The following is a 57281-nucleotide window of genomic DNA, read 5'->3' on the forward strand; positions in this document are numbered from 1 at the left end:
TCGACGGCCTTGTTCCACTCCGCGTACAGCCGTGACCTTTCGGACTCGTCCATCGCCGGTTCCCACGTCTTGCCGACGGCCCAGTTGTTGCGGATGTCTTCGGTATCGGCCCAATAACCGATGGCGAGGCCCGCTGCGTATGCAGCACCGAGAGCTGTCGTTTCGTTGACCACCGGACGGATGACGGGAACTCCGAGGATGTCCGACTGGAACTGCATCAGGGTTTCGTTGACCACCATGCCGCCGTCGACCTTCAGTGCGGACAGTTCGACTCCCGAATCCGCTCGCATGGCGTCGATGACCTCGCGGGTCTGGTATGCCGTCGCCTCGAGCGCTGCGCGGGCCAGGTGTCCCTTGTTGACGAAGCGCGTCAGACCGACGATGACACCCCGGGCATCCGGTCGCCACCGAGGTGCGAACAGCCCGGAGAACGCGGGCACGAAGTAGGCGCCGCCGTTGTCGTCGACACTTGCGGCGAGCGGCTCGATGTCCTTGGCGTTCTGAATGATTCCGAGATTGTCTCGAAGCCACTGGACCAAGGAACCCGTCACGGCGACGGAACCTTCGAGTGCGTACACGGCAGGGGCTTCGCCGAGTTTGTAGCAGACGGTCGTCAGTAGTCCGTGCTTGCTGTGCACCGGCTTCGTGCCAGTATTGAGAAGCATGAAATTGCCGGTGCCGTAGGTGTTCTTGGCTTCACCCTCGGAGAGGCAGGCCTGGCCGAATGTGGCTGCCTGCTGGTCACCGAGGATTCCGGCGACCGGCACACCGGCGAGATTGCCGCGTGGACGTCCTGTGCCGTAGACCTCTGAGGAACTACGGATTTCCGGGAGCATCGACATCGGGATTCCGAAGTCCGCACAGATCGATTCGTCCCACTGGAGGGTCTCGAGATCCATCAGCATCGTGCGTGACGCATTGGTGACATCTGTCACGTGGACGCCCTCGGTCAGGTTCCACACGATCCACGTGTCGACAGTGCCGAAGCACAATTCGCCGGCCTCCGCTTTTGCTTTCGCACCGTCGACGTTGTCGAGAATCCAGCGGATCTTCGGCCCGGCGAAGTAGGTCGAGAGTGGTAGTCCGGTCTTGTCTCGATACTTGTCCGGACCCTCGTCGCCGCCCAGTTCGACACACAGTTGATCCGTGCGCGTGTCCTGCCACACGATCGCGTTGTAGATCGGCTTACCCGTCGAACGTTCCCAAACGACGGTTGTCTCACGCTGATTCGTGATTCCGACGGCAGCGATGTCGGCCCGCGTGAGATCGACCTTCGCGAGAGCGCCGGCCACCACCTCCCGAGTGTTGATCCACAGCGCCACCGGATCGTGCTCGACCCAACCTGCTCGCGGGAAAATCTGCTCGTGTTCTTTCTGCGCAACGCTCACCACGGCGCCGTCGTGATCGAAGATCATGCAGCGGCTCGACGTCGTGCCTTGGTCGATGGCGGCGATGTATTGATTCACTGTGCTCCTAGGTTCGGGCGTGTTCGCAGTAATCCGTGCGCTGTCGCAGTATGTGGATCAAGCTACTAGCCTGTAAACGGATTCGTCGTCGACTTACAGGAGACCGGGTTGAGTAAGCAGCAAGGTGCGCAGTTTCTCGGCCCGCAGCAGCGCGAAGCTGCTTGGGAACAACTTCAGACCGAGCAATTCGACGTCGTCGTGGTGGGCGGTGGTGTCGTCGGTGTCGGAGCGGCCCTCGATGCGGCCACCCGCGGGCTGAAGGTTGCGTTGGTCGAGGCCCGTGACTACGCATCCGGTACGTCCAGTCGCTCGTCGAAGATGTTCCACGGCGGTCTCCGCTATCTCGAGCAACTAGAATTCGGCCTCGTTCGTGAGGCGTTGCGTGAGCGCGAACTCTCGCTGACCACGCTCGCTCCGCACCTGGTCAAGCCGCTGAAGTTTCTGTTCCCCTTGGCTCACCGAGTGTGGGAACGCCCGTACATGGCCGCGGGAATCTTCCTCTACGACCGGATGGGCGGCGCCAAATCGGTCCCCTCCCAGAAGCACTTGACCCGGGCGGGCGCACTGCGCATGTCGCCGAGCCTCAAGCGCAGTTCACTGACCGGTGGCATCCAGTACTACGACACCGTCGTCGACGACGCTCGGCACACCATGACCGTTGCACGGACCGCCGCCCACTACGGCGCGGTTGTCCGAACGTCGACGCAGGTCGTGGGATTTCTGCGTGAAGCGGACCGGGTCTCGGGAGTTCGTGTTCGCGACTGCGAAGACGGCCGTACCTCGGAGGTCAAGGGTCACGTCGTCATCAATGCAACCGGTGTCTGGACGGACGAAATCCAGGCCCTCTCACGTCAGCGCGGACGGTTCCGGGTGCGAGCGTCGAAGGGCGTACACATCGTCGTCCCGCGCGATCGCATCGTCAGTGAAGCCGCCATCATCCTGCGTACCGAGAAATCGGTGCTGTTCGTCATTCCGTGGGGCAGTCACTGGATCATCGGCACCACGGACACCGACTGGAACTTGGATCTCGCTCACCCAGCGGCAACCAAAGCAGATATCGACTACATCCTCGGCCACGTGAACTCCGTTCTGGTCACGCCGCTGACGCACGCCGACATCGACGGTGTCTACGCAGGCCTGCGTCCGCTGCTTGCCGGTGAGAGCGACGAGACGTCGAAGCTCTCGCGCGAGCACGCCGTTGCCCGTGTGGCTCCAGGCCTGGTCGCCATCGCCGGTGGAAAGTACACGACGTATCGGGTCATGGCGGAAGACGCCGTCGACGTCGCAGCAGAAGACATTCCGGCGCGAGTGGCATCGTCGATCACGGAGAAGGTGCCGCTCGTCGGCGCCGACGGATACTTCGCGTTGATCAATCAGACTGTGCAACTGGGCGAGCAGTACGGCTTGCATCCGTATCGCGTCAAGCACTTGCTCGACCGCTACGGTTCACTCATCACGGAGGTCCTCGAACTCGGCCGACAGACGCCGGAGTTGTTGCAGCCCATCACAGATGCCCCCGATTACCTTCAGGTCGAGGCTGTGTACGCCGCCGCGGCCGAGGGTGCATTGCACCTCGACGACATCCTGGCTCGCCGCATGCGCATCGCAATCGAGTACCCGCATCGTGGTGTCAACTGTGCGCAACAGGTTGCCGGATTGGTTGCCCCGATTCTCGGTTGGGATGCCGCCACCGTCGAGCGCGAGGTCGACACGTACCGAGCGCGCGTCGAAGCGGAGATCGAGTCGCAGACCCAGCCGGACGACGAGTCGGCCGACGCCTTGCGCGCCGCAGCGCCGGAGTCTCGGGCCGAGATCCTCGAACCCGTCGTCGTGGTGCCGGATCGGGTCTGAGTCGCCCGTCGTTTGTTCTCGGTCTGTCGCGGGTAGGCGGATGTCGAATCACCACCCGTGTCAGCACAGACCGGTCGAGCGTCGCCCAGGAGGATCCCAATGTTCGGTAGTCGGTCGAGATCTGCTGAGGAACACATAGCCACTGCTTATCTGGTCACTCACCTGTGCGGAGCGATGGTAGGGCTGCAACTCTCGCGGTCACTCTCGGACTCGTACGGCGCGTGGGCCGACGGTGAGCTGGACTCGTTGCCGGGTGAGCTCGAGTACGAGATCGAGCAGCTGCTGCAACTGATCGAGGACACCCAGGGCATATCTCTGCCGCGGTACTCCAAGATCGACGCGACGGTCAATCGGATCAGGCGCCTCGTCCATGTCGACGCCATCTGGCGCAACCGTCTCGTGAAGCTGGCAACTCTCGAGATCATGCGGACCGCTCTGTGCGGCAAGAGTGCGATGTGGGAGGTCCTGAGAGACATTCCGGCCGGGGAGACGGAGGAGCAGTACCGCGAGCTCAACGACCTGGTGTCCAAGCAGATCACCACCGTGACGGCTCTGCATCACCGCGCGGCCACGGAAGCTTTTCAGGGGACGGACGGGCGGGAATCGGCGAGCGGCGGCGACCCCATCCGCTCGAGTAAGTAAGGTTTGTACCGTTCGGTGAAGAATTCGATGAACGGTAGACCCCGAGGTGTATGGAGATGGCTGAGCGCGACCAAGCACTGACAGAACCCACGGCAGTGTTCGCGGCGTTGGCGGAGATCCTCTACTCCGCAGCAGACAGCGCCGAGGTGTACTCCGCGATCTGTTCGGCGGCTGTCGAGTTGATTCCCGGTTGCGATCACGCAAGCCTGATGCTGCGACGGGGAAACACCAACGTCACGGTAGCGGCAAGCGACGAGATCGCCGAGTATGCAGACGATCTCGAACGTGCGACTGGCGAGGGGCCGTGCATCGACGCCCTCGACACGGAGGCGCCGCAGCTCGAGTCAGATCTTCGCACTCCGAATCAGTGGCCCGAGTTCGCTCGGAAAGTCGTGGCAGAGACACCCATTCGTGGCTCGATGGGGTTCCGACTGATGGTCGATCGTCAGAAGTTCGGTGCCCTCAACCTCTTCTCCGACACTCCGGGAGCATTCACGGAAACTGTTGCCGACCACGCGATCATGTTGGCATCGTTTGCATCCGTGGCCGTCACCGCGCTGAACCGAGGAGAGGATGCCGACTCGCTGCGGCGCGGCCTGGCGAGCAGTCGCGAAATCGGTCAGGCCGTCGGTCTGCTGATGGCTTTGCATCGGGTGTCCGACGACGAGGCCTTCGACATTCTGGTGCGAACCTCGCAGAACATGAACGTCAAGATCGCCGAGTTGGCGCGCAAGGTCATCGTCCAGCATCGTTCGACTCTGGACTGAGCGCTTCGTTCGCCCCGGGCGAGCCGAGGAGTTGAGATCGCTTGAGATCCACCGTCTCTCGAAGTGCCGTCACCACCGCTGCGACTTCCGGTCGGCGCAAGGATTCAGAACGAGCCACCAACCAGTACGAAAGTCTGACTTCGATGTGAGCCGGCAGCACGCGAATCAGATCGTCGTGCTGCTCGGCCATGAAGCAGGGGAGCAAGCCGATGCCGGCACCCGCGCGCGTTGCCTCGATGTGGACGAACACGTTGGTGGACGTGACGGCCTCGCGCATGGAAACCGTGAGCTTGCGAGCCAGATCGAGTTCGTCGACCTGCAGCATCGAGTCGATGAAATACACGAGCGAGTGTTCGGCCAGCTCTTCGGCACTTTCGGGAACAGCATTCTGACGTAGATACTCTCGGGAGGCGTACAAACCCAGCGCGTAGTCGGCCAGATGGACGGCCTCGGCGCGGTGAACTTGAGGTTTGCCGACAACAACCTCGATGTCGAGCCCCGAGCGTATCTGCGACGCCTTTCTGGTCGCGACGACTATCTCCACGCTCACGCGAGGATGGCGTCTGCGAACCGCTGCGCCGGCGGGGGCCGCGATGTATGCGCTGAAGCCGTCGGTGGCCGAGACCCGCACGACGCCGTCGAGTTGCTGCTGACCGGTGGAGTCGAGTGCCAGTTCGTTCACCGCGGCCTCGATGCGCTCGGCCGCGCTGAGGGCTTGTCTGCCCAGGTCGGTCAACTCCCAGCCGCCGGACGAGCGGACCAGTACACGGCCGCCGAGGCTCTTCTCGAGCGAGGCGATGCGGCGCGAAATGGTGGTGTGGTTGAGGCCCAGGTCGTCGGCGGCGGTGTTGAAGCGGCCGGTGCGACCGACCGCGAGAAGCACCAGTAGGTCGTCCGGGCTCAGTCCGAGTGTCATATCTGCATTTTTGCACCTGTATGGTGCGAGATTTGTCATTGTCGTGCCAAGAATCTGCACCGATACTCATCGAGTCACAAAAAATGTGCGAGCGGTCACATTCCTGATCGTGAAGAGCAGGCGAATCGCGAACTGAAGACGAGGGAGTCCACGATGAGCGTCGACAACATGCCGAAACCCGAGAGCCAAGCCCCACCATCGGGGCTGAAGAAGGTGGTCGGCGCCTCGATGGCGGGCACCGTGGTCGAGTGGTACGAGTTCTTTCTGTACGGCACGGCGGCCACGCTGGTCTTCAGCAAAGTCTTCTTTCCTGGCGGCGGCAACGAGCTGGATGCGATCATCGCGGCTTTCATCACCTACGCCGTCGGATTCGCCGCCCGGCCACTCGGCGGAATCGTCTTCGGATATTTCGGAGACAAGTTCGGCCGGAAGCAGTTGTTGCAGTTCAGTTTGCTGCTGGTCGGTGCCGCGACCTTCCTGATGGGCTGCCTACCGACCTACGGTCAGATCGGCTACTGGGCGCCGGCACTGCTGGTCACGCTGCGCTTCATCCAAGGATTTGCTGTCGGCGGCGAATGGGGTGGGGCGGTACTCCTTGTCGCCGAGCACAGCCCGAATCGATCTCGCGGGTTCTGGTCGTCCTGGCCTCAGGCCGGCGTGCCGATGGGCAACCTGGTGGCCACTGTCGTGCTGTTGATCCTGACGTCGACGCTCTCGGACGAATCCTTCATGAGTTGGGGCTGGCGCGTTGCCTTCTGGCTCTCCGCGGTGATCGTTCTGGTCGGGTACTACGTTCGGACCAAGGTCACCGACGCTCCCATTTTCATTGCGGCGCAGAAGGAAGCAGAACTGGTCAAGGCAACCTCGTACAGCGTTTTCGAGGTGGTCAAGCGTTACCCGCGCGGAGTGTTGACCGCGATGGGCCTGCGTTTCGCCGAAAACGTCATGTACTACCTCGTGGTGACCTTCTCGATCACCTACCTCAAGGTCGTCGTTCATGCGGACACGGCGCACATCCTCTGGTGGATGCTGATGGCACATGCCGTGCACTTCGCAGTGATTCCGTTGGTGGGCAAACTGTCCGACACGATCGGTCGACGCCCGGTGTACATGATCGGCGCCGTCACCGCCGGAACATGGGGATTCTTCGCCTTTCCGATGATGAACAGCGGACACAATGCCGTCATCTTGTCGGCAATCATCATCGGGCTTGTGTTCCACGCGTTCATGTACGCCGGCCAACCCGCGATCATGGCCGAGATGTTTCCGACCCGGATGCGCTATTCCGGTGTCTCCCTGGGATATCAGGTCACGTCGATCGTGGCAGGTTCACTGGCTCCGATCATCGCGACCGGACTGCTGAGCAAGTTCGACTCCTCGGTCCCCATCGCGATCTATCTCCTGTTGGCATCCCTGGTCACCATCGTCGCAGTCGTTTTCGCGCGGGAGACCAAGGGAATCTCGCTCGAGTCCGTCGATGCCGCCGACGCACGAGTGCTCGCCGACGAGCGGGCCGGTGTTTCCGCATGACGCTCTCCGGCAAAACGGCACTGGTCACCGGTGGTGCCAGCGGTATCGGCGAGGCGTGTGCTCGACTCCTTGCCGCCCGCGGCGCCCACGTCACCGTCGCTGATCTCGACGACGTCGCTGCGAAGGCGCTGGCCGACGAGATCGACGGCACTGCATGGGCCGTCGATCTCCTCGACACCGACCAACTCGTGGATCTGGCACTCGAGACGGACGTACTTGTCAACAACGCCGGCATTCAACGGGTCAGTCCCATCGAGGATTTCGACGTCGAGGACTTCCGGAAGATTCAATGCCTCATGGTCGAAGCGCCGTTCCTCCTGGTCAGAGCGGCCCTGCCGTACATGTACCGCAAAGGATTCGGGCGCATCGTCAACATTTCCTCGGTCCACGGGCTCCGCGCTTCGGCATTCAAGAGTGCGTACGTCACGGCAAAGCACGGACTCGAAGGCCTGTCGAAAGTTGTTGCGCTCGAGGGTGCCCCACACGGTGTCACCAGTAACTGTGTCAATCCGGGCTACGTCCTGACACCACTCGTGCGATCCCAGATCTCCGACCAGGCAAAGGTTCACGGAATCAGTGAATCCGAGGTTGTCGAGAAGGTGATGCTCACTGAGAGCGCGATCAAACGGATGGTCGAGCCCACAGAAGTGGCATCGCTGGTGGGGTGGCTGGCATCGACCGAGGCGTCGATGGTGACGGGGGCTTCGTACACCATCGACGGCGGGTGGAGCGCCAGCTAGATCACTGGGGCTGCTGTGTTGTTCAAGCAGCCGGGTTCAGGCTTCGGGAATCTCGATTCCGAACCTCTCGCGGGTGATGACCTCGGGTTCGGGACCGCCGCGAACTCCGGTGTCGAGTGCGTCGATTGCGGAGAGTTCTTCGGCGGTGAGTTCGAAGTCGAACACGTCGAAGTTCTCCGCGATCCGCGAGGGAGTCACCGACTTGGGGATCACCTGGCGGCCCTGCTGGAGGTGCCAGCGCAGCATCACCTGTGCAGGCGACTTGACGTGAGCGGTCGCGATGGCGCCGATGGTGGCGTCCTCGAGGGTCGAGCCGTGGGAGCCGTCGCGGTAGAACGTGATTCCGCCGATCGGTGACCATGCCTGAGACAGAATCCCGTGATCGGTGTCGGCCTCGAGCAAAGTCGACTGCCTGAAGTACGGATGAACCTCGATCTGGTTGACCGCCGGCACCACGGACGTTGCATCCAGGAGTCGGGTGAGGTGATCCGGCATGAAGTTACTGACTCCGATGGCGCGGACCTTGCCGTCGGCCAGAAGCGTTTCCAACGCCCTGTACGCGTCGATCGTGCGCTCGAACTCGCTCGGCAACGCCTGATGGAGGATCAGAAGGTCGAGTTGTTCGACACCGAGTTTGCCTGCGCTCTTGTCGAAGGCATGCAGAGTCTCGTCGTATCCGTAGTCGGTGATCCAGACCTTCGACTCGACGAAGATGTCCGCGCGATCGAGTCCGGATCGCCGGATCGCCTCACCGACGCCCTTCTCGTTGCCGTAGGCCGCGGCAGTGTCGATATGGCGATAACCCGTCGACAGCGCGGACTCGACGGCGGCGAGTGTTTCGTCCGGCGGCGTCTGGTACACGCCGAAGCCAAGCGCTGGGATGTCGACGCCGTTGTTCAGTTTCAGACTCGGGATGCTCATGTCGTCCACGGTAGCGGCGGCCGGGGGTTCGGCGGGAGTGACTGCTCAGCCGGGTAACGGCAGTACCCCTTCAGACCTGGGAATTCGCGATCGGGGGACTCGTCAATGAGTGAGCACTATCTTCAACCCGACTATGAGGGTGGCGACGGCGGCGAGGCCGAACGCTGCCAGATGGGTGTTCGTACTGACTTTCTCGCCGTGCAGTCGGCTGATCACGTAACTGGTGGAACCGATCCGCAGGATCAAGACGATTTCCGCGATCAACTGCGCCGTCCGTGGTTCCAGGAAGTTGAACCACGCCGTCGCGAGAATGACGACAGGAACAACCGCAGAGGTGAGGATCGGGACGGAATCGCGAAGAGAGTCGATTCTCTCCGCGGTCGTCAGTCGGCGATCGTTGCGAATGCTCTCGCCGACTCCCTCGGCAAATGTGTGGGCGATGTATGTCGACAATGCCGTGCCGACCACAATCGCGGCGCCGAGCGATTCCTGAGATTTCGTCACCGGTATGAGTGCGGCGAGGACAAGAATGTTGCCGTAGATGTACGCGGTGGTCCTCGCCGCCACACGTTCTTGTCCCAGCGGCGCACCGTGAGACGTGATCGGACGGTTCAGCAGGGTTCGCAGGTCCCACTCCATGTTCAGAGCATGGCAGATCAGACCCTGGGGCTGTAGTGCATCGGGTTATCTCGCTGCTCGAGCGGGGGCAGGTTGCGCGCCGGTGTGTGGACCAGTGGTGCATCGGCGGGGATTCGGCCGTCAGCTCGATCCCATCCCGCGCGAGCACGTGGCTGATACCGGTATCGCCACGGCACCAGACGGAAGACGGCGTTGACGGTGCGGCCGACAGCGTTGTGAATTTTCTGATCGCGACTGGTCCACGAGTAGCCGAGTAGGTCTCGAACCGGTTGGTCGTACATTCCGACCGTCAGCCACACGAATCCGCGGGCGAGGGGGATTCGGGCGAGCCGCCACAACGGATCGGGTAGCCACGTCATGTACGGGGGCTTGCCGAGTCCCGACAGGTCGAGGACGTCGCGGGTCGCCTTGTTGTCTTCGAGTACGTTGCGGCACATGTGGTCCCAGTACTCCTGAAATGCTTCCCAGGTCTCGGGAACAGGGCGCATGCTCATCCCGTACAGGCGGTACCACTGAATGTGCTCGGTGAAGAGCTGACGTTTCTGGGCCTCGGTCAAGCCACCGGAGAAGTTCTCGGCAGTGACGATGGTGCCCATGAAGAATGTTGCGTGCGCCCAGTAGAAAGTGTCGGGATCAAGTGCGTGATACCGACGCCCCAACTTGTCGACGCCCTTGATTCGTGTGTGATAGCCGCGGACTTCTTCGGCTGTCTGCTGCGCGCGATCGCCGTCGAAGACCACGCCTGCAATGGGATACAGCGAGCGGTACAGCCGTTCCCACCGCTCGTCGAAGAATTGTGAATGCTCCTCGACTCCGGCGCCGAGGCCGGGGTGCATGTTCTGCATCGAACCGGCCCAGACGCCTTGCAGCATCCCGCGCCAGTCGCCGAAATACTTCCACGTCAGGGAATCCGGACCGAGGGGAACCGGGGTGCTGCTGTCGTCAAGTTGACTACGCATGTTGTCAGATTAGGATCGACAACAGCGGTAGTCAAGGATCGAATACCGGGTGCATTGAAGATCAAGTGTCGGCGAAGTGGGGAAGTTGTGAGCATCGAAGAACGCAGGGCCACTCGAAAGGCGACGTTGTTCGACGTCGGAGTGACACTGCTCGGTGCGGTCGACGGTCCGGCCGTCAACGTGCGTGCGGTCTGCAAGGCCGCCGGTCTGACCGAGCGGTACTTCTACGAAAGCTTCACCGATCGCGATCAGTACGTTGTCGCGGTCCACACGTTTGTCGCCGAGCGCGCGCAGTCGGCGCTTGCGTCGGCAGTGGAGTCGGAGACGACATCCGAGGCCGTCGCCACCGCTGCGGTCGACGCTTTCGTCAAGCTCATGGTCGACGATCCGGCGATGGGGAGAGTGCTCCTGATCGCCCCGCTCTCGGAACCCGTCCTGAGCGGCCGCGGTATCGAATCGATGCCGGCGTTCGTCGACCTGGTGTACGACCAGTTGTCCGAGATCGCTGATCCCGTGGACAAGCAACTGGTGGCAGTCGGACTGGTCGGGGCGTTGTTCACACTGTTCATCGGTTATCTGGACGGCACGATCGTCGTGGACCGTGATCGATTTGTCCGCCACTGCGTCAGGCTGCTGATCAACGCTAACCAGGCGTGAAGGGCTGGCAGGCCGGGCAGAAGAAGATATTTCGCTCGGTGAGCTGATCCGTTCCGAGGGTGTCTTCTCTGATGCGAGTCCCGCAACGGCGGCATGGTTTTCCGCGTCTGCCGTACACCCATGTCTGCCTACCGGGGCGGGTGTCGCCGGTGGTGACCCGGATGCGACGCGACTTGTTGACGTTGATGGTGCGAAAAGACAGATCCACTATCGCGTCGAGATTCCCCGCGAGATGTGTCGGCGTTTTCGGGTGAATACCTCGTAGGAAGCAGATCTCGTTTCGGTACACGTTGCCCAGTCCGGCCATCACCCGCTGATCCAGGAGCGCGATTCCGATCGGTACGGAGTCGGCGGCCCGAAGATTTCGGGCGGCCACGGAACTGTCCCAATCGGTCCCGAGCAGATCCGGTCCGAGATGTCCGACGGCCTCCTGTTCCTGCCCGAGTTCGAGGATCTCGGTGATTCCCAGTGAAAAGCCAACTGCTACAGAGTCTTCGGTGGCCAAGATGATGCGCGCTTGATGGGCGGGTCGGCGCCAGCGCTCGCCGGGACGATAAATCTGCCACTGACCTTCCATCTTCAGATGCGTGTGAATGGACGCTTCGCCCACTCGGATCAGGAGATGTTTTCCGCGGCTGGCGACGGAATCCACGCGGTGGCCCGAGAGATCAACCGTGGCGTAACGAGGAACGCGGACGTCGCAGGTGGTGAGTACCTTCTCGGCCAGGGCAGCGCGCAGTTCATTGGCGGCCCGCCACACGGTATCGCCCTCAGGCATGGTCGCCGCACCCACACTTCAGGATCTCAACTTCCACGATCTCAATCATCATGACCCCAATCATCATGACCCCAATCCTCATGACCCCAATCCTCATGACCGCAACCGGAATCCGCGAGGGGTGGCCGCGAAGCCGGCTTCGACCAGGACCGGAGCAAAATCGTTGCCGTGGATGGTCTCTCCGTCGACCTTCTCCACTACCAACTTGTCGATGGCGCGAGAAGTCACCTTCTGAGCAAGTGACAGTGCTGCCAGGCGCAACGTTCCGCCGTCGTCGGTGAATGTCAGGATCGTGCGACCGCCGCGCTCGACGAACAGAACCAACTCACCCTCCACCAGAACTACCAGTGCGCCGGCTTTTCTTCCGGGTCGGTGTCCTGGTGACTCTTCGCCCCCCGACGCCGGCCACGGCAGCGCCGCGCCGTACGGGTTTGCCGGGTCGCACGCCGCGAGAGTGACTGCAGCCGAGGAGGTGTGGCGCCCCTCGATGGAATCACCGAACGTCCGCAAGCGGTCCACCACGGGAGGCGTGGAGAATTGAGCGCCGCCCAGGGTGTCCACGAAGTATCCGCGTCGAGCGCGCCCGTTGTCCTCGAACGTGCTCAGTACCTTGTAGATCAACGCGAAACCGCCCGGCACGTTCTCGCTCATCACCGAACCGCGGGTGACGACGCCGTATCGTTCGAGCAGCAGATCAGCCGTGGCGTGCGCCCGGATAGTGGGGTCAGGTTCGATACCTGGCAGCTGGAACCACCGACCGGAGGCAGTTGCCGGTCCCGTGCGCGCGGGCGTGGAAGCGCGGGCCATTCCGCGGTACGGACGGGCCCGCGGAACACGGCGAGGTGATCGGTGACTGGTTGTTGTTCTGGTGGTGTCGGAGAGAAGTGCGCGCAGCGGTGCAACGGTGTCGTTACCGATGTGTCCGAGCCACACCAACTCCCACAGTGCCGTCGTCACCGCACTGTCGACCGTGTCCGCAGCCGACTCCGTAGTTCGCAACGCGTCGACCAACTGGCGGAAGAAGTAGGCACCGCCGCCGGACAGCAGGTCGAGGATGCGCTTCTGCAATTCCGAGACGTCGGTGTCGGCGGGCGAATTGAGCGTGATCGGTGCCAGGTCGGCGGGGTGCAGCACTACCCACCCGTCCTTGCCCGAGATAGCTCCCGATCCGGACCACAGGACTTCACCCGTCGACGTGAGTTCGTCCAACATCGCGGGAGAGTAGTCGGCAACTCGGCTCGGCAGGATCAACGATTCGAGAGCGGACGCCGGAATCGGAACGCCGGCAAGTTGATCGACCACCGTTGCAACACCGTCGATTCCTCGCAGCGTGCCGCCCACGTGCTGCCAACTGGGAAGGAATCGCCCGAGCGTCGCGGTGCTGACCGGCTCGACCTCCTGCCGTGCCGCGGCGAGCGAGCGTCGCCGCAAGCGACGCAGGACCTCGGCGTCGCACCATTCGCTCCCGGTTGCAGACGGGCGGAATTCACCTTCCAGGACCCGCTTTTCGAGCGCGAGCCGACCGAGAACGTCACGCGCGACTGATACTCCGAGACCGAAGCGTGCAGCCGCGTCGGCGAGAGTGAAGGGACCGTGGGTGCGGGCGTACCGGCTCAGGAGGTCGTCGAGTGGTTGATCGACCGGCTCGATGAACGCGGCCGGAACGCCGATGGGTAGGGGAACGCCGAGTCCATCGCGAAGCCGCGCTGCATCTTCGACGACGGTCCACCAGCTCTCGCCCGCATACGAGACGTGGAGGGCGCGTTTGTCCGTAACCAACTTCTCGAGCCATGAGACCGGGTCCTTGAGACAGCGTTCGGTGACTTCTTCGGTGGTCAGCGGGCCGAGCATGCGGAGGAGATCGGCAACACCCTCGAGGTCCTTGGCCTTTCGGTCAGGGGCGAGCCGTTGCAGTTCACGTTCGGCCTGCTCGATCACTCCGGCGTCGAGGAGCTCGCGCAGTTCGACGCGGCCGAGGAGTTCGGCCAACAGCGTGGAGTCCAAGGACAAAGCGGCGGCGCGTCGCTCGGCGAGGGGGCTGTCGCCCTCGTACATGAACGCACCCACGTAGTTGAACAGGAGCGCACTGGCGAACGGAGACGGAGAGGCCGTCTCCACCTCGACGATTCGAATCTGCCTTTTCTCGATCTTGCCGAACAATTCCTTCAGTGCAGGCAGGTCGTAAACGTCCTGCAAGCACTCGCGTACGGTCTCGAGCAGGATCGGGAAGGTCGGGAACTTGCGGGCGACGTCCAGCAGTTGCGCCGACCGCTGACGCTGCTGCCACAGTGGTGCACGTTTTCCGGGATTGCGGCGGGGGAGAAGCAGTGCGCGGGCGGCACATTCGCGGAATCGGGAAGCGAAGAGCGCGGAGCCGCCCACCTCTTGGGTGACCAGATCTTCGATGTCCTCGACGTCGAAGGTGAACAGTTCGGCGCCGGGAGGTTCGTTCTCGGTGTCGGGGAGTCGGATGATGATGCCGTCGTCGGAGGCCGTCGGGCTGGAATCGACGCCGTATCGTTCCTGCAGGCGCGCCCCGATGGCGAGGGCCCACGGTGCGTGAACCCGTTGGCCGTACGGGGAATGCAGCACCAGACGCCAGTCACCGAGTTCGTCGCGGAAGCGTTCGACCACCAGGGTTCGATCCGACGGCACCTGCCCGGTGGCATTTTTCTGCTCACCGACGAGTTGGATCAGATTGGTTGTGGCGTTGTGATCGAGCCCGCCCACGCGACAACGCTCGACGACGTCGGCTTCGTTACCCAGCGCGGTCTCTCGAACGAATTGTCCCAACGCCTGTCCGAGTTCGGCGGGGCGACCGAGTCCGTCGCCATGCCAGAAGGGCAAACGACCCGGCATGCCGTAGGCGGGGCTGACCAGAACCCGATCGAAGGTGATCTCCTCGATCCGCCAACTGGTGGCGCCGAGCGCAAAGACGTCGCCGACCCGGGATTCGTAGACCATTTCCTCGTCGAGTTCGCCGACGCGGGAAGCTTTCTCGCCAACCATGTAGACGGTGAAGAGGCCGCGGTCGGGGATTGCGCCGCCGGAAGTGACGGCCAAACGCTGCGAACCCGGGCGGCCCGTGAGCGTGTTGGACTCACGATCCCAGACAAGGCGAGGACGTAATTCGGCGAACTCGTCCGAGGGGTACCGCCCCGCCAGCAAGTCCAGAGTCGATTCGTACGCCGAACGGGGAAGCGTTGCAAAGGAACCGCTTCGTCGCACGGTCTCGAACCAGTCGTCGACGTCGATCGGTTCGAGAGCGGTGGCCGCAACAGTTTGCTGAGCGAGGATGTCGAGGGGATTGGCCGGAACGGCCATCGCTTCGATCTTGCCTTCGACCATGCGCTCGACCGTCACCGCGCAATGTATCAGGTCGGTGCGATGCTTGGGGAAGACGACGCCTCGCGATATCTCACCGACCTGGTGGCCGGCGCGGCCGACACGTTGCAGGCCGCTGGCAACCGAAGGCGGTGCCTCCACCTGGATGACCAAGTCGACGGCGCCCATGTCGATTCCGAGTTCGAGGCTGCTGGTGGCGACGACGCATCGCAATCGACCCGATTTGAGGTCGTCTTCGATGAGGGCTCGCTGGTCTTTGCTGACCGATCCGTGGTGGGCGCGAGCCAGGAGGGGTTCTGCGCCGTAGTTGACCTCGGTGGGAGCCCCGATCTGCGCGGGCGGGCGAGATGTTTTCTCGACGGCCAGACCGATGCGTTCTGCATGAATCTCGTTGAGCCTGGCTGTCAATCGTTCGGCGAGGCGACGAGAGTTGGCGAACACGATGGACGATCGGTGGTCGAGAACGAGGTCGACGATCTGTTCCTCGACGTGGGGCCAGATCGAACCGGCTTGCGGGGTGGGAGATTCGGAACCGTCGTCCGGCGTCGCGATCCCCAGTTCGGTCATGTCCTCGACGGGAACACGGACCGTGAGGTCGAAGGTCTTGGCGGCAGGCGGTGCCACGATCCGGATGGGTGCCGAACCGGCGAGGAACCGCCCGATCTCCTCGTGCGGACGGACAGTGGCCGACAATCCGATGCGTTGCGCCGGACGCTCGAGCAAGCCGTCCAGGCGTTCCAGTGAGAGCGCGAGGTGAGAGCCGCGCTTGGTGCCCGCCACCGCGTGAACCTCGTCGACGATCACGGTGTCGACACCGACCAGTGTTTCCCGGGCAGCGGAGGTGAGCATCAGGAACAACGACTCAGGCGTGGTGATCAGGATGTCCGGGGGTCGTTTGATCAACGAGCGCCGATCGGCCTGGGACGTATCACCGGAACGGACACCGACGGTGATCTCGGGCGGAGTGAGGCCTAGACGCTTCGCCGTCTGCGTGATGCCGACCAGCGGCGCGCGAAGGTTCCGCTCGACGTCCACACCCAGCGCTTTGAGCGGCGAAATGTAGAGGACTTTGGTGGCGCGTTCGCCTTCGTCCTTGGCGGCGAGTTGATCGAGGGCCCACAGGAACGCCGACAATGTCTTGCCGGAGCCGGTGGGTGCGACGACAAGTGTGTGAGAGCCACTCGCGATGGATTCCCAGGCGCCGAGCTGCGCAGCAGTCGGAGCGCTGAAAGCGCCGCCGAACCACTCGCGTGTGGCGGGCGAGAACCTACCGAGGACGTTGGTCACGACCACCATATTGCCCCTTCCCACCGACAGCGTGTTCGTGCCTGCAGCCGAAGCGCAGAGCATACTATTTGCCCTGTTATAGCGATTCTCTTGTTATCGAGAAGGCGAGTGCCTGATGGAAGCAGTCAAGATTGTCCTCGAGCTGGCGGTAGTGCTCGGGGCGATTGTCATGGGTACCAGATCGAGCGGTGTCGCTCTCGGTCTGTGGGGCGGCGCAGGTGTTGCCGTCCTCGTGTTCGTCTTCGGAGAGGACGTCGGCAGTCCGCCGGTCGACGCTCTCCTCATCGTCCTGTCCGTCGTCCTCGCGTCGTCGATGATGCAGGCGGCCGGTGGTATCGACTGGATGGTCACCATCGCGGCCAAGTTGATCGAATCTCGCCCGAAACAGATCACGCTGATCGCGCCGTTGGTGTCATTCCTGTTCTCGGTCGGTGCCGGCACGTCCAACATCCTCTACCCGCTGCTCCCCGTCATCTACGACGTCTCGTACAAGAACGGTGTGCGGCCGTCACGACCGCTGTCGCTGTCAGTTGTCTCGACCGGTGTAGCGCTGGCGTGTAGTCCGGTGTCCGCGGCAATGGCGGCAATGGTCACGCTGACCGACGTGCCGCCCTACGATTTCGAACTCATCGACATCATCAAGATCACCTTCCCGGCTGCTGTTGTCGGCATCGTCCTTTCCTCAATCGCGGTCAACCGACTCGGCAAAGATCTCGACGACGACCCGGAGATACAGGCGAAGATGAAGTCGGGCGAATTGGCCGGACCTGGTGCAGCCTCCAAGACCGAACTCGTCTCGACGAAGACCGGACGAAACGCGGCACTGATCTTCCTCGCCGGCGTCCTGGCTATCGTGATCTTCGGCCTGTTCAAGGGGATTCGTCCCGAAGCTGCCGACGGTACTCCGATGGGGATGACACCGATCATCGAAATGCTGATGTTCGTCGTGGGTACGTTGATCCTGCTGGTGTGCCGCCCGAATGTCGCCGACGTGCCGTCGTCGACGGTGTTCCGTGCCGGTATGGTCTCGGCCATCGCGCTGTTCGGTCTGGCATGGCTGACGGACACGTTCATCAGCGCCCATTCCGAGCTGATCACGAGCACCGTCGGCGACTGGGTCAACGCCGCGCCGTGGATCTTCGCGCTCGGTGTCTTCCTGGTCTGTGTACTGACGACCAGTCAGTCGACCGCTACGAGGACCATCGTGCCGATCGGTCTCGCTGCCGGGATTGCACCCGGTCTGGTGAGCGGAATGTGGGCCGGAGCGTTTGCCGGCGTCTATCTGTTGCCGACAAACGGTTCGCAGATCGCGGCTGCGAACTTCGACCTCTCGGGCAGCACGAAGCTCGGTTCCAAGCTCGTCGACCACTCGTTCTTCCTGCCGACCATCATCTTGGCCGTCACGACGATTGCGGCCGGCGCGTTGTTCGGAGTGGTGCTCGGTTGAGTATTGCGGCTGAGTCAGCCTGAGTGACAGCGCTGAGTCAGCTGTTGCGGTAGTGGTCCCAGCTCGCCTTGCACGCGTGGGCGAGCTGGTCCACCCGTTCGGCGTCGGGTGTAGGCCAGTCGACGCCGGGTTCCATGATGTAGGCGGCCAGTTCGTCTCCCAGTAGGAATTCTCGTTTGAATTCGGCCTGAACCGCGCTCAACGTGATCCCGGCTTCGGCGGCGCGGGCGCTCAATTCGGCGAATCTGGCTCCGGCTCGAATGATTTCGAAACTGCCGAGGTACGGCTGATTGAGAGCGACGGCATCCGGATCGTCGACCTGAAATCCCTTGCGATGTGAGATCGCAAGTGTGCGAATGAGCTCCGGATCCATCGTCACGGGATTGTCGCCGCGTCGATTGCCGTCGTGGTCGCCACGATTGGAGAGCGCGACGACGTCGGGGAGCCGATCTGCTTCCGGCCGTTCGACATTGACGGCGCCGTCCTGCCGGGTGGTGTGGTTCATCGTGTCGTGGAACGACAAGGTCGTGAACGATCGACCGAGTTCGAAGCTCTTCGCCACCATGGCTTCGATCAGTGCGTCGCGAGTTCTCTCGTAGACGCCCAAACCGTGTTCAGCTGTCTCGGTGAAGGTCTCGGCGAGGTCCTTCCAACCCGCGTCGTCGGTCGGCTCGAGCAGCAGAGGGTAGAACGAGAAGGTGACAGGGCGAACTGCGTCGACACAGGCGAGGTCCGCTTTGTTGCCGGCACCGGCCTCGTGGACGCGGGCGAAGGCCTCGCGCAGTGACGCTTCCAGGTTTTCGGGCTTCGCACGGTTGGGATCGCGAATCATGCGAGGGTGCGGATTCTCGACGTACACGATGCGCGAATCGATTTCGGCCCAACGGCGCACGATGGGACTGGTGGACATGTCGGTGAAGTCGAATTGCAGCCGCTGTGTGAACTCGGGTGCGAGAAAACGTGAGAGTTCTGCTGGAATCGCGGAACCCGAGTGTGGGCAACTGACAAGAAGGTCGGCTTCGGCGATGGCGTCGTCGAGACTGCGGGAGTCGCGATCGGCATAGAACGTCAGGTCCTCCGGCGTGAACACGGTTCCGGCCGGGATGAGTACTGGTTCTCCACTGGTCATGAGCCCCAGCGTAATCGAGTATAACCGTGCGTACTCAGTATCCGCTGAGTCGTTCCACGAGAGCTGTTTTGATCTCCGGGCGACCAGCCGCGACAAGAGTGAAGGTGGCTTCACGCATGAGCCGCTCGGGGGTGTTGCTGCCGACCAGAGCGCGGCTTCCGGTCGCAGTCACGAGTGCGGCCGACGCGCGTATCGCAAGTTCCGACGCTCGGGCGCGGGCGGCCGACATGTCGCCGCCGCCGCGCAGTGCTGCATCGAGATCGGCGCGCGCCCGGGTGGCTTGTTCCTTGAACGCGTCGGTGTCGACTCCCAGATCCGCGAGTTCGGTGACAGCGCGGCGGGTGATGCCCATGGCCATCGCGCCGTTGAGCCACAAGCCGGGGAGCTGGGTGCTCTGGAATTGTTCGTCGCTGACGACAGCACAGACGTCGGTATCGGGAATTTCGAAAGCGTCGAACACGATTCGGACGGTGTTGCTCCCGCGCGCCGCGATCAGTGGAAGCTCCTCGATCGTCAGACCCGGGGCCTCGCCTACCGGTACGACGGAATGAACGATGGAATTGTCGAACTCGTCGCGCGCCGACACCAAGAGAACATCGACGATGCCCCAACCGGTGACGAAGGGTGCGATCCCGTCGAGGACGTAGCCGTCGTTCACCCGCTTCGCCCACAGGAGCGGTGGGCGGGGGATGGCGCCGGCATAGGCAACCCCACCGCGAATCGTGCCGGAAACCAGACCGTCCCAGTATTGTTCGCGCAGAGGTGCATTGGGACTCGCCGCCAGGGCTCCGACGACGCCGTGATGCTGCATCCAGGTGAACGTCGTCGCGAGGCAACCGCCGCACAAGGTTTCGAGGACCTCGACCAGTTCTTCGCTGCTGGGGCCACCCTCACCGAGGGCGGCGATGCCGTAGAAGCCGTCGGCGGCGAGCGCGTCGAAATGGCTGCTGGGGATTTCTCCGTCGGCGTCGACGCTGTCGGCGACGGGAAACAGAACGGTATCGGCGATTTCGCGCGCAAGTTCCGGCCACATGGTCACGCTGTCAGGGTAAGCCGTGAGCCGGGGGTTGTGGTGTGGAACTACAGCCGCGCATCTAGAACGAGGGCGGCGAACTCACGATGAGGAACCTCGCGACCGCATCGGTGCGATTGAACCACCGGTGCGGGATGGTCGAGGTGTAGAGGAGGGTGTCGCCAACGTGAAGAACGTGATGCTCGTCCAGTCCCACCTCGACCTCGACAGATCCTTCGAGAACATGAATGAACTCTTCGCCGGCGTGCTCGGTGTGCTCACCTGCCTCGGAATGAGGTGCTGCCGTGATCTCGTTGGGTTCCATGGTCCGTGAGCCGGTGGAGCAGAATCGAATCACCGAATCGTGTGCCAGTTCGAAGGTTCGCCCCTCGCCGGCGCGGACGAGGCTGGACGGAGTTCGCTCACCCTGTGCCAAGAGTGCGTACGCCGTGGTGCCGAGCGATTGCGCGAGGCGATGAAGGTTCATGACACTGGGTACTGCGTGGCCGTTTTCGGTCTGGCTCAGGAAGGGCTGCGACAAGCCCGACTTCACGGCAACCTCGCGCAACGTCAGTCCGGCTTCTTTTCGCGCCGTCCGCACGGCAGCCCCGATTGCGGTCGCTATCGCCTTCTGGTCGTCGTCCATGTGCCGAAGATAGCAGTGCTCTGGTGAAAGTTTTGATTACACAGACGAAACAAATTCGACCACGGTAAGAAATTATCGACGTGCTGAATAGTCCCGTACACGAAACACTTCCAGCTTCGGACGGAGATCGGCGCATGGCCATCCATCCTGTCGACCAGCGGCTCCCATTTGCCCGCCAGTCTGCTTTTGCTCTTCAGCACGTCCTCATCATGTACACCGGCTGCATCACGGTCCCGCTGGTTTTCGGTGCCGCCGTAGGGCTGGACCGCAGCACCGTCGCGATGCTGATCAGCGCGGACTTGCTCGTTGCAGGCATCATCACGATCATTCAGAGCCTGGGCGTCGGGAAGGTCGCCGGTGTCCGGCTGCCGATCGTCTGCGGGGCGACCTTCGCCGGGCTGACGCCGATGATTCTGATCGCCAAGGAGTACGGCCTGCAGGCGGTGTACGGGTCCATGCTGGTCGGTGGCGTAGTCGGCATTGCCTTGGCCGTGCCGTTCGCCAAGATCGTCCGATACTTCCCACCCCTGGTTACCGGCGTCGTCCTCACAGTCATCGGCATCTCGTTGATCGGTGTCGCAGGAGGACTGATCGTCGGAAACGACCCCACCTCCCCGTCGTTCGCCGACCCGAAGAATCTGGCGCTGGCTGCCGCAGTCGTTGTGGTCGCGGTGGCCTTCATCTGCCTCGGCCGCGGGATGTGGACGCAGCTCGGTGTACTGATGGCGCTTGTGATCGGCACCGTGATCGCCATCCCGATGGGCCTGATCGATCTGAGTGGCGTCGGCGGCTCGGCCTGGGTGGGCTTCCCGATGCCGTTCCACTTCGGCGCTCCGGAGTTTCCCGTCACCGCCGTGGTGGCGATGAGTATCGTCATGGCAGTCGTCTTCGCAGAATCGACGGCGAGCATGCTGGCGGTCAGCGAGATCACCGGAAAGCCTTTGAAGAAAGCAGATCTCGCACGAGGGCTGGTGGCCGACGGGATGTCGGGAGTTCTGGGCGGAATCTTCAATGCCTTTGTCGACACCGTTTTCTCGCAGAATGTCGGCGCCGTTGCCACGACCCGGGTGTACAGCCGGTACGTGACCGCTACCAGCGGTGCCATTCTGATCGTCCTCGGCCTCATCCCGCGAATGGGTGAAGTGGTTGCAGCCCTGCCTGATCCGGTGGTCGGCGGTGTCGGAATCATCTTGTTCTCCACTGTCGCCGTGGTCGGAATCAACACGCTGCGCAAGGTCGATCTCAGTGACCCGATCAACACCACGATCGCCGCTGTATCGGTGGGGATCGGTATTCTTCCGGAATTTGCGGAGGGGATGTTCGAGCGATTCCCCTCCTCGGCTCAGATCCTCCTCGGTAGCGGCATCACCTTGGCTGCGGCCTCGGCCTTTTCGCTCAATCTGCTGTTCAATCACACCCGACTCGGTGAACTCGCGAGGCGATCGCGAGAGAGCCTCCATGCCACTGCAAAATCTGAACCCGCCACCAGCTCTGCAGGAGACGCCAGTGTCACAGTCCCAGTCTGATCCCTTCGAAGTGCCCGTCGTCGACATCTCGCCTTACGTGCTCGGTGGTGCCGACCAGGACAAGGCGCGAGTGGCGGCCGAAGTCGACCATGCTTGTCGGACTGTAGGTTTCATGCAGATTCGGGGCCACGGTGTTCCGGCCGCTGTTTCTTCCGGCCTCGCCGAAGCGATGGACGACTTCTTCGGGCTGCCGATGGAGACGAAGTCGGGCTACCGAATCGAGGGCGCGAATCGTGGGTACAGCCCACCCAAGAGCGAGTCGCTGAGCCTGAGCCTCGGCGTCGAATCCGCGACCAGAATGAACGACTTTTTCGAGGCCTTCAACGTCGGAACCGAAGCCCGATCATTCACCGAACTCGAACTGTCGGAGGACGATTACGGAATCAACCTGTGGCCCGCAGTGTCCGGTTTCACGGAGCGGGTGGAGAATTACTACGCCCATGGCGAGCGGGTGGCACGCACACTGACCGCCATTTTCGAAGATGCGCTCGGGCTGACCCCAGGATTCTTCGAGTCGATCACCGACCACTCCATCGACGTACTGCGGATGAACAACTACGCGTTACCCGAAGGGACGGTGACGTTGGACGGTGAGTTGAAGGGGATGGGTGAACATACCGATTTCGGGCTGGTCACCGTGCTGTGGGCGGATCAGGTCGAAGGTTTGCAAGTGCTCGGGACCGACCGACGCTGGCACGATGTCTGGCCGCACGACGGCGCGCTACTGGTCAACCTCGGGGATCTCACCGCGCGACTGACCAACGACAGGTGGATGTCCACGCTGCACCGAGTTGCGCCTCCGGTGGTGAACGGCACCATCAAGCGCCGGCGATCGGCGGCCTTCTTCCATGATGGAAACGTCGACGCGGTGATTGCGACCTTGCCGAGTTTTCAGGACGACTCCGGCTTGGAGTACGAACCCATTACCGTTCGCGATCACATCAAGGCCAAATTGGCCGGGTCGAGGCAGGGGAAGTCCAACGCCGCCGCAGGTCGTGAGGCGGCTCGGGTACTTTTGGCTGCGGAGCTCGAGGTCAAGCAGTGAGTGCACGGAACATCGTCCTGATCCACGGAGCGTGGGCCGGCGGTTGGGTCTGGGATCGTGTGTGTGGCCCACTGAAATCGGCCGGCTTCAATCCTGTTGTGGTGGAGCTTCCCGGCTCGGGAAGTTGGAACCCAGACGACGTGATCGATCTCGATGTCGTTGCCGAACATGTTGTGGCAGTTGTCGAGTCCTTGGACGGGCAGTGCGCCCTCGTCGGTCACTCCGGCGGTGGCATCGTGGCCTCACAGGTGGCTGAGTTGCTGCCTTCGCGGGTAACGGGTCTTGTGTACGTCGCAGGGATGATGCTTCCATCGCAGACGGACTTCGGGATGCTCTGCGTCGAACTCGGTCTGGAAAGTCCGGTCGGGATCTCACGTTGGTTGGTCCCCGCCGACGACGGGGATGCGACGGCTGTTCCGCCCGAAGCCGGTGCCGCTGTGTTCTTCCACGAAGCGCCGGTGGCTGATGCGATCTTCGCCGCGCGCATGCTCGTTCCACAACTGGAGTCAGCCCGCCTGATGGCACCGGTCTGGACGGAAGAGCGATTCGGAACCGTGCCGAGGTTGTATGTCGAATGCACGCTGGATCGAACCGTGCCGATCGAGGCTCAACGCGCCATGCAGAGACTTGTCCCCGGTGCCCAGGTGGTCAGCCTGGGCACCGACCATGCACCGCAGTTGTCGGCGCTCCCGGAGTTGATCGACGCGATCACCGATTTCGCCCGGCAGGTGTTCAGCCGAACTCGACCCCTTGAGCCAGCGGAAGCTGGTCCGAGTAATTGACGGTATTGGTGGCTCGGCGCATGTATGCCTTCCACGAATCCGAACCCGACTCGCGTCCGCCGCCAGTCTCCTTCTCCCCGCCGAATGCGCCGCCGATCTCCGCACCGGACGTTCCGATGTTCACGTTCGCGATGCCGCAATCGGAGCCGTCGGCGGCGAGGAAGCGCTCTGCTTCTCGCTGGTCGAGTGTGAAGATCGAGGACGAAAGTCCTTGAGGTACGCGGTTGTGCAGCGCAATGGCGTCGTCGAAGTCGGTGTAGGTCAAGACGTAGAGGATGGGTGCAAAAGTCTCCGCCCGCACCACCTCGGTCTGTGCGGGCATACGAACGAGGGCAGGTGTCACGTAGAACCCGGAATCGCCGACGCGGTCCCCGCCACACACCACAGTTCCGCCGTCCGCGCGTGCGGCCGAGAGCGATTTCTGCATCGTCTCGAACGCGGCTTCGTTGATCAGCGGCCCGACCAGAACACCGGAATCGAAGGGACTACCGACCTGGAGTTGCGCGTACGCGGACGCAACGCGGTCGACGACGTTGTCGGCGATCGACTCGTGAACGATGAGCCGGCGCAGTGAGGTGCAGCGCTGCCCGGCAGTTCCAGCGGCGGAGAAGACAATTCCGCGCACGGCAAGCTCGAGATCCGCCGACGGCGTGACGACTGCGGCGTTGTTTCCACCCAGCTCCAGGAGACTTCGTCCGAAGCGCTCGGCGACCCGCGGAGCCACGGCGCGGCCCATCCTCACGGAACCGGTGGCGCTGACCAAGGCCACGAGTGGGTTGTCCACGAGAGCCTCACCGACGTCACGTCCGCCGACGACCAACTGGTGAACGTCGATCGGTGCTTGACAATCCGCGAGCGCACGTCGCAGGAGCGCGTCACATGCCAGCGCGGTCAACGGAGTGGTTTCCGAAGGCTTCCAGACGACGGCGTCGCCGCACACGAGAGCAATGGCGGTATTCCACGACCACACCGCGACGGGAAAGTTGAACGCGGAGATGACTCCGACAACGCCGAGAGGGTGCCACGTTTCCGTCAACCGGTGTCCGGGACGCTCGGACGGCATGGTGCGTCCGTAGAGCTGCCGGGAGAGACCGACGGCGAACTCGCAGATGTCGATCATCTCCTGTACCTCGCCGAGAGCCTCCGAGGTGACCTTCCCGGTCTCCAACGTCACGATTTCCGCGAGGTCATCCTTGTGCTCGGTCAGTAGGCTGCCCAGCCGGCGCACGACCGCGCCGCGCGCCGGAGCGGGGACGGTGCGCCAGGTGAGGAACGCGCGATGCGCCGCGTCGACGGCGTCGTCGACCTCTCGGCCGGAGTGCTGCCGAACGGTACGCAGTTGCGTACCGGTGATGGGGGTTCGTGCGCTCAGGTCGCCGGCGGGCCACTCGACACCGCACGCGGCAAGGGCGCTTTCGGCGCGATCGGCGAGGCTCGAAGAATCAGGCAGGTTCACTGGGGAGTCCTCTGTTGTTGTGGGCGGGAGGCAGCACCGCACGTGACGCCTCTTGTTGTGCGCGGTACAGCTCGAACGGATCTTCGATGGTGCGGTCGACGGCGCCCTCCAATCGATCCTGCCCGTATTCGGCGCCGGGCGCATCGGAAACGAATCCGGTCACGGAATCGAGATTGGATGCGAAGATCCCGGCCGCGGAGGCAGGTAGGAAGTCCTCGTAGACGATCGGATCGCGGACGACAACAGTTCCTTCGGTTCGGAACGTGAAGTACGCCAACCCCGCGGCATCGAGTTCGCTTTCGGAGTGCGGAAATTCGCTGTCCCAATCGGCGTCCTCGGGCGTGGCGATCAGTCGGTCGTAGATCGCTCGCCCGCTGCGGGTCAACGCGATTCCGCGTGCCTCCACCTCGCCGAATCTGACGCGGACGGGCTCAGTGGTGACCGATCCGTCGTGCTGACGGAAGAGTCTGTCTTCGGCCAATGCACGAAACGACGTCTGCCGCAGAAGTAGTGGTGGTCCGCTCCATCTCGGCGGGCCTTGGATGCGGTCGATCATGGTGATACCGCGCTCGGTCATGCGGCGGTACAACTCGTCGATGTCGAGCACTCGCGGGGTGAGGTGATTGACGTGGGTCGAGCCCTGCCCCGCAATGTCTGCAGCGACAGGCGAGATTGCGGCGAGTTCGCGGTACCAGCCCGCGTCGATGGGATCGGTGCCGAGCCGAAACGCCGAGGTCGCTGCATCGACGAACTGTGTCGCCTCGGGCTCCGTCAGGCCGCCCTCGCGACTCGATTGACGTGCCCACTGCAGAAGTTCGGGAGAGAACAGGGTCCGGCGACGCAGAAACCCGGTGATCCGACGCTCGAGGTCGGTGTCGAAGAACCTGGAATCGGAACTGGTCAGCACCGAGGTGAAAACGCGGAACGGGTTCCGGGCGAGTTCGGCGGGATCGGTGGGGCGAAATGCCGTCGAGACAACGGGAATGGGGGAGTCGGTGAGCCGGAGGTCGTAATAGCCGACCGGAAACATACCGAATCCGCCGAAGACGGTGGCTACGTCACGTAGTTCGTCGAGAGTCCCCAGTCTGATGGCGCCGTGACGCTCGGCGCTGACTCTCGCCAGGCTGCCCAGGCGCTCCGCAGAATCCGGATGTTCGGCGGCAAAATCACGGTTCACCTGCATCGTTACATCTACCAAGGTGTTGTAAGCGGGGACCTCGTCGCCATACATCTTGGCGAGGGCCGCTGCGAACCGTGCACGTAGCTCCCAGGTTTCAACCATACGAATGTCCGATTGCGTTAGCCTGCGCAGGTGCGAGAAACAGAAACCAGTGACGTTGCCGGTGTTCCGGTCGACGAAACCGATCGACTTTTGATGCGTGAATTGGTCTTGGACGGCCGTGCCACTCTCGCGAGTCTTGCTGAGAAGGCTGGACTCTCGATCTCCGCAGTCCAGTCGCGAGTGCGTCGTTTGGAATCTCGCAAGGTGATCCGTGGGTACTCCGCGAAGATCGATCCGGAGGCACTCGGCCACAATCTGTCCGCATTTGTCGCCATCACTCCTCTCGATCCCTCGCAGCCCGACGATGCGCCTGCCCGCTTGCGTCATCTGCCGGCGGTCGTCTCGTGTCACTCGGTAGCCGGGAGCGAAAGCTACGTCCTCCTGGTCCGGGTGGCGTCACCTCGGGCGTTGGAGCGATTGCTGCAGGAGATTCGTACGGCAGCCAATGTCAACACACGAAGCACCATCATCCTACAAACTTTTTACGACGAATGACGCTTGTTCAATAACTTTTACGGTCCTCTATCGACACTCCCGGAAAATTGACATAGCCTTCGCGTATGAGTACTGCGATGCGAGACTTCGGTGACAGTGCGCTCTTTCCGGTCTACGACGTGTTGAAGGCCAGCATCCTCGTCGACGGATTCGATCTGATTCTCGACGTCGAAGGGTCGCGGGGTTCCTATCTCCGTGACCTGCGAGACGGAACCGAGTATCTGGACATGTTCGGTTTCTTCGGCTCTTCGGCCCTGGGTATGAATCACCCTGCGATCACAGGCGACGAGGAGTTTCAACAGGAGTTGGCTGTCGTGGCCTCCAACAAGCCGAGTAACTCCGACATCTACACCGAACCCATGGCGCGCTTCGTTGCGGCTTTCGCTCGGGTACTGGGGGATTCGGCACTCCCACACTTGTTCTTCGTCGACGGCGGAGCCCTGGCGGTGGAAAATGCACTCAAGGTTGCCTTCGACTGGAAGAGTCGGCGGAACGAAAGCCGTGGGTTGTCAGCAGATCTGGGGACAAAGGTCCTGCACCTGACCGAGGCTTTTCACGGCCGCAGTGGCTACACGATGTCGCTCACCAACACCGAACCGGGCAAGGTCGCGCGATTCCCCAAGTTCGACTGGCCACGTATCGACTCGCCGTACCTGGCAGACGGCCGCGATGTCGAAGCTGCGGAGAGGCAAGCTCTCGATCAAGCGCGCCGAGCTTTTGCCGACAACCCCGACGACATTGCCTGTTTCATCGCCGAGCCGATCCAGGGCGAGGGCGGCGACCATCACCTCAGGCCGGAATTTCTGCAGGCGATGCAGGAGTTGTGCCACGAAAACGACGCCCTCTTCATTCTCGACGAAGTACAGACCGGTTGCGGAATCACCGGAACTGCCTGGGCCTACCAACAATTGGGTCTGAGTCCGGATGTGGTGGCGTTCGGCAAGAAAACGCAGGTGTGCGGAATCATGGCCGGCGGGCGCGTGGATGAAGTGCATCACAACGTGTTTCACGTCAGTTCTCGGATCAATTCGACGTGGGGTGGCAACCTCACCGACATGGTTCGTGCCCGGCGGATACTCGAAGTCGTCGAGCAGGACCGACTGATCGACCGCGTGCGATTCACGGGTGCGCATCTCCTTGCCCGGTTGACCGAAGTCTGCGGGCGGTACGCGGCGGCAACCGAGCCGCGCGGTCGTGGCCTCATGTGCGCGATCACTCTGGAAGACAGTGACCTTCGCGATCGCGTCGTACAGCGACTGCGTGAAGACGAGCACGTGATGATACTGCCCACCGGGAAGAGGGGAATCAGATTCCGGCCCGCGCTGACGGTGACCACCAGTGAGCTGGACGACGCGGTCGACGCGGTCGAGCGCGTGCTCGCACGCGAGACCTAGGGCCTCTGTAGCTGTTCCCACACTCGATCCGGTGTCATCGGTGTGGAGTACATACGCACTCCACACGCGTTGGCAATCGCGTTTGCCAACGCCGGTGCTACAGGATTGAAGGGGGCCTCACTCATCGATTTCGCGCCGAAAGGCCCGAGCTTGTCGTACGTGTCGGCAAACAGTACTTCGGTGATCGGCAGATCCCCGATCTGGGGAACGTGATAATTGCGCAACTGCGGATTGATCACCCGACCTTCTTCGATGACGATCTCCTCCGACAGCGCAGCGCCGAGCGCTTGTCCCACACCGCCTTCCACCTGCCCTCGCAGTTGTGCCGGGTTCATGACGGTGCCGGCATCGGCGGCCTGAACCGACTGCAGGATCTTCACCCGGCCGGTGTTCGTGTCGACGGCAACGCGAAAACCGTGAACATTGAACGAGACCGAGCGCGGTGTACCGCCGTGGCGACCGTCAGCGGCGAGCGGGCCACCTTCGAGTAGCGTCGCGAAATCGAGGCAACCGTGGGACGTTTCGACACCGTCCGGCGAAAGGTCGTCGATCTGCGCGCCGCGACCGCTCGATCGCACCGCACGGGTCAGTATCCGCTCGCGAAGGCGCTCGCAGGCGATCAGGAGCGCCTTTCCGGCGACCACCGTTCCCGTCGACCCGAATGCTCCGGTGTCGTATCCGCCGGCATCGGTGTCGGATTGAACAATCGTGATGCGATCGACTGTCGTCCGCAATTCGGTGGCCGCGATCTGTTGGTGAATCGTAGTGGTTCCGTTGCCGAACTCAGCAGTGCCGATGTTCACGACGTACCGACCGTCGGCCTCGAGCGCGACGGTGGTGTCGGAGAAGTGACCACGCGGCGGGATCGTCGCGATCATGGCAATTGCCATGCCCCGACCGATCTGCCAACGCGACCCTGCCGGTGCAGCCTCTCCGCGTCCGCTCGACAGTGCACTGTCGACGAGGTCGATGCACTGGTCCAGTCCGTAGCTGCCGAATTCGAGATCACCGTCCTCGACGTGCCAGTCGACAAAATCGTCTCCGGGAACGACGACGTTTCGCCGCCGAAACTCGAAGGGGTCCATGCCGAGACGATCAGCGAGCTGATCCATGGCCGACTCGACGGCGAAGATGATCTGGCCGAGCCCGTAACCACGGAAGGCGCCGGACGGAACGTTGTTCGTGTAGACCGCTTCGGCGTCGACGCGTTTGGTCGCAGCGCGATAGACCGCCATGGATTCGGCGCAACCATGGAACATGACTCCGATCGAATGGTTCCCGTACGCCCCCGCGTCGGAAAGGACGTCGATAGCGAGCGCAGTGAGAGTTCCGTCGGCGTCGGCGCCCGCACGCACCGATACTCGCATCGGATGCCGTGACGGTGCGATGGTGAACTGATCGCTTCGGCTGAACTCGTAGGCTACGGGCTTGCCGGTCTTCAAGACGGCCAGTGCGACCAGATCCTCGGTGAGTAATTCCTGCTTCCCGCCGAAACCCCCGCCTACCCGTTTTGCGAACACCCGGATTCGGCTGCGATCGAGATCGAAGATGTGGGCCAATTCGTCCCGAACCAGAAACGGCACCTGTGTGCTGCTTCTGATGACGAGACGGCCCTCCTCGTCGAGCCACCCCACTGCGCCGTGAGTTTCCAAGGCCACGTGCTGGACTCGCGCAGTTTTCCACGTACCTTCGACGACTGCAGTCGCATCCGCGAGCGCACGGTCCAGATCGCCGACGCCATCGTGAAGCGCGGCAACCACGTTGCGGGGGGCCTCGGCGATCCGCGAGCTCTCGTCCTTGTCGCCGTGCAGGAGTGGAGCGCCGGGGGAACGCGCCAGATCTGGTTCGAATACCGCGTCGCGTACCTCGTAGTCGACTTCGATCAGCGAGAGTGCACGTTCCGCCTGCGTCGGGGTTTCGGCGATGACCGCGGCTACGCGCTGGCCGCGGAAACGGAGGGTGCTGTCGAACACGCGCGTGTCGTCCGGATCGTCGTTGCGGTCCTCGTGCCGGGCGGTCGAGAACAGCACGTCCGGACTGTCATGAAAAGTGAGGACCGCGGCGACGCCCGGCGCCGCTTCGGCTGCTGCCGTGTCTATCCGCGTTATGTGTGCGTGTGCGTGCGGACTGCCGAGTACTGCGACGTGAAGCAGGTCGACCGGCTTCTCACCCGGGGAGAAGTCCATGGTGTACTGCTCGGTTCCCGTGACGATGCGTGCGGACGCCGGGGCTGCGATCGAACGCCCCTGAGCCCCGCCTATTTTGGCGGTCTCCGTATTGGATGTACCGGCGAGAGCGTCACGAATGGACCGATAACCGGTGCAGCGGCACAGGTTACCTTTCATCGAGCACGCGAGATCGGATTTTTGCTCGACCGACAACGCTGATGCGGTGACTACCATTCCCGCTGTACAGAAACCGCATTGGAATCCGCCCGCGTCCACGAATGCCTGTTGAATGGGGTGAAGTTTCTCCGGTGTTCCGAGACCGGAGGCGGTGACGACGTCGCGGCCGTCGATGCGATGGGCGGGAAATATGCACGAATGGGTGGGGTGTCCGTCGACCAGCACCGAGCAGGCGCCGCAGTCCCCGGCATCGCACCCCTTCTTGACGGAGTTCGCTCCGTGCTCGCGGAGGAAAGTTCGCAGGCACTGTCCTGGGCGGGGCTGGTCGTCGCGCGGAACTCCGTCCACCGAGTACTTCATTCCAGTTCACCTCGGATTTCTTCGGCAAGAAGCTCGGTCATCGCCTTCCGCCACGGCGCAGTTCCATGGACATCGGTGAAGTAGGCGTCTTCCGGAATCCTGCTGCGCAACGCATCCGCAAGTGCTGTGGCGTCGGGGAGTTCGTCGAATTTGAGAGCGTACGGACGGCGGGTCGCGGCGGTGATCGCCAGCGTGAAACCGTCGGCGCCGCAGCGTCCGGCCACGGCTACGGCCGATCGCCCGAGTGACGTCTGAGCCAGCTTTCGCATCGCGGTACGTGCAGTCAATGCATGCACGGGAATCCGGATACTGCGGATGATCTCGCCGGACCTGAGTACGTTTCGAGAATCGTCGATAACGAAATCGACTACGGGGAACGAGTATTCGGTACCGTCCGGACGCCAGATCGTCAGTTCGGCATCGAGAGCGGTACACAGAGTCGTCATCGCTCCGGCCGGGAAGGAGAGCGCGATGTTGCCGCCGACTGTCGCGTATCGCAACACCTTCCACGATGCGAGTAGTGCGTCAGCGCAGTGTTGGAACAGCGCTGCGGCGCGCCAGGATGCGGGAAGTTCGGCGCGGCACAGTTCCTCGATGGTGCAGGTGGCCGCGATCTCGAGACCGAGATCGCCGACCGCCACAGCTTCCCAGTCGAAGCCCGCAAGGTCGACAAGGGTGGTCAGGTGCGGCTGCGGTTCCGAGTACAGCCAGGTGCCGCCACCGATGAACCCGATGCCGGGTGAGGCACAGGGGAGTTCGGCGCGGGTCCGCGGCACCAGAACTTCGTCGACGCTGTGCAGGTCCATCGCGACCTCAAGCCTTTCCGAGTAGATCGCGGTGTGCGCGTGCGACATCCGAGGCCACGACGTCCTCGTCGACGGTGGTGACTCGTCCGTCGGCAACTACGATTCGTCCGTTGACGAGCAGTAACTTCAGCGGGGGAGTCGAGCCGAGTACGAGCGCCGCCACCGGATCGGTGATGCCGGCATGCGCGACGGTGTCGAGTTTCCACACCGCCAGGTCGGCAAGTTTTCCGACCTCGATCGATCCGATTTCGCCCTCGCGGCCCAGAACTCGTGCGCCGCCGATCGTTCCCAATTCCAAGGCTTTTCGCACCGTCATCGTCTGCGGTCCGCCCTTCGCGCGAGCAAACAGAAGTGCATGACGAGACTCCTCGATCAGGCTGCAAGCTTCATTGCTCGCCGCGCCGTCCACGCCGAGCCCCACGGTGACCCCGCCGTTCACCAAATCGGCGGCACGGGCGATACCGGCTCCCAGGCGCGCGTTGGAGGTCGGGCAGTGCGCCGCCGCAGTTCCGGTTCGCGCCATCGTCTCGATACCGGCGTCGTCGAGATGGACTGCGTGGGCGTACCAGACGTCCGGGCCCACCCAGCCGACTCGTTCCATGTATTCGACCGGCGTGCAACCGAAATGCTCGCGGCAGAATCTCTCCTCGTCCAGTGTCTCGGCCAGATGCGTGTGCATACGCACGCCGTTTTCGCGGGCCAGCGTCGCGGACTCGCGGAGCAATGCCTCCGTCACCGAGAAGGGTGAGCAGGGAGCTACCGCGATCTGCAGCATCGATCCGGGATTCGGGTCGTGCCAACGGTCGATCACCGACTGCGTGCCGGTCAGGATGTCATCGAGTTTTTCCACGACGTGATCCGGTGGCAGGCCGCCGGAACTCTGGCCGAGATCCATCGACCCACGACACGGGTGGAATCGAAGGCCGACCTGCGCAGCAGCGGTGATCTCGGCCTCGAAAACGTCGCCGGCGTCGCGGGGAACGACGTAGTGGTGGTCGGTGGTGGTCGTACATCCGGTTTTCGCCAACCACGTGAGGCCGCCGGTGGCCGCCACGTGGACGGCGTCGGCGTCGATACCTGCCCAGACGGGGTACAGGGTGGTCAGCCACTCGAAAAGCGTCGAGTCCGCGGCCAGGCCTCGGGTGATCCATTGGTAGAGATGATGATGTGTGTTGACCAGACCCGGCGTGATCAGGCAACCACTCCCGTCGATCACTTGCGCACCCGGGTATTCGGGTGGCGTTCCGGCGCCGACGTCGACGATCTTGTTGCCCGAGATCACCACATAGCCGTCGGAGTACTCGGAGCGGTCGCCGTCCATCGTGACCACATGAGCGCCCGCCACGACGAGTGTTGCCCCGAGAGCTGATTCGGTCACGACAACCAACCGGCGTAGGTGGTCCACGACGGTCCCGCGTCTGGTGCGTCGGATCGGCTGACCGCAGCTTGGATCAGGCCGTACGGACGATCCGCAGCGTGGAACACCTCGTTGTCGTTCTCCACTCCGAAGCGGCCGAGTGCATATTCGAAATGATGCTTGTTGGGTGCCGACAGTCGAACCTCCGCGATGATCGGGAATTCCTCGAGGATTGCCTTGCCGATGTGGAAGAGCGTCTGCTGCAGGGCAAGTGAATGTACCTGTGCGAACTGCTTGACGATCTGTGCCTTGATTCCCGCGTAGACCGATTCCCAGTCGACGTCGGTGGTGACGAATCGCCACTGGGCGACCAACGTCGTCGCCATGACGCGGTCGTCGGTCGGCTCGAGAACGGTGTACGGATCTTCGAGAAAACCCGAGAACTCACTACCTGTCGATTTGAGGATCACCAGGTCCTTCAAGCCGCCGATCACCCATGTCCCGGTATCGGAGATGGTGATCGACGCCGTCCGAACTTCCTGACCCTTCCGAATCCAGGTGTAGTCGTGTTCGCTGCCGTCGACAATCGCACGCTCCCAGGCGTATTCCTCGATCTCGATCCGCGCGCCACTGACCGGTTCGATGTCGTCGACGAAATGACGGGCGAGTTCGAGTCCGTACGTCTCGATCGAGATCAGACCCTTTTCCTTGGCGTAGGAGTAGGCCGTTTGTTTCTGCGTGTCGGTCGGCAGAACCTTCGATTGATCACCGGTGAGGTACGCGTCGGCGAAATCTCCACGCAGGCAGGTGGAGACGTTGATGTCGTGAATTTCGTGACGGGGGGTGTCTCGATAGATTCGGACTACTCGATTTTCCGCTTTGCCGTACTGGTGACCCGATAGTTCGATCGATCCGCTCAACCGTTCGGTGTTCGTACTGCCGGTTGTGATGTTGCCGGTCGTGATGTTTTCGGTAGTCACGTGTTCAGCTCCCGCGATAGGTGGAATAAGCAAAGGGAGACAGCAACAGTGGGACGTGATAGCCCCGTGCCGTGTCGTCCACCCGGAAGGTCACTGTCACTTCCGGGTAGAAGTTTTCTTGTCCGTTGGTCTCGAAATACGTTCCGGTGTCGAAAGTCAGGGTGTAGTGACCGGCGGTCAGGCCACCGGGAGCAAGTTCGGGGATGCGGCCGTCGGAGTCGGTCTCCGCAGTGGTGACGGAGGCGCCGTCTCGATCACGAAGTTCGACGCGAATCCCCGCCGCGGGGTTGCCCGTCGTCGCGTCGAGAACGTGCGTGCTGAGGGTCTTGCTCATGCTGTGCCTCCGGCGAGTGCATCGATCAGACGGGCGAGTCTGATCCGATTGATGGCGGCCAATTCGGTTCGAAGCACGGAACGCTCGGTCGCCGGGTCGTTTCGGAGACGACCTCGAAGGATGTCGAGGAGCTCCGTTCCAGATTTCCCCGACGCGCAGACCAGGTAAACATGGCCGAATGTCTCTTCGTACTCGGCGTTCTTCCGTCGAAGTTCCGCGAGTACGTCTTCTGTCGCCGACGAGACTCCCGACTGTTCACGGGTAGAGGCCGCGCTCTCGCTTCGCTCACCGATTCGTGGGTGGCCGGAGAGAGCGTCGTCGATCTCGGACTCGGGAAGCTCGGCCAGCACCGCATCTGCTTTGTCGAACAGAGCTTCCAGATCGGCGAACGGGCGAGACGAGGCGATTTCCTGTGCCCACACGGCGGAATGGCAACACTCGAGCAGCGCCGCGACTGCCTGGTGGTCACCGAGCGCATCGAAGGCTCCGAGACCACTGGAATTCGTTGTAGGCATGTCCACAGGATTACTTGAGCATGTTACGGATCTGTAGCGCAGCAATTACGGGAGATGATGTGTCTCGATCTTATTTCTCCGGCTGCTCTTCCCCGATCACGGTTTCTCGGCGACCGATACATTCTCAGGTATGACCGATACTCCGAAGCTGTCTTCCGTCGTACCGTCCCTGGCGAACCTCCGAGACATCGGTGGCCCCGAATCGAGCTTCGGTGGCACCGTCCGCACCGGGAGCGTGTTTCGTTCCACCGATCTGGCATCGCTCAGTGCGGACGGCGCACAGACCCTCGCCGATCTGGGCATCGTCACGATCTACGATCTGCGCACCGAATCCGAACGCGAGACGGCACCAGATCTGACGCCGGACGGTATCCGAGAAATCGGCCTGGACGTATTGGCGGACAAGCAGTATCGCGCCATTCCGGCTCAGATGCAGCAGATGATCGCCGACCCGGCGTTTGCTGCCGAAGCGTTGGGCAGCGGCCAGGCGCTCGAGTACTTTCAGGGAAGTTACCGCGATTTCGTGACCTTGCCGAGTGCGGTCGCGTCGTACCGGCAACTGTTCGTCGACTTGGCGCAGCCGCCCAGCTCGCCGGCACTCATTCACTGCACCACGGGCAAGGATCGCACGGGTTGGGCAGCGGCCGCGTTACTGCTGTTCCTGGGTGCCTCCGAGGACGCGGTCTTCGCGGACTACCTCGAAACCAACAAGATTTTGTTGCCGATGTTCGCGCCGCTCCTCGAGCGATTCGAGGCCAAGGGGATCGACCCGACCCTGCTCGAGGGTGTCCTCGGTGTCAGGCGCGAGTACCTGGAGGCGTCGATGGCAGAGCTCGCGCAGGTACACGGATCCATCGAGGCCTACTTCACCGACGGCTTGAAGATCGACGCGTCGACCCAGGACCAATTGCGGAGCAACCTGCTCAGCTGATCAGGACCTGCTCGGCTCGTCTCGGCGGGAAGTTCGTCGCCTCGTCAAGAGGCTGACGATACCGATCCCGATGGCGATGCCGAGCAGGTCGGCGCTGCCGTCCCAGATCGAACCGGAACGCGAAATGGGCAGCGCTGCTTGAAGAACCTCGGACGTCGCGGCAAAGATCAACAACCACACAGCCGTGAGCCACACCGGGATCCGCGCGTGCAACGAGGTGATCGCCAATACCGCGAACATCAGCGTGTGAGTGATCTTGTCGGTGTTCTCCGGGCTCGAGGGCACGGTGGAACCCGGGGAGAAGAGCATGATCAGGGCAATGACCACGGCGATCGCCAACGGCCAGTATCGGTTGTTCTTCAATTCGTCTGCCCCTCGACGACGACGAGTCCGAGTGCACCTTCGGCGAATCTGGTGACGGCGTCGGCGGCCGTCGTGAGCGCCTCGGTGTGCCCGTCGCGGGCCCAGCCGGTGAGCAGGGCGGTGGAGTCGAGAGGCGTCAGAACGACCTCGGCGAGAAGCTCACCGGTGTTGGGTTGGCACACTGCCCAGGAGTAGACGCTGTTTTCGTGCCACTGAGCGCTTCGCTGACTCACGTAATCGGGGTCGGTGATACCACCATCGGCAAGGGCGGGGCGGTCGTCCACACGCTCGTCTGCGCGTAGTGCGCGTAGATACCAGCCGCCTGCGTTGATCTCGATCGGCTCCATCAGTCGGAGTCCCGCTCGCGGCGGCGCTTGGCTTTGCGTTCCCGGTCGGTACCGAACAGCAGTGCACCGGCCAGGGGAATCGCGAGGAACCACAACCAGGTGCCGGTGACGAAGAACAGGATCACCGCGAGAATCGGGACGACGGCCATGACGCGACCGGACCAGTCGGGGTTGAAGCCTCGCTCCGCCGGTGCGTCGGGAGGCGTCACCATCGACAGGGGAGCGGTGCCGGGGGCTTGGTAGTTGCCCGGAAGATCGGCGAACACCGGAACGAGTTCACTGCGAGTTGTTGCGGCACTGACGATTCCGCTTCTCTCGTCGAACTCGGTGACGGTGAGGCGGCCTGCGGCGAAGTGCTCGCTCAGGAGATCGAGTGCCTGCTCGCGTTCTGCAGTGCCGATGCGAATGTCGGGGACGTCAGCCATCGTTACAGCCTACTCAAACGACTGTGCGCCTTTCCGGTAGTGGGGACTACCGGAAAGGCGCACGGGGCCGGAGGCCCTACTTCAGTTCTGCGAGAACCGTTCCCTGCGTGATTGCTGCACCCGGCTCGACGGAGAGTCCGGTGACGACACCGGCCTTGTGCGCGTTGACGGGGTTTTCCATCTTCATGGCTTCGAGAACGGCGATCAGATCGCCTTCTGCGACTTCCTGGCCTTCGGTCACTGCAACCTTGACGACGGTGCCCTGCATCGGAGCCGTGACAGCGTCACCCGATGCTGCACCTCCGCCGGCGCCGCCGCGCTTGCGCGCCTTCGGCTTCTTGCGGATCGCACCGGAGGCAGCGCCGCCGCCGTTGCCGAGCGAGAACTGGCCCGGGAGGGAAACCTCGACGCGACGTCCACCGACCTCGACGACGACGTTCTGACGCGGCAGAGCCTCGTCCTCGTCGTCTACGGGAGCACCGGCGCCTGCGTACGGCTCGATGGGGTTGACCCAGTCGGTTTCGATCCACTTGGTGTAGATGTCGAACTTCTCGCCGTCACCGATGAACGCCGGGTTCTCGACGATGTGGCGGTGGAACGGGAGAACGGTCGCGAGGCCGTCGATCTCGAACTCGGCCAGAGCGCGCGATGCCCGCTGGAGGGCTTCTTCGCGGGTGGCGCCGGTGACGATGAGCTTGGCGAGCATGGAGTCGAACTGTCCGCCGATGACATCGCCGGCAACGACACCGGAATCGACGCGAACGCCGGGGCCCGTGGGCTCACGGTAGACGGAGACCGGGCCGGGGGCAGGCATGAAGCCGCGGCCGGCGTCTTCGCCGTTGATGCGGAACTCGAAGGAGTGTCCACGCGGGGTGGGATCTTCCTTGATGGAGAGTTCTTCGCCGTTGGCGATGAGGAACTGCTGACGCACGAGGTCGATGCCCGCGGTCTCTTCCGTGACGGGGTGCTCGACCTGCAGGCGGGTGTTGACCTCGAGGAAGGAGATGGTGTCGCCCTGAACCAGGTACTCGACCGTTCCGGCGCCGTAGTAGCCGGCTTCCTTGCAGATGGCCTTGGCGGATGCGTGGATGCGTGCACGCTGGTCGTCCGTCAGGAAGGGAGCGGGAGCCTCTTCGACGAGCTTCTGGAAGCGACGCTGCAGCGAGCAGTCGCGGGTACCGGCGACGACGACGTTGCCGTGCTGGTCGGCGATGACCTGAGCCTCGACGTGGCGGGCCTTGTCCAGGTACTGCTCGACGAAGCACTCGCCGCGACCGAAGGCTGCGATGGCCTCGCGGGTGGCCGACTCGAACAGCTCGGGGATTTCCTCGATGGTCTGGGCGACCTTCATGCCGCGTCCACCGCCACCGAAGGCAGCCTTGATCGCAACCGGGACGCCGTATTCCTTGGCGAATGCGACGACCTCGTCGGCGCCCTTGACGGGATCCTTGGTGCCGGCTGCCATCGGCGCCTTCGCGCGTTCTGCGATATGGCGTGCTGTGACCTTGTCGCCGAGGTCGCGGATGGACTGCGGTGACGGACCGATCCAGATGAGGTTCGCGTCGATGACGGCCTGGGCGAAGTCGGCGTTCTCGGAGAGGAAACCGTAGCCGGGGTGGATGGCGTCGGCGCCGGACTTCTTGGCTGCGTCGAGGATCTTGTCGAACACGAGGTAGGACTCGGCGGACGTCTGTCCACCGAGGGCAAATGCCTCGTCTGCGAGCTTCACGAACTGCGCGTCTGCATCGGGCTCGGCGTAAACGGCAACGCTGCCGTAGCCGGCATCCTTGGCCGCCCGGATGACCCGTACCGCGATTTCACCGCGGTTCGCGACAAGCACCTTCGTAATGTGCGCGCTGGCATGACTGGGCACTGAGCCTCCTGTGGTTCGCATAGTCTGTCTCCGCGGTGTATTCCTCTGGGATTTCACCATCGGGGGATTGGCATCACTTCGGAGTGTATGCATCGCTTCGGCGCTGGTTGTAACCGGATCGCTAAAGCCCACTCCGGCTTAGGAAACGGTTTCGAAAACTACCGATGAGTAGCTGTCGGAGGCGGCGGCGTCCGGTTCGGTGACGATTTCTTCGATGGTCCGGCGCAGTGCGGCCACGTAGGCGTGAACCGCGGCGTTCGCCGTCTCGTTGCCTGGGTACCTGACCGCGAGGTTGAGTCCCTGGGGTGTGCGGTTGATCCAGATGTAGACGTCGTGCGTATATGCCTTGCTTCGAAGTGCTCTGGCGTTCCATTCGGGCCACTGTGCGGCTTCGGGCACGAAGCGAACGTCCATGTAGGACACGACGAATCGCGGTCGGATCGGGGTTTCGAGGTGCTCACCGATCCGATCGAACGGGACAGCTGCGGCAGGCTTGACCGAAGCGATGGATTCGGCGGCGCGTGTCGCGAGGTCGCCGAACGAACAGTCCGATCCAACGGCGAACTCGACCGGGCACAGTCCGACGAACCAGCCGAGCGCACCCGCCCACTCCTGAGCGCTGCGGGTGTGAACCGGCGTCACGACCTCGAATCGATCGGATCCGGCGACTTCGCGACCTACAGCGGCAAGTCCGCCGAGAAGTCCGGCGAAGTACCCCACGCCGGTGGCTGCACACGTCGAACTGAAGGCCTTGGACTGGTCGGCGTCGAGCAGCCAGGTCGACAGGCCGTTCTGAGAATCGGTTCCACGGTCACCGATCGGTAGCGGGAACTGGGGTAGACCGTCCGTGCCGAGAGCCTTTCGCCAGATCTCGACCGCAGCCTTCTCGGCTTCCATGTCGGCCATCTGCTCGCGTTCGACGGCACCGAAATCGACGTAGCTGCCCACCGGAAACAGATTTGCAGCACTACCGGTCGAGGCCTCGCGGTACAGAGCTGCGATCTCGTGAGCGACCAGCACGATCGAGAACCCGTCGATGATCGAGTGGTCCGCCGCGAAGAACACGGTGAACGGACCGTCGCCACCGCGGGGCGTCAACGTCGCGAAGACGTACGACGGCCAACTGTGCGGGGACGCGTAATCGTCGAACAGGCGGTGAAGGTGGTCGAAGTTGTCCTGGCTGGACGCGTCGTAGCCGTGGCTGACGACCCCGATGTCGATTCCGCCGAGCGGGACCGTGTGCCGGGTGATCTCGCCGCTCGAGGGCTCGAGGACGGTATGCGAGCGCAGAACTTCGTGACGGTCGATCCACCGGCCGAGAGCGACTCGGAACGCATCGACGTCGAGCGGGCCGGAAATCTCGAAAGCTGTTCCCAGCCAAGACTTGTCGCCTGCGCCTGCAGCGGAACGGTTGAGATGTGCCTCGTGAATGTAGGAGACGGGCCGCGGATCCGGAACCCAGGGCCCGGTTGCGCACGGCAACCATTCGACGAGTGCGCCGGCCGGAATCGCATAGTCGGCCAGTTCGGTGAACTCCATGTTTTCAGCCCCGCAAGTGCCGCTTGATGCGCGCGAGCATGGCCGACATTCCGCGCAGACGGAGCGGGCTCACGGCTTCTGCGAGACCGAGCGCCGAATAGAAGTCGTCGGGTACACCGAGGATCTCGTCGGCGCTGTGGCCGTCGAGCCCCTGCGCGAGGATCGATGCGAAACCACGCGTCGTGGGAGCCTCGGGGGGAGCGCTGAAGTACAGACGGACGTTGTCGCGATCCGAATCGTCGACCGAGAGGAAGAGCGGCGACTGACATTCGGGGACCGGCTCCATCGCGCTCTGCTCGAGCTCCGCCGGCAACGGCGGCAGCTCTCGGCTGAACTCGAGAAGAAGGGTGAGCTTGTCCGAGGCGCCGACGGCCGCGAAGTCGTCGACGATCTCGGCCAGAGCCGAAGGAAGAGCGCTCATGACGCCGATACGGAGGAAGGAACGGCTCCGGGCTCTTCGCCCTGGACGATCGGGACGCGCACGGCATTGCCCCACTCGGTCCATGAACCGTCGTAGTTACGAACGTTCGGGTAACCGAGAAGATGAGTCAACACGAACCAGGTGTGACTGGAACGCTCACCGATGCGGCAGTACGCGACGATGTTGTCGTCGGCCGACAGGTCGCCGTAGATCTCGCCGAGTTCGGTACGGGTGCGGAAGCGGCTGTCCGGTGCCGCTGCCTTCGCCCACGGGATGCTGAGCGCGCTGGGAATGTGTCCACCACGCAACGCACCCTCTTCGGGGTAGTCGGGCATGTGGGTGCGCTCGCCGGTGTACTCCTGCGGAGATCGCACGTCGATGAGCGGCCCGTCGCCCAAGTGCGCGAGAACGTCGTCCTTGAATGCGCGGATGGGAGCGTCGTTGCGCTCGACGACCGGGTAATCCGTTGACGTGATGTCGGGAACGTCGAAAGCGGTGTCGCGGTTCTCGGCGATCCACGCATCGCGGCCACCGTCGAGAAGACGGACGTCCTCGTGGCCGAAAAGAGTGAAGACCCACAGTGCGTAGGCCGCCCACCAGTTGCTCTTGTCGCCGTAGATGACCACGGTGTCGTCGCGGCCGATGCCCTTGCGGTTCATCAACTCTGCGAACTTCGCACCGTCGATGTAGTCGCGGGTGACCGGATCGTTGAGGTCGAGATGCCAGTCGATCTTCACGGCTCCGGGGATGTGGCCGACGTCGTACAACAACACGTCTTCGTCGGATTCGACAACCTTGAGGCCCGGCGCACCGAGATTCGCCGAGAGCCATTCCGTCGAGACCAACCGGTCGGGATGCGCGAACTCGGCAAACGCGGTTGAGGGATCGGGGGCAACGGGCACGGGCGTACTCCTGAAGACGAATCGTTCGGTTCGAACACGGACTTGATCGATTCTATGCGCTGTGCGCAAGGTGAGACGCCCGGAAGCAGGTTCTGCCTGCTCGTGCCCGTTGCCGACCCTAAATCCTCGGTGTTCCTGCTCCGACGCTCGAATCTCTCAATTGTTCGGTGACACTTCCGATCGGCGTCACGCCCCGGGCGCAGACTTCTCTCAGAATCCGGTCGAGTTCGGTGAGGAAATTCACCATGGTTTCGTTTGCCGTCTCGGTATCGGGAAAGCGTGAACGCAGCGAGAGACCACGGTTCGTTCGCGAAATCCAGAACTGGGCATCGTCGGCGACCGTCACATTGCTGATGTGATGGGCGTTGAGGAGATCATGATCGTCTGTGCCGGGTAGTTTGCGGTAATCGATGTACGACACCATGAAGACGTCGGTGCGTGTGCGTCGAATCTTGTCGCCCAAAGCATCTCGAACCTGGGCCATGGTGACGCCCTCGAGCGTCAACGCAACTCGGAACGACGCGTGCGTATGTGCAAGGGATGCACCGAAATCCGCGTCGGGAGTGATCTGGACCGTGATCGGCGCGCTGGTGGTGAGCCAGCCGATCGCGTCGGCCCACCGCGGATCTTTGCGAATGTGAAGCGGAAATTGCAGCGGAAGCGTCGACTGCCCGGTGTACGAGTGGACGGAAAGTCCCATCGCAGTGAGGATTCCGGTGAACACGCTACCGCCGGCGGATAGGCAGATCTCGTCGAACGTCGCCGTCAACTCCTCGTCGAGCAGCACGCGCACATCGGCGCCCTGCGGCGCGGGCTTTCCGCCCTCGACGCCGAGATCCAAGGGGAAACTCGGTGATGTGCCACCGCAGATCTCGTAGAACCTTGCCCACTCTCGGATTCGAGGGTCGTTGTCGACGGGAAGCAGAGCGTCTGCCTCCAGTTCGCAGTACCGCACGAAACTTCCCGGGTCACCCAGTCGGCTCATCACTGCGTCGACGGCCTCGTGGTCGGTCAGATCGGGTAGGGCGATCAGTCCCTCGTAGATCTGTCGCAGTTCCCCGAGAGCAATGACCAACGAGTAGCCGTCGACGAGTGTGTGATCGAACGCGCTCAGGACCGTGTAATGCTCTTCGCGTTCGACCGTGGCAAACGTGTATGCAGGGAAGGTCAGTGGATCGCATACCGTCGTGAATCGCTTCTTGAGATGCGCTCGGAGGTCTTCGGTCGAATCGAATTTCAGAGGTTCCGAAGTCTCGATGTGTGTGCCGTCTGGATCGAGTCCCATTCGGGTGGTGGTGAACTCGCCCACCTCGAATCCTGTGTGCAGAGTGTCATGGCGACTGATGAACAGGCGCAGCGCGAGATCGAGTGCAGGCCGATTCAGTTCTCCGGGAAGGTCGAATGCGGCTGCCATCCACACACTCCGGCCCATGCCGTGTGTTCGCGCAGTCTCGAGGTGAAAATGCTGGTTGTACGACGGTGGTACTTCCGACTCGGTGACGGCGCCGTCCGCGGGCTGAAGCGACCATTCGGTGACGATTCCGGGGTCGAGTCCGTATCGATCGATCGAGGTGACATGCATCAGGCCACTCCCTCTGGTGCCACGAACGAGTAGTCGCCTTGAGCTGCAACAGTTTTGATGATCTTCGAGACATGCTCGGCGAAGCGGGTGGCCGATTCGTGGGCAATGGGGGTGTCGGGGTGAGACACGGCGATCCAGGTTCCGGTGTGCATCCGGTTGATCCACATCGACGCGATCTGAGTCTCTTTGCCGCCGACGATTCCCGTTGCCTTCGTCTCGGCGTAACTGTATGGATCCGGCATGCGTCGGCCGTCGATGTACGAGACGATCGGCGGCGGGGTGAGCGTCTTCGACAGTCCGCCGGGTGCGGAATCCGACTCGGCCAAGCTCGACAGAACCAGATCGATGACCTGCTGCACAGAGACATCGAGGAGTGCCTTGCCGTCGTGGTACCCCTGCTGCCCGAGCTTTGCCAACTCGGTGAAGCGTCGCTTGTCGTCGACGTCGATGCCGACCGGGATCAGGTTGATGTACCAGCCCTGCGCAAACGAGTCGGCCTCGGTTCGTGTGCTGACCGGCGAGAGGGCGATGTACTTGTCGCGTCCGGCGAGTTCGAATTCCGCAATCGCGAGCGCGGTGAACATTCCGCCGATGAAGTTGGCGCCGTTGGCTTTACAAACCGCACCGAACTTCTCGCACTCGATGTCGTCGGCCAGGTCGAAGCGTGAACCGATAGCCGGTTTGGGCGCGTCTTCGGCCCCGAGCGGGAGCGGAAATCCGGGGAACGAGCCGCCGCTGCGCATGAGGTAACCGAGCCACTGGTGCACTTCGGGTGACTGCATCGTCAGCTCGGTTGTCCGTGCGCGCTCGACGCGACCGAACTGCGCGTAACTTCCCGCGGGGCCCAGTTCGGGATGTGATCCGGTCGTTTCCGCGGCGTAGAGCTGACGCAATTCCGCGTACATCAACACCATCGAGTTCATGTCCGAATGGGCGTGGTCGACTGCATGGAACAGGGTGAAGCTCGGATCGGCTTCGAGGTCGGCATGGTGGTGCTCGACGGCGCCGAAAACGAAGGCCGGCCACTGCAGCGCGCTGGTTTCGGTGGCGAACTTGGTCGCGACGAGTGCGCGGATCGCCTCGGATTCGGAGACGTCGTCGCCGACGCGGTACTCGAGTTCGATGCTTTCGACCGGCACCACGTGTCGACGGACCTCGAACGAGGTGTCCGCAGCGTCGGTGGTTGCTTCGTCGAACGAGAACCAGCTGTGCAGCGTGTCGTGGCGACGGATGTAGCGCTGAAGTGCTCGCGTCATGGCGTCGCGGTCCAGTGTTCCTGCGAAATCGAAGGCGATACCGATCCACGGAGACTGCGGATCGCCCTTCTCTGCGGTGACGCGGGCGCGTCGCAGGTGGCGATCCTGCATCGTGGTCGGGGGTAGTTCTCGGTCGATCTCGGCTTCGGCGGCTCGTTGAGCGGAAGCATGCGTGACGCCCCATTCGATTACCCGCCCAGGAAGCGGGTGCCAATGGGTGATCAAGTTCAGATCCATCGAGTAGAACTCCTGCGTGTGTCGTCGAGAAGCCTGCTCTGAAAATGGGCAGACGACGAACTATCCCATCTGGGGGACTGAATTGTCCGAAATACTACAATCTAAACAAGAACAGGTTCTAGAAGCGTTGTGTTCGATTAGGATCATTCGGTGCTTCCGGACCCTTTAGGTGACGCTGTCGGCGCCGACCACAAGGGCGGGCGGCGAGCTGGTTCTCTGACGCCCTGGCTCGGGTTGGCGACGAGTCTGGCGGCGGCATTCATGCAATTGCTCGACGCGACCATCGTCAACGTCGCGCTTCCGAGTATCGCCGTCGATCTTCAAGCAGGCGTATCGGCGCAGTTGCTCATGGTCAGCGTGTACATCCTGGCTTTCGCGTGTTCGTTGATCACTGCAGCGCGGCTGGGGGACCTGTTCGGCCGTAGAGTTGTTTTTCTGACCGCCCTGTCCATATTCGTGGTTGCCTCGTTGCTGTGCGGGCTCGCGCAGAGCGCGACGATGTTGATCGTCTTCCGGGGTCTGCAAGGATTGGCGGCCGGTTCGATGTCAGCCCAGACGTTTGCCATCATCTCGGGTCTGTTTCCGAAGGCCAGGCATCCGCGAGTCTTCGGGATCTACGGTGCGACCATCGGGCTCGCAACAGTCAGTGGGCCTCTGATCGGTGGGCTGCTGATCGAGTGGAATCTGTTCGACTGGGGCTGGCGCCTGATCTTCTTCGTCAACATCCCGATCGGCATCGCCGCCTTGATTCTCGGATATTTCCATCTCGTCGATGCTCGCGCTGAGCATGTGCGCTCACTGGACCTCATCGGCGCCGCACTGTCATCACTGGCGCTGTTCCTGCTGATCCTTCCCCTGGCCGAGGGAAGGGCGCGCGGATGGCCCACAGGTCTTGTCGTAATGCTCGCGATGTCGGCGCCGGTGGCAGTGGCGTTTGTGCTCTACGAATCGCGTTTGGCGAAACGAGGCGGCGATCCGGTCCTTCGTCTCGAGCTTTTCCGCGACCGAGCCTTCACAATCGGCGCGGTTCTTGCGTTCGTTTTCTTCGGAACCCTGACTTCCTTGATCTTCACCATCAGTCTCACCCTTCAGTTCGGCTTCGGGTTCTCCGCATTGCGAGCGGGCGTCATGACGCTGCCGTGGGCCGTCGGAATGGGCGTGGCGGCGGTTCTCTCATCGGCGGTGTACCGGATGCTCGGAAACCGTGTTCTGATCCTGGGGATGGTCGTCTTTGCCGGCTCGCTGATCGCGCTGTCGATCATCCTCGAACGCGAAGGAACCGATCCACGCTGGCTCGCGCTCGCCGGTCCGCTGCTTCTCGGGGGCGCAGGTCTCGGACTGTTCGTGGCACCACTGCAAACCGCGATCCTTGCGACGGTCGAACCCGCGCACGCGGGTTCGGTGTCGGGACTGCTTCCTACCGTTCAGCAGGTTGGCAGCTCCATCGGACTGGCCTTGATCGGAGTGGTGTTCTTCTCGCTCGTCGCGGGGCAAGCTCCGCAAGCAGTGCAGGGGGAGCGGCCCGAGTACGTTGCGAACCTTGAAGCTGCCGGCGTTGGTCCCGGCCTGATCGACATCGCCGAAAAGGCCTTTGTCGATTGCGCAACAAGCCAATTGGCATCCGGAACACCGATGGAGGTGGCGCCGGAATGTCGCCGGGACGGCTCCGCCGGTGCCGGGGGTCAATCCGTTCAGGTGGCAGTTGATGCCGCGTACGCATCGACTCGCGCGGCGGCCGGCGAAGCATTTCTCCAAGCGCAGCGCCGTGTGCTCGCGATCATCGCAGCAATTGCGCTCGGTATCGGATTGGCGTCGACTGCTCTGCCGCGGGTCAATTCGCCGGTCTGAAAATTGCCCTTGACTCGAACGGGTGTTCGATTACCCTGTATGCAGGGGATCGGGGGATTCAATGAGTGTCTTGTTGTCGGATGTGGTGTCTGGTTCTGCGGTGGGGTTACGTGGACGTCTGTGGCAGTTGTCTGCTGCTGAGTTACGTGCGGCTGCGGTGTCGGCGAGCGCGGAGATTCTTCGTCTCGAGGCTGTGCGGGTGGCAGTGGTCGACGAACTCTCGATGCGCCCGGATGATCAGGTGATCGCCAGTCGCGGGGTGGGTGCGTGGTTGGCGGCTAACACGATGTTGCAGGTTCGGGACGGGAAGAAGATCGCCGCGTTGGGTGCGGCTTTGCGGCCGTTTCCGGCGGTGGCGGCTCGGTTCGATGGCGGGGATTGCTCCTTCGATCATGCCGTGTTGATCGTGGCGTTCTGTGAATCACCACCGAAGGGGATGCCGGAGGAGGCGCTCCCGAAGTGCATCGATTTGTTGCTCGCTGCTGCGTCGGGTGTGGAGGCGACGACGACGAAGGTGCGGAACGTGATCGCGACGTTGGAGCGGTTGTTCGAATCGGATGAGATTCCGCCCGCCGAGGATGTCGATCTCAATGAGTTGCGGATTGCTTCGACGCTCAATGGTCGGGTGGTGGTGCGTGGTGATTTCGATGCCCTCACCGGGGAAATGTTGTTGTCGGCGTTGTCGAATCTGACGATGCTGACCCCGGCACCGGACGGGACGCCGGATTCTCGGTCGGCGGCGAAGCGGACTGCGGATGGGTTCACCGAACTGATCCGGCGTTATCTCGATTGCGCCAAGACTGGTACCGATGGTGGTCAGCGTCCGCATGTGAATGTTCACATCAATGCTCGTGATTTGGCTGAGCATCGGGATTGTGCCGCACAGTCTTCGGATTCGGGTGATGACGGCTCACTGGAGCTGTCCGATCTTGATGTCGGGCACATGCCCTGGCTGGGACCGCTGTCGGTGTCGCAGACCAGGCTTCTCGGGTGTGATTGTTTCCTGTCGACCGTTCTGCTCGACGATCACGGCGCGCCGCTCGATGCGAAACCAGGGAAGAGGTTGGTGACCGCCGAACAGCGAGTGGCGTTGATTGCCCGAGACAGAGGCTGTGCGTTCCCGGGTTGCACATGTGTACCGGCGTGGACCGATGCGCACCATATCCGGCACTGGGCGAACGGTGGCCCGACGGTGATGAACAATCTGGTCCTGCTGTGCCGTTCGCACCACCGGTTGATGCACCGGAAATCCGGGTTCGTCGGGAAGTGGGCGATTCGGATCGGTGTCGACAACAAACCCTGGTTCATTCCGCCGCCCTCGATCGACCCCGGACAGCAACCGAGGCCGGCGAACACCACCTTCAAAACCTGAAGGGTCAAACCTTTTCGGTGACAACAAAAACGACCAGCTTCGCATCGGCATGGACCCGATGCGGGGCTGGTCAGTGGTGCTTGGAGAAAACGTGCTTGGAGAAAACGCGTCAGAAGATGCTCTGCGTGCGCCAGAGATCCGAGACGGAAACCCCGACACGCTCGAGAAGTGTTCGTACCAAAGGTAATCCGATACCGATGACACTCGAGGGATCACCCTCGATCCTCTCCACGAACCAGCCGCCGAGACTGTCGAGCGTGAATGCTCCGGCGACTTGGAGCGGCTCGCCCGTTGCCAGGTATGCCTCGAGATCCTCGGTGGACGGTTGCGCGAAATGAACCACTGTTGCGCTGTGATCCGAGGCCATGCGGACGATGCGGCCGTCGGCGACGCGTAGGACACAGTGCCCGGTCAAGAGAGTGGCGCTGCGTCCGGCCATTGCGGCCCATCTCTTTCGGGCGATATCGACGCTGCCCGGCTTGCCTTGAAGTTGCCCGTCGATCAGGAGCATCGAATCGCACCCGACAACGACTACGTCGGTGAGATTGTCGGCGGCGAGGCCGGGGACGATTTCGGCGGCCTTGGCCTCCGCCAGCACCGTCACGACTTTTTCGGGGGCGGCGTCGGGTCCGAGGTTGTCGGCGATCTTGTCCTCGTCGACGCCGGAGACACGCACAAGCGGCGAAACCCCGGCCGCCCGCAGAACTGCGAGGCGAGCCGGGGACGCTGAAGCTAGAACCAGTTGAGTCACGTCAGCAGAGTGATCGTCAGCTGCGACGGATCGCGGGGTTCAGGTACGCGTACGGCGAGAACGGCGCACGCGTGCGGTGGAACTGAGTCGGATCGCCCCAGGTCTCCGCGGGAACGTTCGACTCGGGAGCTTGACCGCTGCCGGCAGCCGCAGCAAGCACGCTGACCAGTGCCGCGATCTCGACGTCCGTGGGCGAACCCTTGACGATCTTGATGACCGACGCGTCGGAGGTCGACGTCTCGGTCAGCTCCGTGAGCGAAGCATCCGTCGCGGTTCCCTCGACGACCGCACCGTTGGTCGGTGCGGTCTCCGCCAGTGCGACATCTTCGCTGAGAATGTCCTCGGTGGTTGCGGTCATAGGGGAATGTTCCCATGCTTCTTGGGCGGAAGGGAAACGGCCTTGCGCTCTAGCAGTCGCAATGCGGAAACGATTTGTCCGCGGGTGTGCGACGGAGGAATGACAGCGTCGACGTATCCGCGCTCAGCGGCGACGTACGGGTTGACGAGTGTGTCCTCGTACTCGTTCTGCAGCTTGAGGCGCAGTGCATCGACGTCTTCGCCGTTCTTCGCGGCTTCGAGAAGCTGCTTGCGGTAGACGAATCCGACTGCTCCGGATGCACCCATGACGGCGATCTGAGCGGTCGGCCATGCCAGGTTCACATCGGCGCCCATGTGCTTGGAGCCCATGACGTCGTACGCTCCGCCGTAAGCCTTGCGGGTGATGACCGTGATCTTGCCGACCGTTGCCTCGCCGTACGCGTAGAGGAGCTTCGCGCCGCGACGGATGATGCCGTTGTATTCCTGCTCGGTTCCGGGGAGGAAACCGGGAACGTCGACGAGGGTGATGATCGGGACGTTGAACGCGTCGCAGGTACGCACGAAGCGAGCGGCCTTCTCCGAGGCGTCGATGTCGAGGCAGCCCGCGAACTGGGTGGGCTGGTTGGCGACGATGCCGACCGAGCGTCCGTCGACGCGACCGAAACCGACGATGATGTTCATCGCGCGCTCGGCCTGGACCTCGAGGAACTCGTCGTCGTCGAGGATGCGACGAATGACCTCGTGCATGTCGTACGGCTGGTTGGCCGAGTCCGGGATGAGGGTGTCGAGTTCGATGTCCTCGGCGGTCAGGCTGTCTTCGATCGAACCGACAATGGGGTCGGTGATCTCGCCGCGGGGAGCTGCTGCCTGGTTGTTGGACGGCAGGTAGCTGAGCAGGTCCTTGACGTAGTCGAGTGCGTCCTGCTCGCCGGAAGCGACGTAGTGGGCGACGCCGGACTTGACCATGTGGGTGCGAGCGCCGCCGAGGTCTTCCATCGTGACGTCTTCACCGGTGACCGTCTTGATGACGTCGGGGCCGGTGACGAACATCTGGGAGGTCTCGTCGACCATCACGACGAAGTCGGTCAGTGCGGGGGAGTAGACGTGGCCGCCGGCGGCGGGTCCCATGATCAGTGAGATCTGGGGGATGACACCCGAGGCCTGGACGTTGCGGTGGAAGATCTCGCCGTAGAGGCCGAGCGAGACGACGCCTTCCTGAATGCGCGCGCCTGCACCTTCGTTGATGCCGACGAGGGGGCGCCCGGTGCGGATCGCGAGGTCCATGACCTTGACGATCTTCTCACCGTAGATTTCGCCGAGCGATCCGCCGAAAACGGTGGCGTCCTGTGAGAAGACACAGACGTCGCGGCCGTCGATGGTGCCGTAACCGGTGACGACGCCGTCGCCGACCGGGCGGTTGTCAGCGAGACCGAAGTTCACACTTCGGTGCCGTGCCAGTGCGTCGAGTTCGACGAAGGAGCCCTCGTCGAGGAGGGCGGTGATGCGCTCGCGGGCGGTCAGCTTGCCTTTGGCGTGCACCTTGTCGATGGCGGCTTCGCCGCTCGGTGCCTGCGCCTGGGCTTGGCGATTCCGCAGGTCCGCGAGCTTTCCCGCGGTCGTGTGGATATCGGGTGCGGCCGCCGCCTCCGGCGCGTTCGGCTCTTGGACAGTGGTCATGGACGTGAGCTTAACGAGAGTGCGTGGGGGGCTTCGAAGGCAGGTCCGATTGTCGCTGTCTTGCAGGCTCAAGCTACTGACCAGTACATTCTCGCTGTCGTCATAGGCTGGGGCTATGTGGACCGACTTGAACCGACCGCCCCTCGACGGCAATGCCCTACGACGCGCACTGGTGCGCAGTGACAACGACGACGCGCGCGTTTTCTGGAACCGCCTCGACGTTGTCGAGGAGACCGGTTCGACGAACGCGGATCTCCTTGCGCGAGCGGCAGATCCGGATGCCGACCGTCACGTTCTGATCGCCGAATATCAGGCGAGTGCCCGTGGCCGTCATTCGCGCACGTGGGTGAGTCCGCCGCAAGCGCAGATCTCGATGTCGGTTCTGCTGTCGATGCCCGGAATGAATCTCGCGGACATGGGTTGGCTCCCGCTACTGTCGGGAATCGCGGTCGTCGACGCGCTGCGCAACGTGGCCGAAGTACCCGCAGAACTCAAGTGGCCGAACGACGTTCTCATCGGTGACAAGAAGGTCGCCGGCATTCTGGCCGAGGTGGCGAGGACGGCGCCCGATCCCGCGGTGGTGGTGGGGATCGGGCTGAACGTGAGCCTCGGCGTTGAGGAGCTGCCCGTCCCGACCGCTACGTCACTGCTGATCGAAGAAGCATCGACTGTCGACCGCGACACTCTCGTTCGCGCAATCGCCCGTGAATTGGCGACGCAATTCCGTGCTTGGGAATCGTCGAAATGGGATACATCTGTGTTGGCTGCCGAATACCGGCAGCGCTGCGGGACGCTGGGCAAACGAGTCCGCGCGGTTTTGCCGGGCGACAAGGAGGTGTTCGGTATCGCGACCGACGTCGACACTTCCGGACGCGTCGTCATCGAAATCGAGGGAACAGATGGGGAGACCTTTGCGGTCGCAGCAGGTGATATCACGCACCTTCGCGCCGCCCCGGTCACCGAATCGTGAACGTTGCCGGATTTTCTGGCACCAAAGTGCTAATTTTTGGCCCGGACCGGTTTTCGAACCAACCGTCCGTCCTTCATTTCACTCAACTGCGGGATTTACCGAGCTGCCTAGGGGCGTCATGACCACACCGATCGTTGTTCCGACCGAAGCCGAGACGGCCGAGAGCGCTCGCCGCGTACTCACCGGCGTGACGGTGCTGCTCGGTGTCCTCACATTGGGCCTGGGTATCGCGGTACTCGCGTGGCCGGATGCCACCCTGTTCGTGGTCGCGGTTGTCATTGCGATCCAGCTGTTCGGATTCGGAATCGTTCAGATCATCCGTTCGTTCGCGGACGTGACGGCTTCGGGTGGAACTCGCACGCTCGTCGCGATCTCCGGCGCGTTGGCAGTGCTCCTCGGATTCCTGGTTCTCCGTAGCCCTTTGCAGACGGTGGTTCTGATCGCGTTGGTGATCGGTGCCTGGTGGGTATTCCGTGGCGTTCTCGATCTGGTCGACGCGGCGTCCGGGCACACCGTCGATCGCGGTCTGTCGATCGTGCTCGGAGTCATCAGCATCGTCGCGGGTGCAATCGTCCTTCTGCAGCCCGAACTCTCGCTCGACGTCTTCCGCATCGTGGTCGGCGTGTGGATGGTGCTGTACGGCATCATCATCGTCGTGACCCCGTTGGTGCTGCGAAAGATCGCGCAGCCCTGAGCGTTGCCCTGAAGACGGGTGTGCCTGAAAGTCGGTGTGCCTGAAAGTCGGTGCGGGGTGGCAGACTTCCCGTCATGGGATATCCCGAAGACGCCCTCGCTCAGGACGAGGAACTGATACTGCATCGCCATCCTCATTGGAAGATGTTGGTGCTTCCGGCGCTGACGTTCGTACTTGCGACGGCCGTCGCCGGGTTCTTGTTGGGCCTCGCACAGACGAGATTGGACGGCACGGCTCGCACCGTGTCGTCCATTGCCGTCGGAATCATCTGGCTCGGTGTCGTGGCCTGGCGGTCGGTTGCGCCCTTCACGGTTTGGAAGTTCACGCATTTCATCGTCACCGATCGGCGAGTGCTCATCCGCCACGGAGTGCTCACGCACACGGGTATCGACATTCCCATGGGACGGATCAGCAATGTTCAGTTCCGTCACGGCCTGATTGATCGAATGCTCAAGACCGGAACTCTGGTCATCGCATCTGCCAGTGACGATCCGCTCGAGTTCGACGACATTCCTGACGTCGAGCACGTTCACGCCCTGCTGTATCACCAGGTTTTCGATTCCATGCAGCAGCCACCATCGCAGGCACCGCAGTGGCCGTCAGGTGAAAACGACGACCCGAATGATCGAAATGGCTGGTAATCAACGTGCAAAGGCGTGTTGTCCGTAGTCTGTTCGTGTGACTGCCGTATTGCTAGCCGAAGACGACGAGGCCATTGCTGCACCCCTTTCCCGCGCCTTGGGGCGTGAAGGGTATTCGGTGACGGTCGAACCGACCGGACCCGCTGCGTTGCAGCAGGCGCTCGAAGGTGATTTCGACCTGTTGATTCTCGATCTCGGCCTTCCGGGCATGGACGGCCTCGAGGTCTGCCGACAGATTCGTGCGCATCGCACCTCGCTCGCCGTGCTGATGTTGACCGCCAGGACCGACGAAGTCGACTTCGTGGTCGGGTTGGACGCGGGCGCCGACGACTACGTCAGCAAGCCGTTTCGTCTCGCCGAGTTGATGGCACGTGTGCGAGCACTCCTGCGTCGCCACGGTGGCCGCGAGGACACGATCGTCGAGGTCGGTGGCATCAGGCTCGAGCCCGCGGCACGACGCGTACTCGTCAACGGCTCCGAAATCGCCTTGGCCAACAAGGAATACGAGCTTCTGCGGGTCCTCCTCGAGCACGCCGGGGAAGTGGTCTCGCGCGATACGATCCTTCGTGAGGTGTGGGGCGACGTCGAGCTTCGTGGATCGAAGACGCTCGACATGCACATGTCGTGGCTGCGCCGCAAGATCGGCGACGAGGGCCCCGCCGTGGAACGCAGGATTGCCACCGTCCGCGGTGTCGGTTTCCGAATCAACACCGACTAACTTCTCGAGAATCAGGAACTGCCGGCATGCGGCGTCGCATATTGCAGTCGATTCTCGCTGTCGTGATCATGACGGCGTTGCTGCTGGGGGTTCCGCTGATCTACACGGCGTGGCTCTGGGTGGAGGACGTGACGCGAAGTGATCTCCGGGTGCGCCTCGACCGGATGGCCGCTGAGGTCATCGCGCAAGAGGGGACGAACGGACTCGTCGAAGGTGCGTTGAACACCGATTCGCTCAAGGTTCTCACCCCGAACGACGGGCGCCTCGTCGTCGTGTATCCGACCGTCGTCGACGGCGCTGCACGCGTCGACGTCGGTGAGGCGACGGTCAAGAACGCACTCGTCGAATCGCTCGCGATGGGAACGTCCGGCTCGTTGCGTCTCGAGGTGCCGTCGGAGAACCTGCGCACCCAGCAGAAGCAGGCGGTGATGGCTGTCGGCGTGCTCGTGCTTCTGTCCATCACGGCAGGCACCGTGGTTGCTGTGGTCACTGCGCGTCGGCTTGCCGATCCGCTGCAGGATGTGGCCGACCGGGCGGCGCGCCTCGCCGAAGGCGACTTCCGGCCGGATCCTCGTCGGCACGACATCCCCGAACTCGACCGCGTGTCCGACGTCCTCGATGCGGCAACCGTGGAGATTTCGGTGCGGCTGCAACGAGAGCGCGCGCTGGTTGCGGATGTCTCGCATCAACTGCGCAGTCGACTGACTGCAGTGCGGCTGCGCCTGGACGAGTTGTCCGTTCACGAAGATCCTGACGTCGTGAACGAGGCCGAGGAAGCCATGGCGCAAGTGGACAGGCTCACCGACGGAATCGACGACCTGATTCGCTCGTCGCGCACCAGTGGGTCATCGGCGAGTCTGGTGTCGGTAGTCGGCGAGCTGGAACAGGTGACTCGCGACTGGCAGGCTCAGTTCGACGGAGAGGGACGCAGGCTGCGCCTACGCGGCGATCGCACGGTGATGGCTGCGACCACAGGTTCGCGTCTGCGTGAAGCTGTTTCCGTTCTGGTCGACAATTCGTTCGAACACGGTGAAGGCACGTGCACGGTGTCGGTGCGATTGATCGACGGTACGGGTCGCAGTTCGTCTCGCCGTGACTCGATGGTGTGCGTCGAGGTCACCGACGAAGGCTCCGGTGTGGAGAACGATCTGGCGCCGCACATCTTCGACAGAGGATTTTCGGGGGCGGGGTCCACCGGCGTCGGGTTGGCGCTCGCACGTGCACTGATCGAAGCCGACGGGGGCCGACTGGAACTGCAGAGGCGTAAGCCTGCCTTGTTCGCCGTCTTCCTGCCGGTGGCCAACACGGCGCCGACCGCGGACGTCGTTCCGCGCCGCGAACCGCGCTGACCGAAAGGCCGGCGCAGACGGAAAACTCAGGAGTGCCCGAGCTCCTCTTCGGCGTCAGGAATTACCGGCTCAGGCGCTGTGGTTTCGGATAACGCTGTGGTTTCGGGCAACCCTGTGGTGTCGGACAGCTCGAGCGGTTCCGGATTCTCGTCGGGAAACACGAACTTGCGGAAGGCCCAGAATCGGAACGCCATCTGCAGCAGGTTGCCGATGACATATGCACTGATGAAGTCGGCGATGTTCTCCGTCGCCAGGCTGACTTCGGGTACGCGCAGGTTGAAGACGTAACTGGAGATGTACAGCGGGATGAAGCTGATGACGACACCGATGGCGCTGATGATGAAGAACAGCGCAGCTTCGTGCGCTGGTTCACGGCCACCACGGTTCTTGAACGACCACTCGCGGTTGAGAATGTACGACGCGATCACCGCGACGACGCCGGCGATGATCTTGGCCGTGATCGGCTTGGATTCGAGGATCGACAGCTTGAGTGTGTAGAAGATGCCCGAGTCGATGAGGAAGGTCGTTCCGCCGACGATCGCGAATTTGATCAGCTCGCTGTGACGCAGAGCGATGTCACGAAACGGTTGGGGTATGCGGGCAATGACCCCGTCGACAAATGGCACAACAGATGAGTTTACGAAACGAAACCGCGTTACCACCAATTTGCCGCGGATTCATCAGCAGAATCACAGATTGGGAACGCTGAATGAACGGGCGAACGCGGCACATGACAACATAGAGAGCCGTGACCGGCAACAACGATCCCGCGCAGATCCCCGCCCGCCCGACCACCCCTCGACCGGCAAAAGCATCCATGCCCGTCGTCACCATGATCGGTGGCGGACAGTTGGCCAGGATGACTCACCAGGCGGCGGTGGCCCTGGGCCAGACGCTCCGAGTGCTCTCCGGGACTTCGGACGAGCCGGCAGCTCAGGTCAGCCCCGACGTCGTGCTCGGCAGCCACACCGACCTCGACGCTCTTCGACGCGCAGCGGTCGGTTCCAACGCGTTGACGTTCGACCACGAGCACGTGCCCACGGAGCATCTCGAGGTTCTTGTTGCCGAAGGCGTGAACGTTCAGCCGCCGCCGCAGGCTCTGATCTTCGCTCAGGACAAACTGCTGATGCGTCGCAAACTTGCCGAACTGGGCGCGCCCGTACCTGCGTACGCCGAAGTGACGTGGGCAGAAGACGTCGTGCGTTTCGGTGCGCAACACGGTTGGCCGCTTGTCATCAAGGCAACTCGCGGAGGCTACGACGGCCGCGGAGTCTGGATCACCGACGATCAGGACGAAGCAGAAGCCATCGTCACCGAGCAGCTGGACAAGGGTGTTCCGCTGATCGTCGAGGAAATGGTCTCGATGCGTCGGGAACTGTCCGCCATGGTGGCGCGGTCGCCGTTCGGACAGGGCGCTACGTGGCCGGTCGTGGAAACGGTTCAGCGCAACGGCCAGTGCGCCGTCGTGATCGCACCTGCTCCCGCCCTTTCGAGTGCCGTTGCCGAGGAAGCCGAACAATTGGCGTTGCGCATCGCGTCCGAGCTCGGTGTTGTCGGCTCGATGGCCGTCGAACTCTTCGAGACGACTGACGGCACTCTCGTGGTCAACGAGCTGGCCATGCGCCCGCACAACTCCGGTCACTGGACGATGGACGGCG

The 57281-nt window shown here is 62.8% G+C and carries 52 protein-coding genes (2 of these 52 running past the window's edge); 21 read left to right on the forward strand and 31 right to left on the reverse strand.

Annotated features, from left to right (window positions below; genetic code table 11):
• Window positions 1-1466 carry the 5' portion of a glycerol kinase GlpK gene (gene glpK, locus AC1Q6C_RS20840; RefSeq protein ID WP_007727296.1) on the reverse strand. Its footprint begins 25 nt before the window's first position, so the window shows 1466 of its 1491 coding nt (coding positions 1-1466); it begins with the start codon at window positions 1464-1466; its stop codon lies beyond the left edge, outside the window.
• 108 nt (window positions 1467-1574) lie between these two features.
• Between glpK and AC1Q6C_RS20845 the strand changes: the two genes are divergently transcribed.
• From AC1Q6C_RS20845 to AC1Q6C_RS20855, 3 genes are all read left to right on the forward strand, one after another.
• On the forward strand, window positions 1575-3317 hold the full coding sequence (locus AC1Q6C_RS20845; RefSeq protein ID WP_230359709.1) for a glycerol-3-phosphate dehydrogenase/oxidase: 1743 nt from the start codon (window positions 1575-1577) through the stop codon (window positions 3315-3317).
• 99 nt (window positions 3318-3416) lie between these two features.
• Entirely contained in the window at window positions 3417-3959 is a 543-nt protein-coding gene (locus AC1Q6C_RS20850; RefSeq protein WP_003940921.1) for a hypothetical protein, read from the forward strand.
• A 50-nt stretch (window positions 3960-4009) separates the two neighbouring features.
• A complete protein-coding gene (locus tag AC1Q6C_RS20855; protein ID WP_030535052.1) occupies window positions 4010-4726 on the forward strand; it encodes a GAF and ANTAR domain-containing protein in 717 nt (238 codons plus the stop codon).
• On the opposite strand, the gene AC1Q6C_RS20860 is transcribed toward AC1Q6C_RS20855, so the two are convergent.
• The gene (locus AC1Q6C_RS20860; protein WP_058226453.1) at window positions 4695-5642 is read right to left on the reverse strand and encodes a LysR family transcriptional regulator; all 948 of its coding nucleotides are present in this window, start codon (window positions 5640-5642) and stop codon (window positions 4695-4697) included. The genes AC1Q6C_RS20855 and AC1Q6C_RS20860 overlap by 32 nt on opposite strands.
• A 153-nt stretch (window positions 5643-5795) precedes the next feature.
• On the opposite strand from AC1Q6C_RS20860, the gene AC1Q6C_RS20865 reads away from it, so the two are divergent.
• Window positions 5796-7172 (forward strand): MFS transporter, encoded by a 1377-nt coding sequence (locus tag AC1Q6C_RS20865; protein ID WP_003940819.1) that lies wholly within the window; start codon window positions 5796-5798, stop codon window positions 7170-7172.
• Entirely contained in the window at window positions 7169-7912 is a 744-nt protein-coding gene (locus AC1Q6C_RS20870) for a 3-hydroxybutyrate dehydrogenase (RefSeq protein ID WP_230359710.1), read from the forward strand. The genes AC1Q6C_RS20865 and AC1Q6C_RS20870 overlap by 4 nt, the downstream gene beginning before the upstream one ends.
• A gap of 36 nt (window positions 7913-7948) precedes the next feature.
• On the opposite strand, the gene AC1Q6C_RS20875 is transcribed toward AC1Q6C_RS20870, so the two are convergent.
• The 3 genes from AC1Q6C_RS20875 to AC1Q6C_RS20885 form a co-directional block, all read right to left on the reverse strand.
• The gene (locus tag AC1Q6C_RS20875; RefSeq protein ID WP_209920943.1) at window positions 7949-8833 is read right to left on the reverse strand and encodes an aldo/keto reductase; all 885 of its coding nucleotides are present in this window, start codon (window positions 8831-8833) and stop codon (window positions 7949-7951) included.
• 102 nt (window positions 8834-8935) lie between these two features.
• Window positions 8936-9472, reverse strand: a complete 537-nt coding sequence (locus AC1Q6C_RS20880) for a hypothetical protein (protein ID WP_003940745.1) — start codon at window positions 9470-9472, stop codon at window positions 8936-8938.
• A gap of 17 nt (window positions 9473-9489) precedes the next feature.
• Window positions 9490-10431: an oxygenase MpaB family protein gene (locus tag AC1Q6C_RS20885; protein WP_042449607.1), complete on the reverse strand. Its 942-nt coding sequence runs from the start codon at window positions 10429-10431 to the stop codon at window positions 9490-9492.
• An 87-nt stretch (window positions 10432-10518) separates the two neighbouring features.
• On the opposite strand from AC1Q6C_RS20885, the gene AC1Q6C_RS20890 reads away from it, so the two are divergent.
• Window positions 10519-11088, forward strand: a complete 570-nt coding sequence (locus AC1Q6C_RS20890) for a TetR/AcrR family transcriptional regulator (RefSeq protein WP_007727263.1) — start codon at window positions 10519-10521, stop codon at window positions 11086-11088.
• On the opposite strand, the gene AC1Q6C_RS20895 is transcribed toward AC1Q6C_RS20890, so the two are convergent.
• Both AC1Q6C_RS20895 and AC1Q6C_RS20900 read right to left on the reverse strand, forming a co-directional pair.
• Window positions 11075-11866 (reverse strand): DNA-formamidopyrimidine glycosylase family protein, encoded by a 792-nt coding sequence (locus AC1Q6C_RS20895; protein ID WP_230359711.1) that lies wholly within the window; start codon window positions 11864-11866, stop codon window positions 11075-11077. The genes AC1Q6C_RS20890 and AC1Q6C_RS20895 overlap by 14 nt on opposite strands.
• A gap of 93 nt (window positions 11867-11959) precedes the next feature.
• Window positions 11960-16507 carry an ATP-dependent helicase gene (locus AC1Q6C_RS20900; RefSeq protein ID WP_492666760.1) on the reverse strand — a complete coding sequence of 1516 codons (4548 nt, stop codon included), beginning with the start codon at window positions 16505-16507 and terminating at the stop codon, window positions 11960-11962.
• 106 nt (window positions 16508-16613) lie between these two features.
• Here AC1Q6C_RS20900 and AC1Q6C_RS20905 point away from each other — a divergent pair, with 106 nt between their 5' ends.
• On the forward strand, window positions 16614-17945 hold the full coding sequence (locus AC1Q6C_RS20905) for an anaerobic C4-dicarboxylate transporter family protein (protein ID WP_003940851.1): 1332 nt from the start codon (window positions 16614-16616) through the stop codon (window positions 17943-17945).
• Between the two features lie 37 nt (window positions 17946-17982).
• Here AC1Q6C_RS20905 and AC1Q6C_RS20910 read toward each other — a convergent pair whose 3' ends face one another.
• The 3 genes from AC1Q6C_RS20910 to AC1Q6C_RS20920 form a co-directional block, all read right to left on the reverse strand.
• Complete coding sequence (locus tag AC1Q6C_RS20910) at window positions 17983-19074, reverse strand: N-formylglutamate amidohydrolase (RefSeq protein ID WP_230359712.1); 1092 nt, start codon at window positions 19072-19074, stop codon at window positions 17983-17985.
• Between the two features lie 34 nt (window positions 19075-19108).
• Complete coding sequence (locus AC1Q6C_RS20915) at window positions 19109-20107, reverse strand: acyl-CoA dehydrogenase family protein (protein ID WP_412770933.1); 999 nt, start codon at window positions 20105-20107, stop codon at window positions 19109-19111.
• 61 nt (window positions 20108-20168) lie between these two features.
• Window positions 20169-20732, reverse strand: a complete 564-nt coding sequence (locus tag AC1Q6C_RS20920) for a helix-turn-helix domain-containing protein (protein ID WP_492666761.1) — start codon at window positions 20730-20732, stop codon at window positions 20169-20171.
• A gap of 134 nt (window positions 20733-20866) precedes the next feature.
• Between AC1Q6C_RS20920 and AC1Q6C_RS20925 the strand changes: the two genes are divergently transcribed.
• From AC1Q6C_RS20925 to AC1Q6C_RS20935, 3 genes are read left to right on the forward strand one after another with little or no spacing between them, the layout of a single operon-like run.
• On the forward strand, window positions 20867-22258 hold the full coding sequence (locus tag AC1Q6C_RS20925) for a uracil-xanthine permease family protein (protein WP_007727244.1): 1392 nt from the start codon (window positions 20867-20869) through the stop codon (window positions 22256-22258).
• Complete coding sequence (locus tag AC1Q6C_RS20930; protein ID WP_230359714.1) at window positions 22239-23303, forward strand: isopenicillin N synthase family dioxygenase; 1065 nt, start codon at window positions 22239-22241, stop codon at window positions 23301-23303. The genes AC1Q6C_RS20925 and AC1Q6C_RS20930 overlap by 20 nt, the downstream gene beginning before the upstream one ends.
• A complete protein-coding gene (locus tag AC1Q6C_RS20935; RefSeq protein WP_208689669.1) occupies window positions 23300-24085 on the forward strand; it encodes an alpha/beta fold hydrolase in 786 nt (261 codons plus the stop codon). The genes AC1Q6C_RS20930 and AC1Q6C_RS20935 overlap by 4 nt, the downstream gene beginning before the upstream one ends.
• Here AC1Q6C_RS20935 and amaB read toward each other — a convergent pair.
• Complete coding sequence (amaB, locus tag AC1Q6C_RS20940; RefSeq protein WP_230359715.1) at window positions 24036-25541, reverse strand: L-piperidine-6-carboxylate dehydrogenase; 1506 nt, start codon at window positions 25539-25541, stop codon at window positions 24036-24038. The two genes, AC1Q6C_RS20935 and amaB, sit on opposite strands and share 50 nt — an antisense overlap.
• On the reverse strand, window positions 25528-26823 hold the full coding sequence (hglS, locus tag AC1Q6C_RS20945) for a 2-oxoadipate dioxygenase/decarboxylase (protein WP_081557646.1): 1296 nt from the start codon (window positions 26821-26823) through the stop codon (window positions 25528-25530). Before hglS ends, amaB begins: the two co-directional genes overlap by 14 nt.
• Window positions 26824-26853: 30 nt before the next feature.
• Between hglS and AC1Q6C_RS20950 the strand changes: the two genes are divergently transcribed.
• A complete protein-coding gene (locus AC1Q6C_RS20950; protein ID WP_003940830.1) occupies window positions 26854-27318 on the forward strand; it encodes an Lrp/AsnC family transcriptional regulator in 465 nt (154 codons plus the stop codon).
• Window positions 27319-27383: 65 nt separating this feature from the next.
• The gene (lat, locus tag AC1Q6C_RS20955; RefSeq protein ID WP_221741991.1) at window positions 27384-28712 is read left to right on the forward strand and encodes an L-lysine 6-transaminase; all 1329 of its coding nucleotides are present in this window, start codon (window positions 27384-27386) and stop codon (window positions 28710-28712) included.
• On the opposite strand, the gene AC1Q6C_RS20960 is transcribed toward lat, so the two are convergent.
• The 6 genes from AC1Q6C_RS20960 to uraD all read right to left on the reverse strand — a co-directional run bounded on the left by AC1Q6C_RS20960 (window position 28709) and on the right by uraD (window position 35409).
• Entirely contained in the window at window positions 28709-31417 is a 2709-nt protein-coding gene (locus tag AC1Q6C_RS20960) for a molybdopterin-dependent oxidoreductase (protein ID WP_230359716.1), read from the reverse strand. The two genes, lat and AC1Q6C_RS20960, sit on opposite strands and share 4 nt — an antisense overlap.
• Entirely contained in the window at window positions 31414-32223 is an 810-nt protein-coding gene (locus tag AC1Q6C_RS20965) for an FAD binding domain-containing protein (protein ID WP_030535037.1), read from the reverse strand. The genes AC1Q6C_RS20960 and AC1Q6C_RS20965 overlap by 4 nt, the downstream gene beginning before the upstream one ends.
• Before the next feature lie 7 nt (window positions 32224-32230).
• Window positions 32231-33544, reverse strand: coding sequence for an 8-oxoguanine deaminase (locus AC1Q6C_RS20970; protein WP_230359898.1), 1314 nt, complete (start codon window positions 33542-33544; stop codon window positions 32231-32233).
• Window positions 33545-33597: 53 nt separating this feature from the next.
• Entirely contained in the window at window positions 33598-34500 is a 903-nt protein-coding gene (gene pucL / locus AC1Q6C_RS20975) for a factor-independent urate hydroxylase (protein WP_037129153.1), read from the reverse strand.
• 64 nt (window positions 34501-34564) lie between these two features.
• Complete coding sequence (uraH, locus tag AC1Q6C_RS20980) at window positions 34565-34894, reverse strand: hydroxyisourate hydrolase (RefSeq protein ID WP_007727227.1); 330 nt, start codon at window positions 34892-34894, stop codon at window positions 34565-34567.
• Window positions 34891-35409, reverse strand: a complete 519-nt coding sequence (gene uraD / locus AC1Q6C_RS20985; protein WP_030535033.1) for a 2-oxo-4-hydroxy-4-carboxy-5-ureidoimidazoline decarboxylase — start codon at window positions 35407-35409, stop codon at window positions 34891-34893. The genes uraH and uraD overlap by 4 nt, the downstream gene beginning before the upstream one ends.
• A gap of 130 nt (window positions 35410-35539) precedes the next feature.
• Here uraD and AC1Q6C_RS20990 point away from each other — a divergent pair, with 130 nt between their 5' ends.
• The gene (locus AC1Q6C_RS20990) at window positions 35540-36340 is read left to right on the forward strand and encodes a tyrosine-protein phosphatase (RefSeq protein WP_007727222.1); all 801 of its coding nucleotides are present in this window, start codon (window positions 35540-35542) and stop codon (window positions 36338-36340) included.
• Here the strand turns inward: AC1Q6C_RS20990 and AC1Q6C_RS20995 are convergent, their stop codons facing one another.
• The 9 genes from AC1Q6C_RS20995 to AC1Q6C_RS21035 form a co-directional block, all read right to left on the reverse strand.
• Entirely contained in the window at window positions 36341-36703 is a 363-nt protein-coding gene (locus tag AC1Q6C_RS20995; protein ID WP_003940977.1) for a VanZ family protein, read from the reverse strand.
• On the reverse strand, window positions 36700-37050 hold the full coding sequence (locus AC1Q6C_RS21000; protein ID WP_003940792.1) for a hypothetical protein: 351 nt from the start codon (window positions 37048-37050) through the stop codon (window positions 36700-36702). The genes AC1Q6C_RS20995 and AC1Q6C_RS21000 overlap by 4 nt, the downstream gene beginning before the upstream one ends.
• Window positions 37050-37475, reverse strand: a complete 426-nt coding sequence (locus tag AC1Q6C_RS21005; protein WP_003940708.1) for a DUF1707 SHOCT-like domain-containing protein — start codon at window positions 37473-37475, stop codon at window positions 37050-37052. The genes AC1Q6C_RS21000 and AC1Q6C_RS21005 overlap by 1 nt, the downstream gene beginning before the upstream one ends.
• A 76-nt stretch (window positions 37476-37551) precedes the next feature.
• The gene (locus AC1Q6C_RS21010) at window positions 37552-39348 is read right to left on the reverse strand and encodes an acetyl/propionyl/methylcrotonyl-CoA carboxylase subunit alpha (RefSeq protein ID WP_030535031.1); all 1797 of its coding nucleotides are present in this window, start codon (window positions 39346-39348) and stop codon (window positions 37552-37554) included.
• Window positions 39349-39486: 138 nt separating this feature from the next.
• Window positions 39487-40887, reverse strand: coding sequence for a condensation domain-containing protein (locus AC1Q6C_RS21015; protein WP_042449590.1), 1401 nt, complete (start codon window positions 40885-40887; stop codon window positions 39487-39489).
• A gap of 4 nt (window positions 40888-40891) precedes the next feature.
• A complete protein-coding gene (locus AC1Q6C_RS21020; RefSeq protein WP_003940804.1) occupies window positions 40892-41308 on the reverse strand; it encodes a SufE family protein in 417 nt (138 codons plus the stop codon).
• Window positions 41305-42210, reverse strand: coding sequence for a sulfurtransferase (locus AC1Q6C_RS21025; RefSeq protein ID WP_003940962.1), 906 nt, complete (start codon window positions 42208-42210; stop codon window positions 41305-41307). Before AC1Q6C_RS21025 ends, AC1Q6C_RS21020 begins: the two co-directional genes overlap by 4 nt.
• Before the next feature lie 118 nt (window positions 42211-42328).
• Window positions 42329-43792, reverse strand: a complete 1464-nt coding sequence (locus AC1Q6C_RS21030) for a condensation domain-containing protein (RefSeq protein ID WP_042449587.1) — start codon at window positions 43790-43792, stop codon at window positions 42329-42331.
• Window positions 43792-45285, reverse strand: coding sequence for a condensation domain-containing protein (locus AC1Q6C_RS21035; RefSeq protein ID WP_064112572.1), 1494 nt, complete (start codon window positions 45283-45285; stop codon window positions 43792-43794). Before AC1Q6C_RS21035 ends, AC1Q6C_RS21030 begins: the two co-directional genes overlap by 1 nt.
• Before the next feature lie 150 nt (window positions 45286-45435).
• Here AC1Q6C_RS21035 and AC1Q6C_RS21040 point away from each other — a divergent pair, with 150 nt between their 5' ends.
• Entirely contained in the window at window positions 45436-47133 is a 1698-nt protein-coding gene (locus AC1Q6C_RS21040) for an MFS transporter (protein ID WP_058226466.1), read from the forward strand.
• 61 nt (window positions 47134-47194) lie between these two features.
• Window positions 47195-48505 (forward strand): HNH endonuclease signature motif containing protein, encoded by a 1311-nt coding sequence (locus AC1Q6C_RS21045; protein WP_492666762.1) that lies wholly within the window; start codon window positions 47195-47197, stop codon window positions 48503-48505.
• Between the two features lie 109 nt (window positions 48506-48614).
• Here AC1Q6C_RS21045 and AC1Q6C_RS21050 read toward each other — a convergent pair whose 3' ends face one another.
• From AC1Q6C_RS21050 to AC1Q6C_RS21060, 3 genes are read right to left on the reverse strand one after another with little or no spacing between them, the layout of a single operon-like run.
• Window positions 48615-49256, reverse strand: coding sequence for a Maf family protein (locus AC1Q6C_RS21050; RefSeq protein ID WP_007731146.1), 642 nt, complete (start codon window positions 49254-49256; stop codon window positions 48615-48617).
• Window positions 49257-49272: 16 nt separating this feature from the next.
• Entirely contained in the window at window positions 49273-49614 is a 342-nt protein-coding gene (locus AC1Q6C_RS21055; RefSeq protein WP_007731147.1) for an acyl-CoA carboxylase subunit epsilon, read from the reverse strand.
• Complete coding sequence (locus AC1Q6C_RS21060) at window positions 49611-51251, reverse strand: acyl-CoA carboxylase subunit beta (protein WP_003940853.1); 1641 nt, start codon at window positions 51249-51251, stop codon at window positions 49611-49613. The genes AC1Q6C_RS21055 and AC1Q6C_RS21060 overlap by 4 nt, the downstream gene beginning before the upstream one ends.
• A gap of 115 nt (window positions 51252-51366) precedes the next feature.
• Between AC1Q6C_RS21060 and AC1Q6C_RS21065 the strand changes: the two genes are divergently transcribed.
• From AC1Q6C_RS21065 to AC1Q6C_RS21085, 5 genes are all read left to right on the forward strand, one after another.
• On the forward strand, window positions 51367-52221 hold the full coding sequence (locus tag AC1Q6C_RS21065; RefSeq protein ID WP_003940755.1) for a biotin--[acetyl-CoA-carboxylase] ligase: 855 nt from the start codon (window positions 51367-51369) through the stop codon (window positions 52219-52221).
• A gap of 118 nt (window positions 52222-52339) precedes the next feature.
• Window positions 52340-52915 (forward strand): HdeD family acid-resistance protein, encoded by a 576-nt coding sequence (locus AC1Q6C_RS21070; RefSeq protein ID WP_003941007.1) that lies wholly within the window; start codon window positions 52340-52342, stop codon window positions 52913-52915.
• A gap of 74 nt (window positions 52916-52989) precedes the next feature.
• Window positions 52990-53556, forward strand: coding sequence for a PH domain-containing protein (locus tag AC1Q6C_RS21075; RefSeq protein WP_003941034.1), 567 nt, complete (start codon window positions 52990-52992; stop codon window positions 53554-53556).
• A 37-nt stretch (window positions 53557-53593) separates the two neighbouring features.
• The gene (locus AC1Q6C_RS21080; RefSeq protein WP_003940916.1) at window positions 53594-54274 is read left to right on the forward strand and encodes a response regulator transcription factor; all 681 of its coding nucleotides are present in this window, start codon (window positions 53594-53596) and stop codon (window positions 54272-54274) included.
• Between the two features lie 26 nt (window positions 54275-54300).
• Window positions 54301-55623: a sensor histidine kinase gene (locus AC1Q6C_RS21085; protein WP_003940828.1), complete on the forward strand. Its 1323-nt coding sequence runs from the start codon at window positions 54301-54303 to the stop codon at window positions 55621-55623.
• A gap of 26 nt (window positions 55624-55649) precedes the next feature.
• Here AC1Q6C_RS21085 and AC1Q6C_RS21090 read toward each other — a convergent pair whose 3' ends face one another.
• On the reverse strand, window positions 55650-56249 hold the full coding sequence (locus tag AC1Q6C_RS21090; protein WP_081557655.1) for a GtrA family protein: 600 nt from the start codon (window positions 56247-56249) through the stop codon (window positions 55650-55652).
• A gap of 191 nt (window positions 56250-56440) precedes the next feature.
• Here AC1Q6C_RS21090 and AC1Q6C_RS21095 point away from each other — a divergent pair, with 191 nt between their 5' ends.
• On the forward strand, window positions 56441-57281 hold the 5' portion of the coding sequence (locus AC1Q6C_RS21095) for a 5-(carboxyamino)imidazole ribonucleotide synthase (protein ID WP_371698842.1). 359 nt of this gene lie beyond the right edge of the window; the window shows 841 of its 1200 coding nt (coding positions 1-841); the start codon lies at window positions 56441-56443; its stop codon lies beyond the right edge, outside the window.

Source organism: Rhodococcus sp. MT28 (assembly GCF_058792695.1).

Bases quoted from the DNA above. Each gene is read 5' to 3' on its own strand.
- AC1Q6C_RS21055 (WP_007731147.1), bottom strand. From the start codon at position 49,614: ATGACCGCAACCACCGAGGACATTCTCAGCGAAGATGTCGCACTGGCG.
- AC1Q6C_RS20860 (WP_058226453.1), bottom strand. From the start codon at position 5,642: ATGACACTCGGACTGAGCCCGGACGACCTACTGGTGCTTCTCGCGGTC.
- AC1Q6C_RS21060 (WP_003940853.1), bottom strand. From the start codon at position 51,251: ATGACCACTGTCCAAGAGCCGAACGCGCCGGAGGCGGCGGCCGCACCC.
- AC1Q6C_RS20850 (WP_003940921.1), top strand. From the start codon at position 3,417: ATGTTCGGTAGTCGGTCGAGATCTGCTGAGGAACACATAGCCACTGCT.
- AC1Q6C_RS20910 (WP_230359712.1), bottom strand. From the start codon at position 19,074: ATGACCAGTGGAGAACCAGTACTCATCCCGGCCGGAACCGTGTTCACG.
- AC1Q6C_RS20920 (WP_492666761.1), bottom strand. From the start codon at position 20,732: ATGGACGACGACCAGAAGGCGATAGCGACCGCAATCGGGGCTGCCGTG.
- AC1Q6C_RS20925 (WP_007727244.1), top strand. From the start codon at position 20,867: ATGGCCATCCATCCTGTCGACCAGCGGCTCCCATTTGCCCGCCAGTCT.
- lat (WP_221741991.1), top strand. From the start codon at position 27,384: ATGAGTACTGCGATGCGAGACTTCGGTGACAGTGCGCTCTTTCCGGTC.
- AC1Q6C_RS21085 (WP_003940828.1), top strand. From the start codon at position 54,301: ATGCGGCGTCGCATATTGCAGTCGATTCTCGCTGTCGTGATCATGACG.
- AC1Q6C_RS20965 (WP_030535037.1), bottom strand. From the start codon at position 32,223: ATGGACCTGCACAGCGTCGACGAAGTTCTGGTGCCGCGGACCCGCGCC.
- AC1Q6C_RS21005 (WP_003940708.1), bottom strand. From the start codon at position 37,475: ATGGCTGACGTCCCCGACATTCGCATCGGCACTGCAGAACGCGAGCAG.
- hglS (WP_081557646.1), bottom strand. From the start codon at position 26,823: ATGGTTGAAACCTGGGAGCTACGTGCACGGTTCGCAGCGGCCCTCGCC.
- AC1Q6C_RS21065 (WP_003940755.1), top strand. From the start codon at position 51,367: ATGTGGACCGACTTGAACCGACCGCCCCTCGACGGCAATGCCCTACGA.
- AC1Q6C_RS21000 (WP_003940792.1), bottom strand. From the start codon at position 37,050: ATGGAGCCGATCGAGATCAACGCAGGCGGCTGGTATCTACGCGCACTA.
- AC1Q6C_RS21070 (WP_003941007.1), top strand. From the start codon at position 52,340: ATGACCACACCGATCGTTGTTCCGACCGAAGCCGAGACGGCCGAGAGC.
- AC1Q6C_RS20990 (WP_007727222.1), top strand. From the start codon at position 35,540: ATGACCGATACTCCGAAGCTGTCTTCCGTCGTACCGTCCCTGGCGAAC.
- AC1Q6C_RS21035 (WP_064112572.1), bottom strand. From the start codon at position 45,285: ATGGATCTGAACTTGATCACCCATTGGCACCCGCTTCCTGGGCGGGTA.
- AC1Q6C_RS20970 (WP_230359898.1), bottom strand. From the start codon at position 33,544: ATGGACGGCGACCGCTCCGAGTACTCCGACGGCTATGTGGTGATCTCG.
- AC1Q6C_RS21045 (WP_492666762.1), top strand. From the start codon at position 47,195: ATGAGTGTCTTGTTGTCGGATGTGGTGTCTGGTTCTGCGGTGGGGTTA.
- AC1Q6C_RS20865 (WP_003940819.1), top strand. From the start codon at position 5,796: ATGAGCGTCGACAACATGCCGAAACCCGAGAGCCAAGCCCCACCATCG.
- AC1Q6C_RS21020 (WP_003940804.1), bottom strand. From the start codon at position 41,308: ATGAGCGCTCTTCCTTCGGCTCTGGCCGAGATCGTCGACGACTTCGCG.
- AC1Q6C_RS20875 (WP_209920943.1), bottom strand. From the start codon at position 8,833: ATGAGCATCCCGAGTCTGAAACTGAACAACGGCGTCGACATCCCAGCG.
- AC1Q6C_RS20855 (WP_030535052.1), top strand. From the start codon at position 4,010: ATGGAGATGGCTGAGCGCGACCAAGCACTGACAGAACCCACGGCAGTG.
- uraH (WP_007727227.1), bottom strand. From the start codon at position 34,894: ATGAGCAAGACCCTCAGCACGCACGTTCTCGACGCGACGACGGGCAAC.
- AC1Q6C_RS20960 (WP_230359716.1), bottom strand. From the start codon at position 31,417: ATGAAGTACTCGGTGGACGGAGTTCCGCGCGACGACCAGCCCCGCCCA.
- uraD (WP_030535033.1), bottom strand. From the start codon at position 35,409: ATGCCTACAACGAATTCCAGTGGTCTCGGAGCCTTCGATGCGCTCGGT.
- AC1Q6C_RS21030 (WP_042449587.1), bottom strand. From the start codon at position 43,792: ATGCATGTCACCTCGATCGATCGATACGGACTCGACCCCGGAATCGTC.
- AC1Q6C_RS20870 (WP_230359710.1), top strand. From the start codon at position 7,169: ATGACGCTCTCCGGCAAAACGGCACTGGTCACCGGTGGTGCCAGCGGT.
- AC1Q6C_RS21075 (WP_003941034.1), top strand. From the start codon at position 52,990: ATGGGATATCCCGAAGACGCCCTCGCTCAGGACGAGGAACTGATACTG.
- AC1Q6C_RS21015 (WP_042449590.1), bottom strand. From the start codon at position 40,887: ATGGAGTTCACCGAACTGGCCGACTATGCGATTCCGGCCGGCGCACTC.
- AC1Q6C_RS20905 (WP_003940851.1), top strand. From the start codon at position 16,614: ATGGAAGCAGTCAAGATTGTCCTCGAGCTGGCGGTAGTGCTCGGGGCG.
- AC1Q6C_RS20895 (WP_230359711.1), bottom strand. From the start codon at position 11,866: ATGCCTGAGGGCGATACCGTGTGGCGGGCCGCCAATGAACTGCGCGCT.
- AC1Q6C_RS20900 (WP_492666760.1), bottom strand. From the start codon at position 16,507: ATGGTGGTCGTGACCAACGTCCTCGGTAGGTTCTCGCCCGCCACACGC.
- AC1Q6C_RS20885 (WP_042449607.1), bottom strand. From the start codon at position 10,431: ATGCGTAGTCAACTTGACGACAGCAGCACCCCGGTTCCCCTCGGTCCG.
- AC1Q6C_RS20880 (WP_003940745.1), bottom strand. From the start codon at position 9,472: ATGGAGTGGGACCTGCGAACCCTGCTGAACCGTCCGATCACGTCTCAC.
- AC1Q6C_RS20915 (WP_412770933.1), bottom strand. From the start codon at position 20,107: ATGTGGCCGGAACTTGCGCGCGAAATCGCCGATACCGTTCTGTTTCCC.